The sequence below is a fragment of the Microcoleus sp. Aus8_D2 genome (assembly GCF_036702665.1).
In the GTDB taxonomy this organism is placed as follows: domain Bacteria; phylum Cyanobacteriota; class Cyanobacteriia; order Cyanobacteriales; family Microcoleaceae; genus Microcoleus.
This window is the reverse complement of the sequence record NZ_JAUBUN010000001.1, coordinates 1-57,671: the sequence shown is the minus strand read 5'-3', so window position 1 is coordinate 57,671 and position 57,671 is coordinate 1. Positions and strand designations below refer to the sequence as shown.

Genomic DNA, 57,671 nt, shown 5'->3' with positions numbered 1-57,671 from the left:
TCAGATCGTAAACCAGCCAACCTGTATAACAGAGGAATCTGGTTACAATTAATACAATAATTGTTTGTAAAATAAAGTGGGCGATCGGTTGATGAAATAACTTAGTCAACCATTGCATCCGATGATGTTTTAAAAATAAAGAATTTGACCAGGCTGTTTTTTCGGTGTCAAGTCGCCAATTGTGTTTGAGAAATAAAGCGACTGCTATGATGATAATCAAATTCCACAATCCAAAGTTAATCATATTAAATTATTTCAAATAACAAATTACTGCTTGATGATATCACAACAATATTTGTTCAACTAAAGTCAGTATTTTAACCTAGAATATTGACTCCTATCCCCGGTTTATGCCTAACTCTTTTTTCTCTGCGTTCTCTGCGCCCTCTGCGGTTAATAAAAAAAATCTGATTCACCAACGCAATAGCATTACTATCAAAAAGCCCGATCGCACTTTCGCACTTTTTCCACCTACAACCCAGTTCACAGCCAAGCATTTGCGTTAACCTAGTTGACTAAAGCTCTCCCCAACATAATCCATGCTTGCCCGCATTCAAGAACTAGCAGCCACCCTCGCACCCCGTTTAACCGAAATTCGCCGCCACATCCACTCGCACCCCGAACTCAGCGGCCAAGAATATCAAACTGCCGCCTACGTAGCCGGAGTGCTCGCTTCTAGCGGAGTCCACGCGATCGAAGGAATCGGCAAAACCGGAGTCCTCGGCGAACTCAAAGGTAACAGCAGCGAGTCTCGCTGGCTGGCAATTCGTACTGATATGGACGCTTTGCCAATTCAAGAACGTACTAATTTAGAATTTTCCTCCCGCAACGAGGGAGTGATGCACGCCTGCGGCCACGATATCCACACTACGGTTGGTTTGGGCGCAGCGATGATATTGTCGGAGTTAAAAGAAAAATTGCCCGGTAACGTCCGCTTTTTGTTTCAGCCGGCGGAAGAGATTGCTCAAGGTGCTCGCTGGATGATTAAAGATGGGGCGATGCAAGATGTTGATGGCATCCTGGGAGTGCACGTTTTTCCGACGATTCCGGGCGGTTGTATCGGTATCCGCCACGGGGCCCTGACGGCGGCGGCGGATGACCTAGAATTGATTGTAATTGGCGAATCCGGCCACGGTGCGCGCCCTCACGAGGCGATCGATGCAATTTGGATTGCTTCTCAGATTATTACTACTTTGCAGCAGGCGATTAGTCGCACCCAAAATCCTTTGAGGCCTGTGGTTTTGACGATCGGGCAAATTAGCGGCGGGCGAGCTCCAAACGTAATTGCCGATCGCGTAAAATTATTGGGCACGGTGCGATCGCTACATCCAGAAACCCACGAAAAACTACCGGCTTGGATCGAACAAATTGTGTCCAGCGTCTGCGCGACTTACGGCGCTAAGTACGAACTTACCTACAAGCGCGGCGTGCCCGGAGTCCAAAACGATCCGAAACTGACGCAATTAGTCGAAGGTGCGGCTTTAGAAGCTTTAGGGCGATCGCGCGTTCAAATTTTACCAGAACCATCCCTCGGCGCGGAAGATTTTTCGATGTATTTAGAACACGCGCCGGGAACCATGTTTCGCTTGGGAGTGGGGCTGACTGACAAACCGAATTATCCCCTGCATCACCCGCAATTTGAGGTGGATGAAGCCTCCATTGTGACCGGCGCTGTCACCTTGGCCTATGCTGCTTGTCAATATTGGAAACAGCAAGCAAGCCAGTAAGTGATATCGTTTCCGTTCAATTACCCAAAATTAAGATAGGTTCGTAGTGAGGACTTCAGTCCTTTTCCAAATTAGAGGACTGAAGTCCTCACTACGAACCTGATTCATTCACCGGCAATCCTAATTTAGAAATTTTTATGAACCTAGATTTCGATAAATTATGCAATGCCTGCAACCCCAGTCACTCCCTCGTATTAGGCAATGCCGAAGACCAACAATATTATATTGATTTTGCCCAAGTGCGCGGCGGGAAAATTATTAACATACTCAAACGGACAATTAGCCGTTTATCACCAGACAAACCGACTTGCCAATTGTTTACCGGACACATTGGTTGCGGCAAATCTAGTGAATTGTCGCGACTGCAAAAAGAGTTGACAAAAGAGGGATTCCATGTGGTTTATTTTGAGTCAACACAAGACCTCGATGAAATGGATCTCGATTTGACAGATATCATGTTGGCGATCGCGCGTCGAGTCGCCCAAAGCTTGGAAGAGGACAAGATTGCCTTGCAGCCCCAGGGTTTTAGAGCTTTCTTAAAAGGTAGTTGGGAATTTTTGCAAACCCCGATCACGCTAGAAGCTGAAGGAGAACTTTTTGGCAGCAAAGTCAAGGGCAGTACAGACGGAGAGTTGGAAGTTTCCTTGCCTTTAGGCATCGCAAAAATTACTGCCCAAACTAAAAGTAATCCTGATTTGCGATCGAAACTGAGACAGTACATGGAACCGCAAGCTAATAAAATGTTAGAATTGATTAATCAAGAAATTATTGAAACAGCAATTAATCAACTCAAGCTGCGTGGCAAAAAAGGATTGGTGGTAATTGTTGACAACTTAGACCGAATAGTTTCTCGACCGAATGCAGCGGGGCGAATGTTGCCAGAATATATCTTTATTGACCGGGGAGATCAGTTGCGAAAACTGAATTGCCATTTAGTTTATACGCTGCCGCTGGGATTGACTTTTGGCAATGAAAGCGAAATCTTGAAAAATCGCTTGGGGGGCGGAGTTGACCCGAAAGTTTTGCCGATGGTGCCAGTAAAGAATAGAGACGGTAGCGAATGTGTTGAGGGGATGGATTTGCTGCGGCAGATGGTGATGTCGCGGGCTTTTCCAGATGTATTGCCAGAGGAACAAATCGCGTTAATTACCCAGGTTTTTGACAGTCCTGAAACTTTAGATAGATTGTGCCGAGTCAGCGGCGGTCATTTGCGAAACTTGATGGGGATGCTGTTTGGTTGCTTGCAGCAAGATGACCCTCCAATTTCCCAAGATGTGTTGCAATCGGTGATTCGCAGTTCTCGCGACAGTCTGAGTCGCGGTATTGATAACTATGAGTGGGAGTTACTGTTTAAGGTGATGCAGGAACAAAGCATTAACGGGGATAAAGAATACCAAGATTTGCTGCGGAATCTGTGGGTGTTTGAATATGTGGACACTCAAGGAAATTGGTTTGCGCTGAATCCGCTGTTGATGGAAACTGACAAATTTAAGCTGTGGCAGCAGCAAAATTGTTGAGATTATGGTAAACTCAAATCGAGCCGAAGATATTGCAGCAGAAAACGAGCGATCGATCGCTACTTTAGTACGGACGATCGCCCGCTTTCAAGGAAATTTTTCTTTAACTATAGTGCGCTGCAATTATGCTAGCGTGCGATCGACAATTCTTGGCAAATTGCGGGCGCGATCGACTGTTGAATATCAAGAATTAGTCCTCGAACCTGCAACTAAAACACTTTATCAAACCATTTTTAATGCCGTCCAAGAGCAACCGCCGAAAGCTTTGATAGTTGTCGGTATCGAGTCGGTGGTGGCGATTGATGACCTGCTAGCTGGGGCTAATAGAGCGCGAGACCAATTCAAGCAAGATTTTGCTTTTCCGCTGATATTATGGGTGACGGATGCTGTGCTGGCTAAATTTAGTCGATCGGCTAACGATCTGAAATCTTGGGCTCCTCCTCCAATTCAGTTTACCATGCCGCCGGATGATTTGATGAATTTGTTGCGGCAAAAAGCAGACGAAGCTTTTGCTAATGTTGATAATTTACAATTAGATGACTGTGAAATTGAGTCGCTGGAGAATTGCCTGCCAAGTTTGGGAGAGGCATTAGACCCGGAATTGCAAGCTCGTTGGGAATTTATTCAGGGTTTAGTTGAATTTCATATAAATCAAATAGATTTAGCGATCGAACATTATCAGCAAAGTTTAGCATTTTGGCAGCAAAATCAGCAGTGGGAAAGACAAGGAATTGTTTGCGAGAAAATTGCCGAAGCTTACAACCGCAAAGCTGAATTGCACCGGGCTGGAAGTCAGAATTATTGGCAACAAGCTAGAAAGTATTTGCAGCAATCTCTGGAGAGTTTTGAGCAAGCACAGCGGCATGATTTAGCTGCTAAATGTATTAGCAAACTCGGCGAAGTTCTGCGACTTTTACAAAAATGGGAAGAGTTGCAAAAATTAGCTGAAAAAGCCTTAGAAATGCACCAAAATTGTGGTACTCCGAGTCAAGTAGCTCAAGATTATGGATTTTTGGCTGAGGTGGCGCTGAAACGTTTTCAGTGGGAAAAAGTTTGCGAATTAGGTAAATTAGCACTATCGGTTTTAAAACAAGCAGGAGTATCCCAACAAGAGACTGGTTTATATCTGTTACTTTGGGCAAAAGCGCAGCGAAATTTCAGTCAACAGTCCGAGGCAGTTAACAACTTAGAAGCAGCCAAAGAAAATACGCGGCCTCAAGATGATGTGCAGCTTTATCTAAGGATTTTAGAAGAGTTGAGAACACTCTATTTTGAGCGAGGCGAATATTTAAAAGCATTTAACGTTAAACTCGAACAACAGGAAGTTAAAAGCAAATATGGATTGCAAGCTTTTATCGGTGCTGGTCGCTTGCAGCCACCACAGCAAATAATTGATATCGGTTTAGAATCTGGTAAGTCAAAATCTGAAATTGTGGAGCAAATTGTCACCAATTCCGGGCGAGCGCAGGATGTCAAACGGATAATTGAACGGATAGGTACATCTGCTTGCAAGCTGACAATCATTAACGGACAGTCTGGGGTAGGAAAAAGTTCGATTATTCAAGCAGGATTAGTTCCCGCACTGCAACTTACAACTTTTGAAGCGCGGGACGTATTGCCTGTTTTATTGAAGTCTTATCACGATTGGGCGAGGGATTGCGGTCAGTGTTTGAATTCAGGAATTGACAAAATAAAAGGTGTGAGTTTATCTACTTCTATTGACACGCCCGCAGCTATTTTAGAACAATTGCGACTTAATGAAAATCGCAATTTATTGACGGTACTAATCTTTGACCAATTTGAAGAATTTTTCTTGGCTTATCAAGACCAAAGTCGCAGGCGAGAGTTATATGATTTTTTGGCTGAATGTTTGCGGATTAGCTATCTCAAAATTATCCTGTCGCTGCGGGAAGATTATCTTTTCTACTTGTTGGAGTGGAATCGAACGACCAATTTATCAATTATTGATAATGATATTCTCAATAAACACATCTGCTATTACTTAGGTAATTTTTCGATTGCAGATGCTAAACTTGTTGTCCAAAGCTTAACAGAACGGTCTCAATTTTACTTAGATGATAATTTGGCAAACGCACTGATCGAAGATTTGGCAGGTAAACTCGGCGAAGTGCGGCCGATTGAGTTGCAAATTGTGGGGACGCAATTGGAAAAACGGCAGATTACTCGACTGAGTGAATATCAGGAACTTGGCGATCGAGCAAAGCTCAAACTGGTTGAGGAGTTTTTAGATGAAGTTATCGCAGATTGTGGTAAGGAGAATAAAGATATTGCCGAAGTTATCTTGTACTTGCTGACGGATGAAAACAACACTCGTCCTCAGAAAACTTTGGCTGAATTAGCAGCAGATTTACGAATAGAGTTAGTAGAATTAGAGTTGGTTTTAGAGATGGTCGTTAAATCAGGATTGGTATTAGAAATGCCGGCAACTCCGAAACGCTATCAACTTGTTCACGATTATTTAGTACCTTTTGTCCGCCAATTAAAAAATGCGAAATTATTAGAAATAAGGGAAAAACTTCAGGAAGTTAAAGCTATAACGCAGACAGCAGAAAAACTAACAGAGGAGTGCCAACAGTTGTTAGCACAAGCAGAATCAGATATAAAAGATCTATATGCCAAAGCAGAAGCAGATATAAAAGAGCGATATGGTGGGCCGATTATTATTTTAATAACTATGTTTAGCATTAGCTTAATTGGGAATTTCATTACAATGGGAGTAGTATGGCAACAACTAAACAAACCATAGGAATTGAAAAATTTAGAGTGATGGGTAAGTGATACTTTGAGACTTCTTGAGTTGGGGAATAATCAAATAGAGCGCTCTAAGAGGTAAACTAATACAAGAATGTGAACTACCCGCCACTAACCGCAAGCGGTTTGATGGGGGCTTCTGTACTCACAGGCGAATGCCTCAAAACAGACTTGCGCCCGCTATGAGGTCTTACTTCCCCTCCTACAGCAGAAACGGCTGTTCCATCCGTCTGTAGCATTCTGATTCCTTCTGTTCTAATATTTGCAGCAGCGTTGCCATCTCGATCGTGATGAGTACCACAATGGGGACAAATCCAGTCCCTTACATCGAGTGGCATTTCATCTATTTTATAGAAACAATTAGAACAGAGTTTGGAACTAGGGAACCATCTATTTATCTCTACTAACTTTCCACCCTTACGTTCTAATTTATAGGCTAGAAAATTAGTGAACATTCCCCATCCACAATCAGATATTGCTTTAGCTAAGTTATGATTTCGCACCATGCCTTTGACATTAAGATTCTCTACTACGACAACTTGGTTTTCGTTGACTAGCTTATGCGAAAGCTTGTGTAGAAAATCTTGACGTGCGTTTGATACTCGCTCGTATACCCTAGCCGCTATTTTTTTTGCTTTGAACCTTGAGTTACTACCATCTTCTTTTCTGGCTAATTTTTGCTGTTTCCTCTTGAGATTTTTTTCATGCACAGCTAAATGTTTGGGATTCCTATATTTAGATACTTTCTCTCCATCGTAAGTTACTGCAAAGTCCTTCACACCTAAGTCAATACCTATTACATTTCCTTCAATCGATCTCAGTGGCTTTTCGCCCTCTGTCTCAACCAAGATCGAGGCAAAATATTTTCCAGCAGGTGTTTTGCTCACTGTAACAGTTTTCACTTTTCCATCAATCGGTCGATGAATCTTAGCTCTCACTTCCCCAACTTCACCAGGAATTTTAATCGTGTTATTAGCTAATATTTTGACGTTTTGAGGATATTGAATTGATTGCTTACTTTTCTTTGACTTGAATTTAGGAAATCTGGAGCGACCCTCAAATAAATTTTTATAAGCTGTAACTAATTTGAGAGTAGTAGCCTGCAATACCTGACTGTGACAATCAGCTAGCCAAGATGTTTCTTCTTGCTTCTTTAGTTTCGGCAATAAGGCATTTAGCGCTGCTTGTCCTATCCATTTACCTGTTTGTTGGTAAGTCTCGATCGACTTATTCAGGGCAAAATTCCACCACCAACGCGAACAACCAAATGCTTGAGCCAATTTTTGTTCTTGGCTTTGCGTTGGATAGATTCTAACTTTGATGGCTTGGTATTGCACGAAATATTTTGACGGCTTATCTATGTTGAGTATAAAATTACTGTGTAGCTTTGTCAAGCACGAGGTGGTTGTTCGTTTTGTGCTCGCTCCCTACCATCGTAACTCTGGGGAGAGCAGGGAATTAATTCCCTGACAGTTGTCGGGTTAGGGGCATCTTTCTCGCAGGGTAGGCCGTTACAAAACTTTCATGCGTTTGATAGATTGATCGCCTTAAATAGTCTCTTTAAAGTAGTCGTAGGGTGCGTCGCCACAGAAAATCCCCAACTAAATATCGAATTTTCTAGTAGCGACGCACCTGTACTTAAATTTTCAGGGCTTCTCATGGGAGGCTAGAAACCGGGTTTCTACGAAATTTTGCGTTTAGTAGCGAGAAATCTACGAAGAAACCCGGTTTCTGAGATCACGATTATTTTGCAAGGTGCGTCGCTGCGAGATTGTCGCTCTTTTGTTGGGATTTATCGCAGCTATCTTCGGGAATTCCGCTCTCCGCAGCCGCCAAATGTGCTAACGTACAATGAAAAATCCCCAAATTTCAACTATCGGGAGACACACAACCGTGTTCGCTCAAGCACCTCCAACTCCCAGTTACAAATGGTTTAGCTGCATTTCTAGCACTGTTTTCGCCGCATTGTGCCTGATGCCCCTTTTCAGTGCTCCGGGATACGCCCAAACTCCCCAAAATCGACCCATCAAAATCGGCGTGGTGCAGCGGTTTGGCACTAAAGCAACAGATAAACTGACGCTGAAAGCATTACCGGGCGACAGCTTAACATTAAGTTACAAAACTCCCCAAGGCATAGAAACTAAAACTGCTGCTAGCATCCAGCTAGAAATCGCCAGTAAACCTCTGGAAGCGCCATTAGTAGAAGAACGAGTTGTTCTGAGCTCCCACCGCAGTTTTGAGAGTGCAGAAGATAGCGCGAATCAGTGGCGCGCTAAGGGAATTGATGTGGAAATTGCTCAACCTTTGCGCTGGCAAGTTTGGGCGAAAAGAGATACTTACAATTCTCCTTTGGTGCGGCGCTGGCTGTTGCAAAGTTTGCAAGCTCAAGGTAATAGAACAGCTTTTTTAGATACTAAAGTTTTTAAACAAATACCCCAGGCTTTTTGGCTTTTAAATGGCTTTCGTTTCAACCGCAATGAGTTGGATGTGACGGCGGGAAAAAATGTCATTGAGGTATTGGAACAAACTACCCAAGAGGCGACAGCTACTGATCCAGAAAAAGCTATTCAACAAACTAGCCGTTATGGAGGCAGTTTGCAATTACAAAAAAATTCTTACGGCACTTATACTTTAGTAAATAATGTGCCGACTGAAACTTATTTGCGGGGTGTGGTTCCTCACGAAATTGGAGCTTTTTCGCCCTACGCTTCAATTGTCGCTCAAACTATTTTGGCGAGAACTTACGCCCTGAGAAATTTGCGCCGCTTTGCTGTGGATAATTACGAGTTGTGCGCTGATGTTAACTGTCAAGTTTATAAAGGTTTGACGGAGGTTTTCCCGCAAAGCGACAAGGCGATCGCCCAAACGAGCGGTTTAGTGCTAACTTACGAAAATCAGCTAGTAGACGCGCTCTATTCCGCGTCTAGCGGCGGCGTGACGGCGACTTTTGGCGATGTGTGGCACGGCCCCGAACGTCCGTATTTGCGATCGATCGTCGATTCCCCCAAGAACGTCTGGGATTTGTCAAAGCAGAGCTTGTCTGACGAAAACAACTTCCGCCGCTTTATGACTCTGAAAGCAGGGTTTAATGAGGAAAAAGAAGACACCTTCCGCTGGCGCGAAGAAGCTTCATTGACATCGATTGGTGGGTTTCTCAAACAGTATCTTCAGAAGAAAAAGCACCCGCTGGCTAATTTTAAAACTCTCACAAAAGTTGAAGTGGTGGAAAGATCGGCCGCAGGTAGAGTTTTGCAAATGAAGGTACAAACTGACTTGGGCCCCATCGATATTGACAAAGACGAGATTCGCAATGCTTTTTTCCCGCCGATTAGCACGCTTTTTTACCTCGATCCAATTTACAATGGGGATCAAAGCCTTAACGGTTATGCTTTTGTCGGAGGCGGTTTCGGACACGGCGTGGGAATGAGTCAGACCGGTTCTTACAATTTAGCTAATTTGGGCTGGAATGGCGATCGAATTCTGAGTTTTTATTTTCCCGGCGCTCAAGTTGTACCGCTTAACGATTCCATTACATTTTGGCGGGAATAGTTGGGATTAAGACAATACGCTTGGGTGAAGACAGATCCCCCCTAGCCCCCCTTAAAAAGGGGAGTAGGGGGTGGGACAAGAAGTTACTCAAAGTCCCCCTTCTTAAGGGGGATGCGAGGGGGATCTCCGGGCGATAAACAGTGTTAACCCAAGCATTTTGGTTTATAAGACAATTCGCTTGGGACAAGAAGACGAGCCGTTTCAACCGCCCTCCTATCTCTGTCGCCGTCTTTCAACACAAAAACCCAGTTTCTTCACGTAATTGAGCTTAAATATCTCAATTACGCAAACAAGAAACCGGGTCAATTAGCGCATCGCGCCTGTGAATCCTTTCTTAGTAGAGGGATTCTTCTTGGTGAGTTTCGATCGTACAATCAGACTTAGGATAAGCGACGCAGGTCAGAACAAATCCGGCCTCGATTTGGTCGTCATCTAAGAAAGATTGGTCAGATTGGTCAATTTCGCCAGCAGTAATTTTGCCAGCGCAGGTGGAGCAAGCTCCAGCGCGGCAAGAATACGGGAGGTCGAGTCCTGCTTCTTCGGCAGCATCAAGAATGTAAGTATCATCATCAACGTCAATGGTCTGGTTGATTCCTTCGGCTTCGCTGATGAGGGTAACTTTGTAAGTTGCCATGCACTAATCCTCTCAAAAATTCAACAATATTGATAAGTTTTCCTAATGCAAACTTCAAGGCTCTATTAGCTTTGAGGTTAGCTCCTAGGTTCGTTCCCTTTATGATAGTAGGGGAAAGAAGTAAGCTTGCAACACTTATTTACAAAAAATTTGAATGGGATTCGTTATAACTTTTTCTAATTTCATCTTGATTGCTTATACCTATGTTGGGATCAGCCGTGTGATACTGTTGCCGCAAGACTTACGCAAAATAACCGGGTTTCTCTTAAAAATCCTGTTTTGTGGCGTACAGCGCAAAAACCGGGGTTTTGGTATGCGGTATGTCGATCGACTTTCAGCCAGACTTGCTGGAATTTGTCCCCGCAGCCGTGGACAGTTGACAGTTGACCTGTGGTAGGGGCGGTGGATGGTGCGTGCGGGCCCTCCTAGTTGACAGTGGATAGCTTGTCAGTCAGCGAAGTCGAAGGGTTGCACAGCGGACTGTTGCACAGTACGGGCATCAAACCATTTATGCTTAACGGGTATCGGCTTTGTTCATGATTTTATTTATGTCCGCGCCCGATGTGGCGGTTGCGACATACCGCACCAGACTTGGGTGCAAGTCTTTAACTATACTAAAATCTCAAATCTCAAATCTAAAACCTAAAATCCTATGACTCAAATTAATACTGGCATTGGTTTTGCAGTAAATTCTCCAATTCGCGTGGGGATTGTGGGTACTGGTTTTGCTGCTAAGTTGAGGGCCCAGACGCTGGTAGCTGACGCCCGATCGAACTTGGTAGCAGTGGCGGGCCACAACCCAGATAAAACCGCAGCATTTTGTCAAACATTCGGCGCCGAGGCTGCGGTTTCTTGGCGCAAGCTGGTAGAAAGAGACGATTTAGATTTGGTAATTGTATGTACGGTGAACCGGGATCACGGGGCGATCGTCCTGGCGGCGCTGGAAAATGACAAGCACGTTGTGGTCGAATATCCTCTATCTTTAGACGTATCTGAGGCTCAAAGGGCGATCGAGCTTGCCGCCCAAAAGCAAAAACTCCTCCACATCGAACATATCGAACTGTTAGGCGGTTTGCACTCCTCAATCAAAGAATCCTTACCATTAATCGGTAAAGTTTTTTATGCCCGCTACGTTACTATTACCCCTCAGCGTACCGTACCGCAGCGCTGGACTTTTCAGCATTCCCTATTTGGGTTTCCCTTAATCGGGGCAATTTCTCGACTGCACCGATTTACTGATTTGTTCGGGGAAGTGACAAGTGTTAACTGTCAAACTCAATTTTGGGACACTCAACCGGATTTCTACAAAGCTTGTTTGTGCAACGCACAGTTACGCTTTACCAATGGCGCTGTCGCTGAAGCTGTTTATGGAAAAGGAGAGACTTTTTGGCAGTCAGAAAACATTTTTACCATCTACGGAGAAGCCGGAACGCTAATTTTTACTCCCGAATCCGGTCAATTAATTCAGGGAGAAAATCGCCAGACTATCCCAGTAGGAACGAGGCGCGGTTTGTTTGCTAAGGATACGGATATGGTGTTAGACTGTTTGTTAAACGGTACGCCCTTGTACGTCAACAATACCAGTAGTTTGTACGCTTTGAAGGTAGCGGATGCTGCAAGGCGATCGAGCGAGACCAGGCAAAAAATAGCGATCGACAATTCATAAATAAAACTTACGCAACCAACCATTTTTTAGGCTGAGTACGTGCAAAGGTGCTTGTGGCGCACCTTACTCTTCAACCCGCAGAGGCGGGTTTTGTCTGTGTAGGATCGGTTTCAACCGCCGACTGCAATCTTAATCTGTAATGCCAATAGACCAATACGGTTCACGATCGATTCCTTATACCCGGAGATCCCCCTCGCATCCCCCTTAAGAAGGGGGACTTTAAGAGCTTCTTGTCCCACCCCCTACTCCCCTTATTAAGGGGGGTTAGGGGGGATCGGTCTTAAGTGAACCGTATTGGCCAATAGACAAGATTGCATAAGTCGAAGGATCGATCCTGCAACCGCAGATATCAAACAGATAAACACAGATAAACGCAGATAATTTCAGGGCGTTTTCCGATTTTTGCAATCTTGTCTAATATATCGAGGCTGATTCTTGATTCGCTCAATCTGCAATCTTAATCTGTAATGCCAATATATCGAGGCTGATTCTTGATTCGCTCAATCTGCAATCTTAATCTGTGATCCTAATATATCGAGGCTGATTCTTAACTCGATCGATCCAAGATTGAATGGCCCCAAACCCAGTCAAATCAAATCCGCCTTCCCCAGCAACGTGCGTGTAAGCAAATAAACCGATATCAGCAATAGAATAGCGATCGCCCGCAAAAAAGTCATTTTTTTCTAAATGCTGTTCCATCACCCCCAAAGCAGCATAACCCGGTGCTTGTTTCTGTTGCAGTGCTGCTTGATATTCCTCAGCTTTCCCTGTCAAATACCAAAAACGAGAAGTTGCAATAAAAGGTTCGTGGCTGTACTGCTCAAAAAACAACCACTGCATGACTCGAGCGCGTTCAAGTTTATCGCTGGGGAAAAACTCAGTTTCTTCGCTCAAGTAAAACATAATCGCATTCGATTCAAACACAAACTTACCCGGTGCAATCTCTAAAACCGGAATGCGCCCATTGGGATTTTTGACCAAAAATTCTGGTGTGCGGCTTTCTTTTTGGAGAATATTAATTTCTGTGCGATCGAACGGAATATTGAGCTGAGTTAAGAGCAATCGAACTTTATAGCAATTGCCCGAAGGGGAATATTCGTAGAGTTTGAACATAAGTATCCTTGTTTTGAACTAACCGCAGATTACACTGAGGAAGAGAAGCAGAAAAAAGAAAAAGAGAGAGAGAGAGATTAATATCATATCCGGACTTCCGTCCGCAATAAATAAGGTTCGTAGTGCGGACTTCAGTCCGCTCTCAGGCTGCGGACTCTTCGCCAATAAATAAGGTTCGTAGTGCGGACTTCAGTCCGCAATAAATAAGATTCGTAGTGCGGACTTCAGTCCGCAATAAATAAGGTTCGTAGTGCGGACTTCAGTCCGCATAGTTCATACAGCTTTCAGATTCGATATCAGATGTCGCTGGAGTAACTTACCAACAATAGCGATACCCCGTTCAATTTCTTCAGGCAACAAAGAGAAATTCAATCGCATTGCTGGATAGCCTTTTCTATCGGGGAAAAAGGCAGTACCGCAAGCAATCAAAATCCCCTGAGATAAAGCCTCTTGACAAATTGTTTGCACTGACAAGCAATTGGGTAAATGCACCCATAAAAACAATCCACCTTCAGGCACAGTCCAACTTGCTTCCTGTGGAAAGTAACGCTCCAAAGCTTGCAGCATGGCATTTCTGCTCTGCAAGTTTTGCATCCGAATCTGATTCAAATGTCGGCGGTAATGACCGGAAGCCAGATATTCACTAACTATTGCCTGAGAAATAGTTGATACATGAAAATCGTGCAATAATTTTTGTCTCATAATCGCCTGATAGTTGACATCTGGAACGATAATCCAACCAACTCGCAGACCTGGGATTATAGTTTTGGAGAAAGTACCGATATATGTTACCAGGTTTTGCTGGTCTAAGGCTTTAATAGGTGGAGGAACAGGCTGAAAATTTAGTCCTTCGTAAGCGTTATCTTCTAAAATGGCGCATTTATATTTACTGGCTAATGCTAATAACTGCTGGCGATGAGTTTGAGAAGTTGTCAAGCCTGTAGGATTGTGCAGCGTGCTGATCGTGTAAATTAATTTAGGGCGGTGAGTCTGGAGACAAGATTCTAGAATAGCTAAATTCATCCCTTCTCCAGTCATGGGAATGCCGACTATTATGGCTCCAATATCTTCTAAAATAGCAAGTGCTCCGTGATAAGTTGGTGCTTCTACAATTACCCGATCGCCCGCTTGGACATAATGACGCATCGCTAAAGACAATCCCTGTTGAGATCCATTAGTCAGAATCAATTGTTCAGGAGCAATATCGAGTCCTTGTTGCACCAACATTTGAGCAATTTGTTGCTGCAAAATCGGCTGTCCCCCAGGAAAACCGTATCTAAACAGCGTATCTCCGGCTTCGGTGACGGCTCGTCTGGCGATTTTTTGCAAGTCTTGCAATCCCCAAGGACGGGGAAAGCCTGAGCTAAAGTCAGTAATTCCTGTTTCCGATTGTACCTGAATTGAAGCCAAGAAGCGATCGCAAAAACCGCCTCCATCTTTGTCTGGGACGATCGCATCTTGAAGGGACGGAAAAGCTGTTCCCAGTCTAGAGGTGGGCACTGTTTGATGGCTGACAAAGTATCCAGAGCCTTGGCGAGCATAAATCAAGCTATCTGCTTCTAAAACCCCGTAAGCTTCAATGACCGTCAATCGAGCAACTTGCAAGGTTTTAGCTAGCGATCGAATTGAAGGTAGGCGTTGTCCAGGTGGTAATGTCCCAGACTGGATCAGTCGCTTGAGGCGATCGCGAATTTGCAAATAAATCGGTTTGGGAGATTGTCTGTCTAAGGGTATTTTCACAGCACATATTCGCTCGTGACAGTACAGGGCGATCGCAATTTTCAATTCGATGAAATACAAGACACCGCTCTGCCGTGTCCCCAACCGAAAACCGCTATAGCCACATTATAAGCGATTACTCTATCCAATTACCCGGTACAGTTTTCAGATCTTTTACCAAAACAGTTGGTGGATTGAGAAACTGTACTTGTCAAAATCTCCCAAACCGTATCTTCACAGATGGCAATTTTTTCCATAAAGTGAATTGGTAACACCAATTATCAAAAACATTGCTACTTATGAAATTATACTGGAAACATTACCAATTCGATCCAGAAACAATCGGGCTAATTTACGGTTTCCTAGGCGTAGTAGGATTCAGCTTAACACTGCCAGCAACCAGAGCAGCAGTACAGGACTTAGACCCTATTTTTGTAGGATTAGGACGCGGATTAGTAGCAGCTACACTAGCAGCAGTTACTTTGAAAATAACAGCTCAACCTATTCCCTCTAAACGGCAATTGTGGAGTTTATTAGTTGTCGGATTGGGAGTGGTTGTCGGATTTCCGCTATTATCAGCCTGGGCAATGCAGCGAGTACCTGCCGCCCACGGCGCTGTAGTATTAGGAATCTTGCCCTTGACAACAGCAATCGGGGGAGTTTTGCGATCGGGCGATCGGCCATCTTCTCGCTTTTGGATTGCTAGTATCGCCGGAAGTCTAACTGTTGTTTGTTTTGGAATTATTAGTGGTGCAGGGCAACTCCAAGCCGCAGATTTAGCTTTATTTGCATCAGTAATTGCTGCTGCTTTTGGTTACGCCGAAGGTGGGCGATTAGCTAAGACTTTAGGCGGGTGGCAAGTTATCTGTTGGGCATTGATAGTTATCGCTCCCTTCGAGGTTTTGCCGACAATATTTGTGGTTTTAAAACAAGGATTAATAGCTGCACCGAGTGCCTGGTTGGGTTTTGCCTATGTGAGTTTTGTCAGTCAATTTGTAGCATTTTTTGCCTGGTATGAGGGGATGGCCATTGGCGGAGTTGCCAGGGTAGGGCAAATTCAGCTATTGCAACCGTTTTTGACTATCCTGACATCGGCTATTTTGCTTGGTGAAACTGTGCAGCCGATCGCCCTAGGCAGCGCTTGTTTAGTGGTAGCCTGCGTCGCAGCGGGTAAAAAAGCATCAATTAAGCAAGCAGCAAATTTGTGATCCGAAGGAAATTTTTGTTGGGCGCGATTCCTTAAATGTTAACACAAATTAGGAAATTTAGGCAAGATTAGTTAACTTTTGCTAAGATGATTTTTGTTGGTTTTGGCGATCGGCAAAACCAGCAACTTCAGCCAGCGTATAAAGCGGCCTGCCCTTCACTTCCTCGTAAATCCGCCCCACATACTGACCCAAAATCCCAATACTAACCAACTGCACCGCACCCAAAAAGAAAACCGCCATCATCACAATTGTCAAACCAGTTAATGGCGAACCTGGATAGAAAAGACGCCAATACAAAACCAAAAAAGCCATTAAAACAGATACAAATGCAGCAAATAATCCCAGATAAATCGAAAGTCGCAGAGGCACCTTTGAAAAAGACACTAAACCATTCATCGCCAAACTCAAAGATTTGCTAAAAGTATACTTAACATCGCCAGCAAAACGCGGATCTCGTTCAAACTTAACCGCAGTTTGTTTAAAACCAATCCAAGCCCGCAGTCCCCGAATGTAGCGATTGCGTTCTGGCATTGCGTTTAGTACCTCCACAACACACCGATCCATCAAACAAAAATCCCCTGTATCTATGGGAATATCAACATCAGCAAGATGGCGCAAAATCCTATAATACATATAAGCTGGCAAGCGCTTAAACCAACCTTCTTGACGGCGTTGAGTGCGTTGAGCGTAAACAACTTGATACCCGATCTGCCACTGTTCTACCATATCTAGAATTAGCTCTGGCGGATCTTGCAAATCGCCATCCATGATGACTACAACTTGACCGCTAGAAAAGTTTAACCCAGCAGTTACAGCTATTTGGTGACCGAAATTGCGCGCCAAACTGAGGTAACAAATTCGCGAGTCTTTTTCGTGCAAATCTCGCAGGATTTCCAGAGAGCGATCGCGACTGCCATCATTGATTAAAATTAATTCTACTGGGCCGTCCATTCGATCCATCACGGCACTAATTCGCCGGTATAATTCAGCGAGATTTTCTTCTTCGTTATAGATGGGAATTATCAAGGAATACTTAGGTAGATCGTTCATCTCAGTTGGTGTTGGAAAATCTGGTGTCAGCGGTTAAATCAAATAAATCAAAAGTTTATTTTTTCACAAACACGCTCAGCGGCTCCATCGACCATTTTTGTACGTAAGTCTGATTTTTGACTACCATCTCTTTTCCTTGTCTGCCGTCATTTTTTGTAGACTGGTAAATTATCGCACAAGGGATAAAACTTTTGTAAGGTTCCGAGTTAAGTTTTTGCTTGACAACAGGATCGATAGTAGAAATATGTTCAATCCGAGGTGCAGGTTTTCCAGGTTCTGGTAAAAATACCCACAAAGGATATTCCCAGGTACTTTTAGCCCAAAATGACAGTCCGATATTCGTGCAGTTTTGAGCTTTAACAAAATCTACTGCTGTATTGTAAGCATTCTCGATTTGAGGCCGACTTCTAAAGTAAAGATCGTGTCTGCTGCTATTAAAAATACTACTCTCTCCCAGGAGAGGTCTAAATTGGTTGTGAAACAGCCACGGTAGCGACATGACAATTAGAACCGCAGCTAGATAATTTGCAATTTTATGATTTGATGATTGCGATAGTGCCAATCCAAATAGTGGCGAAAATAATACAAATATTGATAGGTGGTGGCGGCTGTGCCAAGGTTGCAATTTGAGGAGAAGACACAGCAGTAAAAATGTCATTATTACAGCAATAAAATAAATTACTACTATTTTTGTTTTTTGCCACAGAGGATTTTTAAATATAAGTGTAATGGTGGCAAATATCAGTCCAAAGTGAATGGGATTGGTAGCTGTATTTTCATTAAATGAGGGTGTGGCGATCGCAAATACTTGTCCGGGAGGCCAAGTGATGCGCGCGTCGTTTGTCGCTACGCCCAGTATTCGGTGCAGCACGTTAATCACTCCCACAATCGCACCGTTAATTTTAGAAATCCTCGTACCCGCTTGCATACCTAAATTTCTAATGATATTTGACAGGAAAGTTGGGAGCGTAATTGCTTCTATTTTATATTCTTTTGTGAAACTTTCTGGCGCTCCGATCGCATAACCGAACAAATCATAATTTCGCCAAAAGTGACCGACATTCAAAACAAAAGTTACAGCAGCTATTATTAAAATTGGTTGCAGCATCTTTCGCCGAAAGCTTTTAATGCCTCCTACAATAAACCAAATAATAAAAGGCAAACAAAATATATATGCTGTCGTTTTTGTCAAGAGAGCTAGACCCAAACTCGCACCAATCTTGAAAGTATTAAATCCGGTGATTCCGGCGGAGAGTCCAGCTAAACCGCAGCTAACAAAACAAACCATCCAGAAACATACAGCATAATCGTTTTGAGTGCTAGAACCCTGGAGGATACCCATCGGTAAAGTCGCAGCAAAAACCGCAGCAAAAACTTGACCCCGCAGATTAGCGCCCAGTTGCTTCGCAATTAAAGAAACTGCGATCGCGCTACCCACCATACTCAACCACTGTACTAAATTAGCAAAGCGATCGCCCCCGCTTAAAATCTGAAAGTGCATAATCGCAAACTCAGCCCCAGGCGGGTGATACAACTGCGGCACGTAAGAAGTGGGATAATGCTCGACACTGCGGTTTTGCATCCAGTGAGCAACCCGACTCATGTGATAAGTCATAGAATCCCAATTGTTAGGCGGTGCAACTACAGCAATTAAACCAACCCCAGCAAAAATAAACAATACACCGCCTAGCAACCCGACTAATACACTAGAAAATTTCTCCTCTTGACTTTTCTCAAAAATTGGCTTGACAGGTTTAAATTTTAGATAAACCATCAAGCCGAGAATATTTGCTATCAACCACAGCCCGAACACCCACTCAAAAGTCAGCAACCGAAATAAACTGAAAATTTCAGTAGACAAAGCTACAATAACTCCCCAAACAATTGCTGCGGACAAAATAGCACTGCGCCAACACTTATCTATTTTCTGAAATATGAGAAACAAAATTCCCAGATCCACCACTGGAATCAAGCCGAATATATTTGTTATCATAGATTTAGATCGGGACTATAAGACGCTCAGGGCGGGAAGTTCAAAAACCAGGTATCCTCGTTAATTACTCGTCGTTTTTCCCCAATATTTCTAGTAGAAACCGGGTGGTTTTTGTAAGTCCTATAACCATTACCATCATAACCGAGAGATCAAAAAATCAATGACAAATTCTAACGCTCTTTGGCAAGCAAATCAAGACTTAAGCGCAGCTTGTCTGGAACATCCCTTTGTCAGAGGCATTGCTGACGGCAGCCTCCCCCAAAGTAGTTTTGCATATTACGTTGCACAAGACGCATTTTTTCTGGGAGCCTTCGCTCGCGCTTACAGTATCGCTGCCGCCAAAGCACCCGACTGGGAGGGATTTGAAATTCTTCACAATCTCGGCAGCGGTGTTTTAGAAGAATTGCATTTGCATCAAGGATATGCAGCCAAATGGGGTGTAAACTTGCAAGAAGCTACACCGGGAATTGCTACCCGCCGCTACACCGATTTTTTATTAGCAACAGCTTGGGGAAGCGATGTAGGTTTGACAGTAGCGGCGATGACTCCTTGCTTGCGGTTGTATGCTTTTTTGGGACAGCAGTTAGCTAAGCCTAATATACCAAAACACGCCTTGAGCGACTGGATTGTCACCTATAGCAGCCCTGAGTTTGAGATTTTAGCTTCACGGCTGGAAAGTTTGGTCGATCGCTATGCCGAATCTACACCGGAAGTAGAAGCAACCTATCGCTACGCTATGTTGTGCGAAAGAGACTTTTTTCAGGCAGCTTGGGAGGTAGAGTAAATTAAGTTTATTCAAGAGATGCTCTCCAACGATCACCCTAAGCTATCCACTCCCAATTAGCAAATCTCACGGAAACGTACAGCAGAAATATACCAAACAATCCCATCAACAACCAATAGGCGCGTTCAAAAATCAGCACACTTCTACTGATAGCATATATCGGCTGTCTAGGCTCGCATTACGATGGCGATCAGCACCCAAATTAGTAAGGAAAAAAGCAGAGAGAAGGCAACAGAAATTCATGAATAGTACAGAGGTACTGCTAATTTTAACGTCCGAGCTTATTGGGAATACCTTCGCAGCCGCCGGGAATAGTATCTCGCGACTTCGAGCCGCACCAAGCGCAGCAGTAGCGGCGCTGCTCGTCCGAAAGCCGCTTGACAGCGGTGAAATCAGCACGTTCAACCACAGCGCCGGTATATTCGCCCGTTTGATAGTTGGCAAATTCAGTGCGGCTGCGGGGAGATGCAATTTCTGCCGAGCCGTAAAATAATGTGGTGGCTCTCATGTCGGCGCGAGAGAGATTGGCGTCGTACAGGATAGCGCGCGAGAGGTTTGCTTTCACTAAATCGCACTTGCTGAGATTGGCCCGGACGAGGTTGGCTTCGCTCAACTCCGTCCACCGCAAATCGGTGCCAGCGAGGTCAGCACCCGCTAACATGACGTTTAAATCGATGACGCGGATGCCGTGATCTCTGTCTTCAGCGTAGCCGCCATCGCCGTCAAGGATGGGGCGGCCTAAAAGCCGATCGCGCTTCAGAGGAGTAACCAATCGAGACTGCGACAAAAACCGCAGAATTTTAGCCTTACCTTCAGCATCCACACTGCTCATAATTGCAGCCGTGCGGCCTTCGGCGATCGCCCTTTCCTGCGGCCAATCTTCCAAAAACCCTTGCTCGTCAAGGGCTAAATCGGAAACCCCTTGAAAATAAGCATCAATAGTTTGCTGTTGGGTAATGCGATTTTGCTGAATCGTCAAATCCTTCGAGATTACGTACTGGCGCCAAGCCACGTAAACGCCCAAAATTGCGATCAAAATTTGACCCAAAGCACCGATCAACTCGCCGAGAGCTCCGATCGCATCCCAGTTGATTTGGATGTTGCGGCTTCCCGGTTCAGTATTAGTACCGCTGAGCATCAGCAAACCAACAATCCCGGCTAACAGCCCGAAGCAAGAGACAATCAGGGTGCGCCAAGTCGGCGGAATTACCTGCACCCAGATTTTGCCCCAACTCGGCCACATCATCCGCAGCGATACCCCGATCGCACCGATGGCACCAATTAAGCCCAGCCAAATATTGTCATTAGCGAGTCCAAAAATCATCGCTGCGATCAACCCCAGCGTCAGCACCGAAGCCGATGTCTCAGCAGTCGTTTGTGCCGGCTGTTGTGGCAATAAAACCTTGCGGGTTGCAGGAGGTGGCGGCAGCGGTTTTTCCAGATCGGCGGTGGCGACGATTGCCGCTGGTTCTGGTGGCACAGTAGGGCTTACGCCGTTCAGACTTTCTACAGTCACGTTCGACTCAGGAGGATTGGGTTGAGAAGAGTTGGGTTCTGGTGTCATGCGTTGAGGCAAATTATAATTTTGGGCGATCGCTAAAACGATTTTAACTAACGAAGCACGATTCTAGATAGCATTACAATAGAAATATCGAGTAATTACACTCAAAGAGGTAACATAATATGACCCTGGTACTCCCCAATCTTCAAGAAAAACAAATGGGTCAAGTAATCACTACAATCACCGTCACGAATTTCATCGATCTAGTTATGGCCGAACGGGGATTCATTTCTACGGAGGAAGTTCGTTCTGCGGTGCTCGACAAAGTTCTTGTCGATACCGGAGCAACTCTACTTTCCTTGCCAGCTACCATTATTAGCCAACTAGGTTTAAGACAAGTAGGAGAAAGAGATGTAGAAACATCCGCTGGCATCAAAAAAGGTCGAATTTTTGCAGGCGCTCAAATTATTGTAGAAGGGAGAGAAGGTAGATTTGATTGTTTAGAATTGCCCGAAGGCGTTTCCACTGTTTTGCTGGGTGTGATTCCCATGGAAGAACTAGGACTAGAACCAGATTTGAAAAATCGACGGTTGCGAGTATTGCCGATGAACAATCAGCAAACATATCTAATGGCTTAGTTTAAAGGTTTGTAGTGAGGACTTTAGTCCTTTCTTGGATGCGGACTAAAGTCCTCACTACAAACCTTTTTATATGAAAGTTTTTAGCCTACACCTAGCGAGCCAAATAAGCCCTCACAAAATACACGCCAACCGTCGCAAATATCAAAAAAGTTATCCCGAAAACCAACTCTATACTAAACCTTTGAGCATTGCCCAAAGCCACAATAATTTGCTGCCGCACTATAAAAGCAAACAGCCAGCAAATCTCCGCTTTCAGCCAAACCAAAAGGCCTCGCCCCAAGAGATATTGCCGGCGCGCATTTTCCTGAGTAATCCGTACCGGATAGTTAAAAGTATGCGGATAGCGCGATACCGCAGTTAAAACCACAAAAATAATAGCAGCCAGTGCTGGCAGCATCCAGATTGTCACCTTGTCGCCCCAAGTATCAGGCTGCCCCCCCAAGCCGAAATGAATTGGAATGCGATCGGGCAAAACCCCCCAAAACTGTACGATCGGCAAAATCGACACTAAAATCGCGATCGCCCCCGCGAGCTCTACCGCCAGTAAAGCAGGCGAAAGCCCCAGAGAAATAACAGGTCGTTGGTTTGGTGCATTTCCAGTCATGGCTACTTAAAATTAGATTAATATTGAAAATAATAGTATTGGTTCCCATGTAATCCCCCAACAGCTTTCGTTGGGGGTTTCCAAACATCTCGCGAGGTTTTATGACGGTTCAGGTTTTGGTTGAAAAGAAAAAGCTAGAAAAACCGCCCCTAACAATACACACTTTAGGCGATCGCGTCCTGCGGCAGCCAGCAAAGCGCGTCAACAGCGTCGATGCAGAAATTCGGCAGCTAGCCCGAGAAATGCTGCAAACCATGTACAGTGCCGAAGGCATCGGTTTGGCAGCCCCCCAAGTCGGAGTACACAAACAAGTAATTGTCATCGACTGCGAACCGGACAATCCCGCCGCACCCCCATTGGTTTTGATCAACCCCACCATCAAAAGTAGCAGCGGCGATATCTGCCTCTTGCAAGAAGGGTGTTTAAGCATTCCGGGAGTCTATTTTGATGTCAAACGCCCAGAAGTCATTGAAGTGTCATTTCGCGACGAATTCGGCCGCCCGCAAACCCTGAAAGCGACTGAGTTACTGTCGAGAGTAATTCAGCACGAAATGGATCACCTCAACGGAGTGCTGTTTGTAGACAGAGTAGAAAACAAGCTGGCACTGAATGAAGAATTAGTCAAGAAGAAATTTTCGCCAAAGGCAGTAAAATCAGTATGATGGCAGGAACTCCCAAAAGTGGTTTATTGTTAGCTCTTTCGTGCATCACTGCGATCGCCGCAGTCGGCTCAATCTTTGAGCTGTCTTCGGGAGAAGCTCAACTCGGCAATTTAGTCACCGGCATCATCCTCGCCCTCAGCGTACCGCTCACAGGCATATTTTTCTATGCAGCGGTTCAGGATGCCAGAGCAAATTTATGATTAGTCATTAGTCCTGCCGTCATTAGTCATTAGTCAGTAGTTAGTTGTTCTTGGTTATTGGTTATTGGTGAGTTTGCCTGTATTACTTGTTGTTGATTTCTAGTTCTTGAGTGTTAGTGGTTAGTTGTTGATTGTTACGAATAACTAATAACTGCTCGCCGATCATCAATCACAAATAACTAATAATTAATAATTAATAACTAATAATTAATAACTAATAACTAATAACTAATAACTAATAACTAATGACTGATAACTAATGACTAATGACGGCAGGACTAATGAAATCGGATTTCTGCGACAAGTGCCCGCCCAAGGCGCTGCGTCCGGGCCAGCGTCCAAGTACCAACTTTCTGAATATGGGGAAGTGGCGATCGGGCGCGATCGCAATTGTCAAATAGCTTTAGAGTCGATCGCCCACGGCATGGTTTCCCGCCGCCACGCCGCAGTCCGTCCCTTAACTAAAAGCAGTTTTCCGCAATGGGAAATTTGCGACCTCAACAGCGCTAACGGAACTTATATCAACGGCCAAAAGCTCGAAGGCTGCCAAATTTTACTTTCAGGCGATCGCATCAGTCTCGGCGAAGACGGCCCAGAATTCATCTTTGAATCTCCCGCAACCCCTCACCCAACTAAACCCCGATACCCCGGACCAAAACCAGGCAATTTTGCTGTCAGTCAAAAAGACGCTCTCACTTTAACTCAATTATTCCCGATCGCCTCCACGGGCAAACAATTAAGCCAAAAAGCCTACTTATATCCAGGTATTGCCACAGTTATCTTTGTCGTGTCGCTGTTTGTCGCCGTCGGAAATTCCCCAGCATTCAACTTCCTGCTGTCAGCTTACATCGCCGGTGCCGCTTACTACTTCATATATCGACTGTGTGGCAAACACAAGCCTTGGTGGGTATTGCTTGGTACTGCTTTAGCTACAGTCCTGATTTTGCTCAGCCCCTTATTGATTGGATTTATATTAGTATTTAGAGAAATTTTGCCCGGTAGCTTGCCCGCAGAAGGCGAAGAAATCAGTTTTTTGCCTTTTTTAATCAGAATGTTCTTCGGGGCAGGCCTGATGGAAGAATTACTGAAAGCCCTGCCCATTTTGGGAGCGATGCTCCTGGGAAATTTGCTCAAAAATCCGTGGCGCGATCGCATCGGCGTTTGGGAACCTTTAGACGGAATTTTATTAGGAAGTGCTTCAGCAGTCAGCTTTACACTATTAGAAACCCTCGGACAGTACGTCCCCAATATCATCCAAAACGTCACCCTGCAAGCAGGGCCAGAAGTCGGACAATTAGTAGGATTGCAATTGCTCATTCCCCGGATCTTGGGTTCCGTCGCCGGGCACATGGCTTACAGCGGCTATTTCGGATATTTCATCGGTTTGAGCGCCCTCAAACCCAGGAAGCGCTGGCCAATTTTAGGCGTAGGTTATTTTAGCGCTTCCGCACTTCACGCTTTATGGAATGCGTCGGGAGCAGTCAGCGTACTTTTGCTGGCTTTGGTAGGAGTTTTGTCCTATGCGTTTTTGGTAGCCTCGATTTTAAAAGCTAGGGCTTTGTCTCCCAATCGATCGCAAAATTTTGCAACTCGAATATTTTCAGAAAAATGACTGCTGACTGCTGAGTTGCTGAGATAAATAGCGCCTCAAACCGCCATTTTTTTCTTGTGTTTTAACCAGCTTAAACCTGCCAATGCTAAAGCTGTACCTGTCGCAGTAATTGGTTCGGGAACAGGTTCAGCGGCGGTATCCACTAAGGTGTAAGAAACTTTGTCACCGTTGATAAATCTCCGAGCGTCTATGGCAAGAATACGCTCCCTGTTCCTAATTACTGTGCCAATAGACCCCTGGAAAGAAGAGGATGACCTTTTAATACCGTCGATAATAGCTCCGCCACTATATGTATACCAAGAGGCCCAGCTCTCATACTTGACATAAAAAGGCCCTCCTGGTACGTCTGGAAGGTCAACTTCTCCACTCGCTCCGTCGTTACCGCTTGCTAGAATTCCGATAAATTCCCCTTGGAGAAATACAACTGTAGACCCTACCAAATCGTAGTATTCTTTGCCTTGCTGTTGATAATTACTATTGGAAGGTGCTGTGAAACCATTTAATCTTCCTTCAGAAACTGCAAGTCTTTCATATTCTATTCCTGTCAGTAAGGAGTTACTAAACTTGAAAAAACCACGAACCCCTACAGTTTCCACTTCAAAATTGTAGGTAAGGACGGCAGCCTGTGCTTTTTCAACTCCTGCCAATGGCACCGCTGCACAACTTAAAATTGTGGTGGCGATCGCACTTCCCAATCTCTGTCTTTGTTGCAGATTCATAAAAAAACTCGGTAGATCATGAGAAAAGTGAGAAACTCAGAGTCTTTAGACCTGAGAGGAATCTGCTTCATCAGACTTCAATTAATTGAATTCGATTGCCGAAGGCGAGCGCACGTAACTATCCACATTCTTGACATAATGATCGACAGCAATTGCGCCTCAAGCTGCCATTTTTTTCTGGTGTTTTAACCAGCTTAAACCTGCCAATGCTAAAGCTGTCCCCGCAGCGGTGATTGGTTCGGGAACTGGTTGGGTATCTACTAGGGTGTAAGAAACCTCGGCACCGTTGATAATTCTACGTCCGTCTATGGCAAGAACACGCTCCCTGTTGCTAACTATTGTCTCACGATACCCCGAGAAATAAGATCTCCACATATCAGGACTGCTCACCCCGCTGGTACCCAGAGACCAAAATGCCCTGCTGTCATATTTGACGTAAAAAGGCCCTCCTGGTACATCGGGAAGGTCAATTTCTCTAATCTCTCCGTCGCTTCCGCCTGTTTGCAGTCCGCGAAAATCCCCTTGAAAAAATGAAGCTATAGCCCCTGCTAAATCGTAGTAGTTTTTTGAGGCAGAGGCCGTGGCAAAAGTGTCAAATCTTCCCTCGGAAACTGCAATTTGTTCAGATCCTATTCCTGTCAGTGAGGAATTACTCAACTTAAAAAAACCCCTACCTCCACCCTGTTGCACTTCAAAATTGTAGGTGAGGACGGCAGCTTGTACTTGGTCAACTCCTGCCACTGACACCGCTGCCAAACTTAAAATTGTGCTGGCGATCGCTCGAACGAATCTCTGCCTTTGTTTTTGATTCATGGTCGGCCTCATTAGATTTGACCTAAATGTAGTTTATTCTAGAGAGCGATCGCCAGTAAGTAGGCGCATTCTTAACATAAATTCTTTTTAATTCAAACATTGCCAAATGTCAACACCCGAACTCCTACGGATGCGCGACCTGTAAATTTTGTATTATTTATTACTTTTCAACTATTACTTTTTGGGCAAAACAAGAGAAATGTTTGATCGTCCCGGAAAAATATGCCGACGGGTTTGTGTTGTCGCGATGTTGCGGGCGATTCACGCTCGGGATAGCTACGCTTCACGCGTTTTAGGATCATATTTGATTGATTTTGTCAATACGCAATTCCCAGAAATTTGAGCGGGTTTTTTCTGCTGCCTGCCGAATGCTGTCGGCCGAATGCTATCTGCCGTCTGCCTTCTGCTTTCTTCAGTCTGCCTGATTCCTTCTTGCTTCTCTTAGAAATTCTTCACAAATAGTTTGACTGTGGTACTATCTGGATGGCTGTGAGTAGCTTAGGGAAGCCAACGGGCTTGATTCCTGTGGTGGAGGAGAATCCAGGAGTGCTAGATAGGATGTCATTGGGATACGCAAACGTTTTCGCCCACCGAGGTCAACCCGAACCCCTCCGCATTGGGGTCATTGGAGTTGGCAATATGGGCCAGCACCACACGCGAGTTCTGAGCTTGCTGAAAGATATCGAACTCGTGGGTGTTGCAGACATAAATGTAGAGCGGGGAATTGATGTAGCAAGCAAATACCGGGTTCGCTTCTTTGAAGACTACCGGGATTTGCTGGCCCACGTAGATGCAGTTTGCGTCGCCGTTCCAACTCGCCTGCACCACCCTGTGGGGATGTCTTGTCTCCAAGCAGGGGTTCACGTTTTAATTGAAAAGCCGATCGCGGCTAGCATTGCTGAAGCCGAATCTTTGGTCAATGCGGCTGCTGACGCCCACCGGATTTTACAAGTGGGTCACATCGAGCGCTTCAATCCAGCTTTTCAGGAACTCGGCAAAGTGCTGAAAACTGAAGAGCTACTGGCATTGGAAGCTCACCGGATGAGTCCCTATTCCGATCGGGCTAACGACGTATCGGTAGTTTTGGATTTAATGATCCACGACATCGACTTGCTCCTGGAATTGGCAGATTCCTCAGTGGTGAAGCTGACAGCCAGCGGCAGCAGGGCCTCAGATTCAGGTTATTTAGACTACGTGACAGCGACGCTGAACTTTGCTAACGGCATTGTCGCCACTCTGACAGCCAGCAAGGTGACGCACCGCAAACTTCGTTCAATCGCCGCTCACTGCAAGAATTCTTTGACAGAGGCAGATTTTCTCAACAACGAAATCTTGATTCACCGACAAACAACCGCCAATTATGTGACGGATTACGGTCAGGTGCTTTACCGTCAAGATGGGTTGATCGAGAAAGTTTACACCAGCAATATTGAACCGCTCCACGCAGAATTGGAGCATTTTATTAATTGCGTGCGGGGTGGAAATCAGCCTTCTGTGGGAGGAGAACAAGCTCTCAAAGCTCTGCGGCTTGCGAGTTCGATCGAGCAAATGGCTCTCGACGGTCAAGCTTGGTATCCGAAAGAGCTAGAGCCTACTTTGCAAGTTAGCTAAATCTAGACAAATCGTGTCGTTTCCGGGTGCTTCTACAGTTTGGGTTTGTTGTTGGCTGTTCTAGGGTAACTGTTCGGGCGCAACCGGATTCGATGTCAGTTGATTTGAGATTTGAGATGACTCCACATTTGATCTTGGGGGATTAAACTGTCGATTAGAGATTTGAGACTGCGGCGCGAGACTGCGGTGCTCACGCTCACGCCCTGACGATTTGAGGTTTGAGATTGACTCCACATTTGAGCTTGGGGGATTAAACTGTCGATTAGAGATTTGAGATTGACTCCACAGATGAATCTAGGGGCTTGAACTAAGGTTTAAACTTTTTTACTCTCCCCAACCTAAGTCGGGAACAAGTATCTATCTTTGGGTGAAGTCACGATTTAGGCAAAAAAAGAGCGACTATTTGACGGCTGATGGTTTTGCTAACTAGCTGATTTCCTTGAGGACTGAGGTGAATGCTGTCTCTATACAAAGTTGAAATTTGAGCCTCATAATTGAAAATGGGAAGAAAATCTATGTAAGTAATTTTCTCACGTTCGACGAGTTCGGCGAGACGCTCTCTAGCCTTGACTTCCCAGTCGCGAGGGCCCTCGCCTAATTCATGGCGCTTGGGCGTCACGGCTAGCAAAAACTCGACGTTGGCGGATACAGCTATTTTCTGGATTTGGCTAATAGCTTCTAAGTTGCAGCCGACTACATCGCTTTCGGCTGCTGGTGCGGCTAATTGGGGAGCCGGCACAGTTGGTAGCAGGTAGCGGCTCAATAACTCTAGTGTCGCCGATCGAGGTTGGCGATCGGGATAAGATCGATCGCGCCCCACAACTTGTGAACAAGGAGCCGATGCAAACAAATCGTCCGTATTCAGCAGCAACACCAAAACCTTTGCCCCAAAAACACCAAACCGCTTGGCATAAGCAAGTTGATTCCTCGGCCCCCAAGAATTGGCTGAGGCGTTGAGAACTTCAAAATCCGAATAATTGACTTTGGCACCTGATTGTGCATCGCTCGCCAGATGCTGTACTTGCAGCCTCAACTGCCGAACCATAATTTCCGAGATCGTATCTGTCTGATCTGTCCACCAACCGCCATTGGCGACAGAATCTCCCAACAGCAAGACGCGCAGAGTTTCGGGTTTGGGACTAGGGGCGATCGCTTTACTACGCATCGAATACTGATTAATCTCGATCCGGTTGGCCAAGCGGCGCACCCTCTGGTTGGGTGCCAACAAATAGCCGCACTCGGCATCGGCAATATAAATCAAGGGATTGCCAAAACCCAGCAGCACCCGCAGCAGCACTTCGATTGCTGCCCACAATCCGGAGGTGAGGGCCAAAACGATCAGAACAACTTTCAACTATTAACCTCGATCGAAAACGGATACTTGCTTGAAGACAGGAGTCGGGGAGATGCCAAAATTTTAGACCAAAGTTAAAGCTCCCAGATTCATGTGTGGCGTAAATCCAAAGTTCGATCCGCCAACAGAGTTAATCTCATATAGAGAATGGAAAATCCACACTTCAAGCTCCCAGACTCCAATGCTGCAAGTAAATCTCAAATCTCAAATCGAAAAATGGAAAATCTCAAATCGACTGTAGAGAATGGAAAATCCACACTTCAAGCTCCCAGACTCCAATGCTGCAAGTAAATCTCAAATCTCAAATTTAAAATCTCAAATCGACTAACTGCTGCTAAATTCCGTCTTTTACCGACAGTCCCTGCACAATTGAGTCATCCGAATAGCCCGTGTGGATATAGAATTCTAGAATATACCGTCAAAATCCGCCGTCAGCCGTCAGTGAACTTGGTGGTTTCAGGAAAATCCGTGGACTTAAAACAAATATTCAAAACGCCGAATCCCATAATCGGTGTCGTACATTTACAGCCTTTGCCAACTTCTCCCCGCTGGGGCGGGAACCTCAAAGCTATTATCGGAAGAGCCGAGCAAGAGGCTACAGCGCTGGCTTCTGGCGGCGCAAACGGTATCATAGTCGAGAACTTTTTCGACGCTCCCTTTGCCAAAGACAGCGTAGATCCGGCTGTGGTAAGTGCCATGACTCTGGTAGTCGAGAGGCTAACAAATCTGGTGACGCTGCCGATCGGCATTAACGTGCTGCGAAACGACGCCCACAGCGCGATCGCCATCGCCTCCTGCACGGGTGCTCAATTCATCCGCGTCAACGTCCTCAACGGCATCATGGCTACAGACCAAGGCTTAATTGAAGGCCAAGCACACCAGCTACTTCGCTACCGCCGGGAATTGGGCAGCGATGTCAAAATATTAGCAGATGTGCTAGTCAAGCACGGGCGACCCCTGGGCAGCCCCAACTTAACCACAGCCGTCCAAGAGACGATCGGGCGCGCCTTAGCCGACGCCGTAATCCTTTCTGGCTGGACAACCGGCAGCCCTCCCAATCTCGAAGACTTAGAACTCGCGAGTGCAGCAGCGGGGGAAATTCCAGTTTTGATCGGCAGCGGCGCCTCCTGGGAGAACATTTCCACCCTCATGCAAGCGGCCGATGGTGTAATTGTTTCGAGCTCCCTGAAGCGAAATGGCCGCATCGAGCAGCCGATCGATCCGATCCGCGTCAGTCAGTTTGTCGAAGCCGCCCGCCGCAGCTTCTCCCAGAAAGAGCTTGAACAGCAAAACACAGACACGAATGGCTCAAGAGGGCCAACACCGGAACCAGGCAAAGTCGGAAGTAAAACGTAAAATGGGTAATTGGTAATTTGGAAAAAGGTAATGAACATTAATGTCAACTTAAGGCTGGAACCATTGAAAAACGTCGCTTTTGTCCGATGCCAGAGCCCCCTCGCATCAAGAAAGGTTGTAGGGGGACGAAAGACAAGATTCTTGTCCCCCCCTTTGTTAGGGGAGTAGGGGTCGAGTAGGGGGTTCTTCCTTCGGGGGGATCTGGCCTTAGTCGCCAAACAGCAGTCTCTGACTACGTTTGAGCTGGTTGTTGACAGTAATGGTAATTGGTGATTGGTCATTGGTAATAGCTGACAACTAAAAGCTAACAGTGAAAAAAAGCACCAATTACCAATTAGCAATTACCACTTAGCAATTACCAATTCCTAATTCCCAATTACCAATTCCCAATTACCAATTCCCAATTACCAATTCCCAATTCCCAATTCCCAATTCCCAACTACCAACTACTAAATCAAAAAATGATTCGCCGACGTTCAACCCCTTGGATTCATCGCTGGTCTAGGACTGCGATCGCAGCCATCGCAGCCATCGGCGTCGTAGAAACGGCCTATCTGACGATCGCTAAATTCACGACAGGCTCAGTCATTTGTCCCACCAGCGGCTGCGACAAAGTTCTCAACAGTCCCTACGCTACAGTTTTTGACACAGTGCCTTTAAGTTTATTAGGTTGTGTGGCTTACCTGAGCATCGCAATTTTGGCATTAGCTCCCAAATCCGTCAATCCAGACACCAATAAAGGTCTGCACTCTCAACTAGAAAATCAAACTTGGCAAGCGCTATTTATCATCACCGCTGCGATGGTAATTTTCAGCAGCTATTTGATGTATTTGATGGCTTTTGAAATTAAGGAACTGTGCATTTACTGCATCAGTTCCGCCGTATTTGCGCTGTCGCTGTTTGTGCTGGTGCTAGTCGGCCGCGAGTGGGAAGATATCGGACAGTTGGTGTTTACAGGTATTTTGGTAATGATGGTAAGTTCGATCGGCGCCTTGGGACTGTATAACAGCGTCAGCTCACCTGCTCCTTTTGTTTCTTCTACCCCCGGAATTCTACCCCCAGCCGTCACTACAACCTCCGGGCCGGCACAACTTGCTTTAGCCCGCCACCTCCGACAAATCGGCGCTAAAGAATACGGTGCTTACTGGTGTCCCCACTGCTACGACCAAAAAATGCTGTTCGGCAAAGAAGCAGCCAAAATAATTGATTATTTTGAATGCGATCCCAGGGGTCAAAATTCCCGCGCTGAAATTTGCCAAGCTGCTGCTGCGAATGTTAAAGGTTTCCCGACTTGGGAGATTAAAGGTCAATTTTATTCGGGGACGCAAACTCTGGATAAACTCGCTGAGTTATCCGGTTACACTGGCCCGCGCAACTTTCAAAACTGACAGCAAAGTTTGAGATTTTAGATGGCAGATTTGAGATTTTGTTTTTCCCAGGAAACATCTTGGTTTTTAACGGGAGCATCTCTTTCCGAGAGCAAAAAGCGTTTGATAGGAGTGCGAGCATGAACTCGATCGCAGCACAGCTTATATACAACATATAGCGGTCCCGCTCGCACTCCTATAAAAGCCAAACTGAGATGCTCCATTTTTAACTTAGTCGATCGTTGTCTCGTGCTGCGAAATAAATCTAAAATCTGCCATAGACTTCTTGCAAAAATAACTAGGAACGGGCTATAAGAGCCCGTTCCACATTTTTTTTCTGTGGAACGGGCTATAAGAGCCAGTTTCAAAATTTGATTAAAAGGACTTTTGCAAGAGATCTAATCTAGAATCAATAAAAAATTAGTAAAAATTAGTTAGATCGTGTCCGGTCGATTACCATCACAAAAACGGTTTGTAGTGCCCTCTTGGGTACTCCGTCTGAGAGCGGACTTTCGGGCGCACTACGAACTTTACTTATTGCGGTCAATCCACCGGACATGATATTAGATCGAAAACGTTTAAAACAAGTTGTGGGTATTTAGTATTATCTATGCGAATAAATACTAAGAATTTTATACAAAAACTCAAGCAGCCCGGTTTCTACTGCCAAACTCATTGTTGAAATGACATATTGGGGTTGAGAAACCCGGTTTCTGTTGTTGCAGCCCGATCGCCCGCACCGAAAAACCAAAAAATTGGATAATCTCGAATCGAAAATCTCAAATCCACCGATCGCCCGCACCGCAAAACCCCAAAAATTGGATAATCTCAAATCTTCAATGCGAAAATCCACCCGATCGCCCGGAGATGTAAAAGCTATATGTAGTAGTAGCTTAGATGCTCTTCAGGCGAGGCCCAAATCCCCAAAATATGCTAAAAACTATCAAAAAATGGCTCGATCGAGAACGGCGAGTATTGATTACTGCGAGTGCCGTTGGCGTTACGGTGATTGTACTGCGCTGGTTCGGATTTTTGCAGGTGTGGGAATGGGCTGCTTTCGATCGCTTTGTACGCTGGCGGCCCGCCGAACCAATTGACTCGCGCATCGTTATTGTAGAAATTAAGGAAGCTGACTTGCAAAAATACGGCTACCCAATTTCGGATGCTGTATTGGCCCAATTGCTGCAAAAATTGCACGCTGCTTCGCCGCGGGCGATCGGCCTCGACGTTTACCGAGATTTGCCGACTCAACCGGGTAACGCCGAATTGCTCAAAACTTTTAAAACTATTCCCAACTTAATTGGCATTGAGTTGATGCCAGACGAAACCAGGATCGGAGTTCGCCCGCCTCCGGTACTCAAAAAGCTCGATCGAATCGGTTTCAACAACGTTGTCATCGACGCTGACGGTAAAGTGCGCCGAGCTTTGTTATACTCTTGGCCTGGAGACGGCAAAACCCATGAAAGTTTCGCGCTGAGAATGGCTTTGCTTTACCTGGAGCGCGAAGGGATTTCCCCTGAACCAGCCACAGTCAATCCTAAATACTTGCAGTTAGGCAAGGGGGTGTTTCGGCGTTTTAAGCCGAATGATGGTGCTTACGTGCGATCGGACAGCCGCGGCTATCAAATTCTCGCCAACCTGCGCGGCCCGCGAGGCAGTTTCCGCACTGCATCAATTAGCGACGTGCTTTCTGGCAAAGTACCGGCTGATTTTGTGCGATCGCGCGCTGTCTTGATCGGCTCAACTGCACCCAGCCTCAAAGACTTTCACCAAAACGCTTACAGCTCCGGTTTGTTTGCTCCTCCCCAACAAATACCCGGAGTCGAGCTTCAGGCTCATTTCTTGAGCCAAATTTTGAGTGCGGCCCTCGACGGGCGCGGTGGTATCAAAGTCTGGCCCGAGGCTGCGGAGTTGCTGTGGATTTTACTGTGGTCTTGGACGGGAGCCTGTGTGAGCTGGAACTTGCGATCGCTCGGGCGATCGGCTTGGTGTTTGTCAAGTATCTGCATCGGTCTGAGTGCCAGTTTATACATAGCCTGTTTGGCAGGTTGGTGGCTGCCGTTAATTCCTCCAATTCTCAGTCTTGTTGGTTCAGGCGCCGCAGTTGTGGCTTATCTGGCTCACTTACAAGAAGAATTAAAACGGTCTAAAGAATTTTTACAATGGCTAATTGATACAATTCCCGACCCGATTTTTGTCAAAGATAGAAATCATCGCTGGGTTGTTTTGAATCAGGCATATTGTCGGTTTATCGGCCATCCTTTAGAAAATTTAATCTGCCGCACAGATTACGATTTATTTCCCCAAGCCGAAGCCGATATATTTTGGCAAGAAGACGAATTAGTATTGCAAACTTACCAACAACGAGAAAATGAAGAATTTTTTACCGACTCTTATGGATTTACCCATCTAATTTCAACGAAAAGATCCCTACACAAAGATGCTGCTGGCAACCTATTTTTAGTCGGAGCGATCAGAGATATGACGGAGCGCAAACGCCTGGAAGAAGCCCTCAAGCAAAAAAATGCTGAACTCAGCCACCAAGCCTATCACGATGCTCTCACCGGTTTGCCCAACCGCAAAATGTTTCACGAATCCTTGCATCTGTCCCTAGAAAGAGCTTCCAGCAATCAGGAATTGGTAGCTTTACTGTTTTTAGATTTAGATGGATTTAAGTCAATCAATGATACTCTCGGACACCATGCGGGCGATTTGCTCTTAAAAACAGTTGCCAGTCGGCTCAAAAAATGCTTGCGCGGCAGCGATACTATCTCGCGGTTGGGTGGCGACGAGTTCACAGTCATTCTGCCCGCAATTCCCGGTCCCGAGGAAGCTGCAAAAGTAGCTGAAAAAATTTGCGACGCCATCATGCAGCCTTTTATTTTAGAAGAACATACAGTTTCTGTAACTACAAGTATTGGCATTAGTTTGTATCCAATTGACGGTCAAGAGTCCGATATTTTAGTCAAGAATGCCGATGCTGCGATGTATCGTGCTAAGGAAGGCGGAAAAAATCAATATAAATTTTCTTAACAAAGAAGGAAGAAGGAAAAAGTAAGAAGGAAGAAGGAAGAAAATCAAGGGTTTCAGCAATTAATACCATTTTTCCAAAATTCTGCAAAGCCGTAGCGTCCGGGTGCGTCGCACGAGAACAATTCGGGTGCATTTCACGCCAGATCTCGCTCTTCGTCGCACCTTACACATTGGGCGGACGAAACAAACTCAACAATTCTAGTGTAGCAAGCTTTTTTCTGGCATGGTATAACAACGTCCTAATCCAATACGGTTCATTTAAGAGATTCCAACAGAAAAAACCCATGAAAAATAGATACGGAGATTGCTTCGTTCCTCTCGAAGGACAATCTGCGAGTGAACCGTATTGCGTCCTAATCGTCTTGGCTTTTGCCATACCAGTTTAAAAAAAATAATGCAACTGCTTTGCCCGTGCTGCCAACTTTTATGGAATAGTCCTGGACGCAGAAGAGATCCCCCAATCCCCTTCTTAAGGGGGCTTTTCAGATTCCCCCCTTTTTAAGGGGGGCTAGGGGGGATCGGGGTTTCAAGCTTCAAGTGCGTCCAGGACTATGGAAGAAGTCATTCCTCATTCTTCCATCTCAATTTACGATTCAAAAATCGTTTAATCTGTCATCTGTCATTAGATAGAATTACCAAAAATATGAAACTGAGGACAGCAAATTGCCCTCTCATCTAAATGTTAAAAAATATTAAAAAAATGAGATTAGTTTCAAAAAAGAATGCAACGGCAGGCCCGCGCTCCAAATCCTTATGCCGTAAGTCATTACCCTCGAAAATCGCCCATCAAAAATCGAAAATTGTAGATACAGGAGACCAAATTAAAATCGCCAAAAAGCCTTGATTTAAAAAGGTTTACGTAAACTTACAAAAATTAATTAAAGGAAATGTAAAGAGACCCGTGGAAATACGCAAATTGATAGATATAATAGGTGATACGGACGTGCATACACTGCGGTGATTTGAATAAGGCTGTGAATACTATGCGTACTTTGATTCAGCTCACAACAACGGCAACCCTGACTCTCTGCCTGCAAGTGAATACGATCGGCATTGCAAATGCTGCTAGACTTGCCAGCAACTCAACCAGCAACTCAGCAAAAGACCGTAGCTTGCGGGGCGGGACGCCATCGACCTCCACCGTTTTGAAAGTGGCGCCAACCTCTCAGATTCCAAATAACCCAAAAAAATACGAACCAGAGTCCAACGGGAATCCCAAAAGTGACGGTACAGGAACGCGCTGAACCCAATTTTTCAATATTCTATGGGCCCAGATTTGTACCAATTCGATTGGTGAATTAAAGTGTGACTGCACCAATCCCGATCGGTGAGTGGATAATCCAGCCGGTAGTGACCGCCGCGACTTTCCGTGCGAAACGCAGCACTTTTGAGAATTAAGTAGCCAATATCCAATAAATTGCCAACTTCCCCCCAATTTCGCAAAACCGAGCTATTCTCCGCATCAGCAGGCGAAAAATCGATCGTTTGTCCGGGCTGCAAATTGAGCAAAGCTTGACTCAAAGCCAAAGAGGCAAATTCTTGCCGCCACATCTCAACTTGGACGATCGCACTTTCGAGATCCCGTTGTCCCCGGCAAATTCCCGCACTCTGCCACACCAAACTCGGCAACTCTACCCGCAACTTGTCGATCGCCTCAATATCCTGTTGTGAAATCGATTTTTCCAAGATTTCCCCTGCATCTTTCTCCTCTGGTAATGCTTCGGACTTTTCACCTTCTACCTGCAAAAGTCCCATCTGCGCGCCAAACACCAGACATTCCAGCAGCGAATTGCTCGCCAACCTGTTAGCGCCGTGCACCCCCGTGCTCGCAGTTTCTCCCACCGCGTACAAACCCGGAATCGAAGTTTGGTTGAACTTGTCAGCCACAATCCCTCCCATCCAGTAATGGGCGGCGGGCGTCACCGGCACCGGTTGGGAAAAAACATCAATTCCCCAATCAGCGCACACTTGAATAATATTCGGAAACCTGTAGCGCAGTCGATCGACTGCAATCGGGCGCAAATCCAGCCAAACATGAGGTTCCCCCGTCTTCTGCAAGTGGCGGAAAATAGCGCGGCTGACAACATCGCGAGGGGCGAGTTCCCCGCTGGGGTGAGAGTCAAAAGCAAAGCGATATCCCTTGCTGTCAACCAAATGAGCTCCTTCTCCCCGCACCGCTTCGCTAATCAGAAACCGCGGCGCGCCCGCTTTACTCAGCGCTGTCGGGTGAAATTGTACAAATTCTAAATCTCGCAGCAGCGCCCCGGCGCGCCACGCAATTGCCACCCCGTCTCCGGTACTTACCGACGGGTTGGTTGTTTGAGCAAAAACTTGTCCGCCGCCGCCTGTCGCCAGCACTACGGCCTCTGCCCGCAGCCATTTGACCCGGGAGTCGCAAATCGAGCTAATGCCCTGACAGCGCCCGGTTTCGTCCAACCACAGACTCAAAGCAAAGGCTGGGGATACGAGTTGAATGTTTTTGCGGCTCAATACTTTTGCTGTGAGGGTACTGACAACCGCTTTCCCTGTGGTGTCGGCGGAGTGGAGCACTCGGCGGCGGGAGTGGGCGGCTTCTAGGGTGAGGGCTAAATCTGGGCCGGTGCGATCGAATGCAACGCCCATTTTTACCAGGGAGTCTATGCAAGCAGCAGCTTCTTCGACTAAAAATTGCACTGCTTCCAAATCGCAAAGACCTGCTCCCGCAGCCAGTGTATCCTGAACGTGCAGCGCTGCGGAATCTTCTGGGGCGATCGCCGCAGCAATCCCTCCTTGAGCCCAATCGCTGGCAGAAACAGGCAAGATATTTTTATTGATCAAGCCTACGTGCAAATGTTCTGGGAGGCAAAGTGCAGTGTACAAACCGGCTGCGCCAGCACCTATCACCAATACGTCAAATTTGTCAGTCATAAGTCTGCCGATTTTAGATTTTAGATTTTAGATTTTAGATTTTAGAATTGACTCCACAGACCAATATTGAGGTTTGAACTGTCTATTTTTGATTTAATAATTTAATATTTTAATAACTAAATAATTTACTCCACACATTAATCTGGAACTTCAACTAATGTCTAAAATTTTTTGCTCTTCACAACATCGGAGCCTTGTATCCGTCTTTGGGTGCGATCCTTTTTCAAGGCATTCGGCATTCATCAGCCGGAGCCGAACCCAGAACCCAGAAGCCAGAAGGCATAATTCATGAATTAACAAAAAATTATTTCTGACTAATGACTAATGACTAATGACTAATGACTAATGCTATCCGTCTTTGGGTGCGATCCTTTTTCAAGGCATTCGGCCTTCATCAGCCGGAGCCATAAGCCATAAGCCATAAGCCATAAGCCATAAGCCATAAGCCATAAGCCATAAGCCATAAGCCATAAGCCATAATTCATGAATTAACAAAAAATTAGTTCTGACTAATGACTAATGACTAATGACTCATGACTCATGACTCATGACTAATGACTCATGACTAATGACTCATGACTAATGACTCATGACTAATGACTCATGACTTCAAAAGAGACCCGCTGCTCTCTAGTCGTAGAGACCGTTATTCAACCGGGTGTCTCCTTCAATAAAGACTGATTCGACATCAGTTACGGTAAATTTGTCCATGTTAGCTTGCAGCACCTTTTTCTGAGCTTCGGTCAAGCCTGAAATGTTGAGTACGTCCTCAACTTTTTCGTAAGGAGCATTCTTAATAATTTGTCCAGCTAAAGTGGGATACAGCCCTCGAAATTCCCGAAAGTCCCGGACGGCGCTGTTGTTCAAATCAAGTTTTTTGCCGTACTCTGTGGCAAGCTTGTCATCGGCGCGATTGGTTCTAGCCGGAGCTTCAACCGCTATGAGCGAGGATGATGGCAAGACGATACGGCTCAAGCTCGCCGCGATCGCGCTCATGTCTCCAGCCCATGCAAAGCAGCCCAGCACTAAGCCCAATACTGCCAATAGACGACCCAATCGTTTCATGAAGTTTTGTCTCCCAATTTCATACACAGCATTTATGTAGAGACTACCATTTTGCTTATGCAGTTTGTCAGATAAATCCGCAGCAGGCAAAGGACTGTTAACAAAATTTACATCTAAGCATTGACATTACGGGCAACATATGCTATTTGCAGAAGTAGGGGCGATCGGTTACTTTTTGCTCCGCACCCTATTTTCTACCTAAGCTGTTGCGCATTTAAATTGTGTGTCAAGAATCAATCACACCATGAGTGGGGTGGGCACGCGAGCCCGCGCCGAATATGCAATTTAAAAGCAGAACAGCTTATCGAGAACTCTTTCCTTTCGTTTTCAGAAAAGCGTTCAAGTCAGCATAAGTACCGCCGTAAGTCACGCTGGGAGTGTCGTAACCCTTCAAAGCAACGGTGTGCTGCTCAAAAGCGTCTTGGGCGCCCAATACCGTAAGGTATTTGTAGGTAGTTACTCCTACGGCGATATCCTTGCCGAGTTGCTTGGTGCAAGACTCTAGGCGAAATGCTGCGTTGACAGTATCTCCCAAGGCCGTGTAGTCCGATCGATCGCTGCTGCCGGAATTTCCCACCATTGCATAACCGGTATTGATTCCAGCCCCGACTCGCAAAGGAAAAGGCAGGGGATAGCGGCTGCTGAGTTCGTCTGTTGCCTTGTGCAGTTCGCTCAAAGCTTGGCAAATCTGCATCATTTCCTCAGTGCTAACGCCGTCGGGTTTGTGGAACCAGACAGCCATAATCGCATCGCCGATGTATTTGTCCACCCAACTGCCGTGTTCGCGAATGATGTGTCCTGCTTTGCGGAACCAATTCCCGATCACTTCCGAAAGCAGGGTTTCGTCTAGCTGTCTGGTCAACACTGTAAAGTCTCGGATGTCCATTACCATGACGCTGATCAGGCTGCGTACAGTCAAAGTCGCCGTAAAATCTTCCGAGTCTGTGTCGTGTATGCGATCGAGCCTGCGGCCTGCTGTTGGGTTATGGAAGTCCAACTCGGTTTGACCGAAAATAATCCGATCGCCATTTCTGAGCGTCACAGGAATACTCACCCGCCGCCCGTTGACAAAGGAACCATTGCGGCTTCCCAAGTCGATCAGGTAAAACTCTCCGGTCTCCATTTGCTGTAACATCGCGTGATTGCGGGAAATCCAGCGATCTGTCAATACAAAATTATTGTCATCATTCCGCCCTACTGTCCAGCAATTGCTGCCGGAGAGCGGCAAGTAGCGATTGCCGCTTTCTGTACGAAGTAACAAATGTGGATTGGCTTGCAAAGTCACCACAGCCCTAGAAACAACATCAAGTCAACCGATTTGAGGTTTTCAACTTTAAATTTTAACTGTACTGCGCGGCTTATAACTGAGATTGCTGTTGACATACTCCGGGCGCGCAAACGCGCGGGGATTCTGGATTCAAACAGAAACGGCAGACTTCGCCCGTCTTACGTTTCCTAGCCGAATAGACAATGCCCTGCCTCTCAAAAAAATTCTACCATAAAGCCGTCAAGCTGATGACTGGGCTTTCAACCCAGTTTTTCGGTAAAAAATCTCAAATTGGCTGCTCTAAAATCTCAAATTGTTTAGTCGATCCTCGATGCACCGAACCCCTATAGGATTGCCCAACCACAATTCGATCGCCAGCGCTGCGGTAGTTATGGTTCGATCTTAAGCGAAAGTGTCATATTTTTCACGCCACAGATGTATCTGGGGAATTAAATTTGCTGCTTTTTGCCCAAAATATAACTTAGTTTATGCTTCTGTGGCCCCGAAAAAACTGGAAAATGGCTCTCGTGCTCCGAGTGTTGTTAAACACTAAGGTATCTTTAAGATTTGTTGCTTAACTTCCGATTTTTGAAGAGATCGACAAAGCCTTTTCCTCGCTGCGGCGCTCAATCAATTAGAAACACAAGAATTTTATGTTATCGAAGAGAATTTTGCCTTGTCTGGATGTGAAAGCCGGCCGCGTAGTCAAGGGTGTCAATTTTGTCAACCTTAAGGATGCTGGCGATCCGGTAGAAATGGCTCAGGTATACAATGATGCGGGTGCTGATGAGTTGGTGTTTCTGGACATTACGGCGACGCACGAAGACCGGAACATTATGATTGATGTGGTGTACCGGACTGCCGATCGAGTATTTATCCCTTTGACTGTGGGCGGCGGTATTCAATCCTTGGACACCATTAAAAGTTTGTTGAGGGCGGGCGCTGATAAAGTCAGCATTAATTCGGCGGCGGTGCGCGATCCGAGTTTGATTGACAAAGCGAGCGATCGATTTGGCAATCAGTGCATTGTATTGGCTATAGATGCCCGCAAACGCCAAGATGCCGATAATCCCGGTTGGGATGTCTACGTGCGCGGAGGGCGAGAAAATACTGGAAAAGATGCGATCGTCTGGGCCAAGGAAGCCGAAAAGCGCGGCGCCGGCGAAATTCTAGTGACAAGCATGGACTCTGACGGCACTCAAGCCGGTTACGACTTATCATTAACCCGCAGCATCGCCGAAGTTGTAGAAATTCCCGTGATTGCTTCCGGTGGCGCCGGCAACTGTCACCACATCTACGAAGCCGTGACGGAAGGCAAAGCAGAAGCAGCCTTGCTGGCTTCCCTGCTGCATTACGGGCAACTTAGCGTCGGAGAAATTAAGACTTATCTAGCAAAATGTCAAGTTCCCGTGCGGCAGCAGTAATTCCGTTGTCAGTTGTCAACATCTGATATCTTCCAGCAACAGGCAGGATGCCTGTTCCACGATAATTACATTTTCTTGTGGGGTGGGCGAGAGAACCCACCCAAACCCGATCGTTATTACAAATAGTGCCTGATGCCAGGTGCATTAAACAGCAGAATTTTGTTGATTTTACCTTCAGATAACAGTTTAAGAAAAGCATACAACCAAAGACAAGCTGAAAACCCATACACAATCACTCATTCCCAATCTAAAATCTAAAATCTAAAATCTAAAATCCTATGAGTTCCCGTGATGTATTATACTCATCTATCGGAAGGCACAAAGCCAAAATATTCCCTGAGAAGGATTTCAGAACCCAGCTTTTTCAGCTAAATATTATATATTAGCTCAAATTAAAAGACAGCAACTGCTAATCAATGTTGCTTTTCTCAAACTTGAGTTAAAGATTGTGCAGAAATTGAGTGAAAGTCAGCCTGTTAACAATCTCAGCGATGAAAATTAGTAAAAACGGAGATTTTTTGTATGTCTTTTATCAGCTTTAACCTTCCTGTCAAGCGTTTAGTTAGCAGTTTAATAGCTGTTTGTTTTTGTGCTTTGATGTTTGTTTCTAGTGCTTTCCCAGCTTTTGCCATTACCAGCAGCCCCACCAAAGGTGAAGATAAACTTTTGGGGATTGAGAAAGAAGCTCAAGAAGTTGTCCTGAAAAACCCCATGTCTCTCGAAGAAACTCAAGAAAAAGCCAGCAAAGGGCCCAACGAAGTTCAGGGAGATGCTGACATTGATAAAATGAAAAATCCTTCCAATACAAAGGCTACATCCTTTGAGCAACAAGTCAAAAAGGCTGTCAGCAAAATCAAAGACTAATTGCGCAGCTATCAGCATAAAAAAGTAGGGACACGGCAGTGCCGTGTCCTTCTAGCTTTTGTGTTCGAGAGCAATTTAGCTCTAGTTTGAAGAATCGATATCATAAGGTTTGTAGTGAGGACTTTAGTCCGCAGAAATTATTGATGCGGACTAAAGTCCTCACTACAAACCAATTTTATTGTGGTTGTTCGAGCGGATATGATATCAGATAGAATAAAAAAGCGGAAACGATTTGGCATCTTTCGGCTTGACAAACACTCTTTGCTGCGGCTGTAACTGCAATTGGTCAAACTTTTCTCTGGTCAAATTAGCGTTGACTACTTGACCGTCATCTAAGGTTAATTCTACCTGGATTTCCCATCCCAAATGAATCAAGCGACTGATTCTGGCAGGCACTGTTGCACTATTTTCTGTAGTTTCAATTACTACGTCGTGAGGGCGCAAGAAAATCTCTGGGTTGGCTGAGTCAAATCCGTTGTCTTGAAACATTCTCGAACTGCTGGGCAATACATTGACTGGGCCGATAAAACTCATGACGAATGCACTCGCTGGATGGTCGTAAATGTCTGCGGGTGTGCCTACTTGTTCGATTTTACCTTTATTCATTACTGTAATTCGATCGGCAACTTCCATCGCTTCTTCTTGGTCGTGCGTCACAAACACTGTGGTAACGTGTACCTCGTCGTGGAGTCGGCGCAACCAAGCGCGCAAATCTTTGCGGACTTTGGCATCGAGAGCTCCAAAAGGTTCGTCTAGCAGCAACACTTTTGGTTCCACAGCCAGGGCTCTGGCGAGGGCTACCCGCTGTCGCTGGCCTCCTGAAAGTTGCGACGGGTATCTGTCGCCCAATCCTCCCAATTGGACTAAATTTAACAATTCTTCTACGCGGGATTTGACTTTTGCTGGTGCATTTTTCTGAATTTCCATGCCGAAAGCAATGTTTTTTCGCACTGTCATGTGCTTGAATAGCGCGTAGTGCTGGAACACAAACCCAATATTCCGGTCTTGGACGCTAGTATTGGTGGCATCTTGGCCTGTCAGCCAGATTTTGCCGGAGTCGGGCATTTCTAAACCTGCAATCAGTCGCAGCAGCGTAGATTTGCCGGAACCAGAGGGGCCCAGCAGTGCGACTAGGGAACCTGATTCAATTTTCAAGCTGACTCGATCGAGTGCTTGGAAACTGCCAAACTGTTTTGATACGTCTTCTACAACTATTCCCATAGGAAGTTCGGCAACGGATGAGTGTAATGGATTTAACGGATGGATGTTGAGCTTTGAGGTTCGAGGAAAGAGCGAAAAATGTTAATCCCCGGTTTCTGGATAGGTTTATGTAAGATTTTAGAGCACGATCGCACATCCGTTGCTTAATTTTAGGGTTTTGGCGATCGCACATCCGTTTTTAGATTGGAGATTTTAGATTTGAGATTGACTTGCAGCATTGAATCTGGAAGATTGAACAGGAGTCGGAAATTTTGGCATCTCCACCACAGCCCTGCGGGACTTTGTATTAGTTTTTGGGCGGAGTCAAACACCGGAAAATTCACAAAAATCCACCTCAATAACAAAACAACACAATTATTTGCCACCAAAGTTGGCGTTTGGTACTACAATGCAGCAAAAGTTCAAGCGTTTTTGACTTCAAAGGCTGAGGGGATAAAGGAAAATGGGAGATGTTAGACCTGTGCCTGTAGGCATAGTTGGCGCTTCAGGTTATGGCGGCGTACAACTGGTGCGGCTGCTGGCGGATCACCCAGCGGCAGAAGTAGTGTATGTAGGCGGGGATAGCAGTGCGGGAAAACCTTTTTCCAGCCTTTATCCGCATCTGACTAACTGCATTGACTTGACTATCGAGGCGATCGACCTAGATAAAATAGCGGCAAAATGTGAAGTTGTGTTTCTGTCGCTGCCGAACGGTTTAGCTTGCCAAATGGCACCGACACTGATTGAAAAAGGCTGCAAAGTCTTGGATTTGTCGGCTGACTACAGATTTGAAAATCTGGACACTTACAAAGCTTGGTACGGTGGCGAGCGATCGGACTCTGAAGTCGCTGCAACGGCTGTTTACGGTTTGCCAGAATTGTATCGCGATCGCATTAAAAACGCTCAATTAGTAGGCTGTGCGGGCTGCTACGTCACGGCTAGTTTATTAGCCCTGGCACCTTTACTCAAACAAGGTCTGATTGTGCCAGAAACAGCAATTATCGACGCCAAATCAGGATCTTCGGGAGGGGGCCGCAAAGCCGAAGTTAATCTGTTGTTGGCAGAAGCTGACAATTCCATAGGGGCTTACGGCGTTGCGCGCCACCGCCACACCCCAGAAATTGAGCAAGTTTGCAGCGATTTAGCCGGACAAGATATCAAAGTCCAATTTACTCCCCACCTGATGCCGATGGTGCGGGGAATTCTGGCAACTGTTTACGCAAATTTGCGCGATCCGGGATTAGTGCGGGAAGATTTAATCACGATTTTTAGCGCTTTTTACCGCAATTCTCCTTTGGTAAAAGTGTTGCCGGCTGGGGTTTATCCGCAATCTAAATGGGCTTGCGGCACAAATCTTTGTTATATCGGCGTGGAAGTCGATCCGCGTACTGATAGGGTAATTGTGATGTCGGCGATCGACAATTTAATTAAAGGTCAAGCCGGTCAAGGCATCCAGTGCATGAACTTGATGATGGGTTGGGAAGAAACTTTGGGTTTGCCGCAATTGGCTTTCTATCCTTAATTGGGCATAGGGCATGGGGCATGGGGCATGGGGCATAGGGCATGGGGCATAGGGCATGGGGCCTGGGGCATGGGGCCTGGGGCATGGGGCATGGGGCATAGGGCATGGGGCATGGGGCATGGGGCATGGGGCATGGGGCATTGGGCATCTTGCCCGCTCGCGAAGTCGAAGGGTGGGCATGGGGCATGGGGCATGGGGCATTGGGCATGGGGCATTGGGCATTGCTTGGATATTTAAATTAAGGGGTGAAATTCGGCTCTAAATCCTTGCATTACCAATTACCCATTCCCGATGCCCCATTCCCGATGCCCCATGCCCCATGCCCCATGCCCACCCTTCGACTTCGCGAGCGGGCAAGATGCCCAATTCCCAATGCCCCATTCCCAATTCCCGAAGTTTTATTTCGGCCCGTAACCGATCGCTCCAGCATAAATTGCCCGATCGCCCAATTCGTCCTCAATCCGCAATAAACGGTTATACTTAGCAACCCGTTCGCTGCGGCACAGAGAACCAGTCTTGATTTGACCGGCGCGAGTCGCTACCGCTAAATCAGCAATTGTAGTATCTTCAGTTTCACCGGAACGGTGGCTGATTACCGATCGATAGCTGTTGCGCTTCCCTAAGTCGATCGTATCCAAAGTCTCAGTCAAAGAACCAATTTGATTCAGCTTAATCAAAATCGAATTGCTAGCCTTCAAATCAATCCCTTTTTGCAAGCGCGTGCGATTGGTAACAAACAAATCGTCACCCACTAACTGAACCTTGCTACCCATTTTCTCAGTTAGCGCCACCCAACTATCCCAATCGTCTTCGTGCAAACCATCTTCAATGGAAACGATCGGATATTGTCCAACCAAACCATCCAAATAATCGATTAATTCTGCTGGAGAATGAGCCACACCATCATAAGTGTATTTCCCATCTTTGTAAAATTCGCTAGCAGCAACATCCAAAGCCAAAGCAACTTGCTCGCCCGGTTTGTAACCTGCTTTTTCAATTGCCATCATTAACAAATCCAAAGCTTCCTGATTGGAACCCAAATTAGGAGCAAAACCGCCTTCATCGCCAACACCAGTCAGCAAATTTTTGTCTTTTAAGACTTTAGCGAGACTAGCAAATACTTCTGCACCCCAGCGCAAAGCTTCCTTAAAAGAAGGGGCTCCCACAGGTACAATCATAAACTCTTGAATGTCTACGTTGTTGTCCGCGTGGGAACCACCGTTGATGACGTTCATCAAAGGCACGGGTAAAACGTTAGCTAAAGCGCCACCCAAGTAGCGATACAGGGGTATTTGTAAAGTATCGGCGGCAGCCTTTGCTGTGGCTAGGGAGACTCCGAGAATGGCGTTGGCGCCGAGGTGGGATTTGTTGGGGGAACCATCCAAGTCAATCATGGTTCGATCGATTAACGGTTGGTCGATCGCATCCAAACCAGCCAAAGCGGGAGCAATTTTGTGTTCGACGTTAGCAACGGCTTTCAAAACTCCCTTACCACCGTAGCGGCTTTTGTCATCGTCGCGGAGTTCGTGGGCTTCAAACGAGCCTGTAGAGGCGCCGCTGGGGACTTGGGCGAGTCCGACAACACCATTGGCTAGATAAACTTCAGCTTCGATGGTAGGGCGGCCGCGGGAGTCGAGGATTTCTCTGGCTTTGATAGATTCGATCGCAGTGTCTTGCATATTAACGATTCCTGACTTTGCTCGAGGTTTGATGACATTTGGCAGTCTGTCGGTTCTCCCACACTGACTGCTGACGGGTAATAGAGTACGCGATCCCGACAATTATTGACACAGAGTTCAAAATATTTGCGGATTTGGGCGACATCCAAGTGTCAATAAGCTGTGCTTGTTGAATATTTGTGGTAAATTTTGACAGTCATTTGATTTGTTTAACCGCAGATTCACGCACATTTGTTAATTGGAACATTTATTAAAATCAGACTGTCTAGAAAGTTTCATGTCAATCAGGGAAAACTTAGATGTTAGAAACAAATCTCGGAACAGTTAAAGCCTTAGCTAACAACTCCGATCGAATTATTCCCGATCCACCAAACATCAAATTGCTCACCGGGCCTTTGCCAAATCCCAGCGATCCCAACTTTTTCGACCTTACTCCCAATAACGATGTAGTTCAATTAGCCAACGGAATTCTCCGCAACACTCCCGGAGGTTTGCGGGCCTTAGCAGGCGACGATTTTGTCCGAGGTTCAGGTGCTGCAGAACTGATGAACGGGAATGGCGGCACAGATACTTTAATCGGAGGTTGCGGCAATGATACTATTCGTGGCGGTCAAGATTTTGACATACTGTACGGAGAATGTGGCAACGATATTCTCAGCGGCAATCAAGGTAATGATGTCGCCTATGGAGGCACGGGAAATGACTTTGTTAGAGGTGGTCAAGGCAATGATGCTTTAGTAGGAGACAGTGGCAACGATACTCTAATCGGTGACGCTGGAATTGACAGACTCTGGGGAGGAGAAGGCGCGGATTTATTTGTCCTCCGCAGAGAAGCGGGAGCAACTTCTGCGGAATTTGGTTCGGATCAACCGCGTCCTGCTGGAACTTTTCCTGCTAAGGTAGAGCAAGTGCCAGCCGATTTTATTCTCGACTACAATCCAGCACAAGGAGATACCATCGGATTGGCAGGAGGATTGACGCGAAATGATATTGTTTTGACCGAAAAGTTTTTAACAATTGGTGATGCCAGAGATTACGACAGTAGCGGGCCTATTCCTCCGGGATCGATAATAACTCTTGAGTTTAGATATCTGGATACTAAGGCGACGGTGATTCGGGAAGCTAGTACCGGCAATATTTTGGGTTTGGTGAAAGATGTGTCGCCTTCTCAACTTCAGTTTACATCTGTAGTGGATGGGGCGATCGCCCTCGGATAGGATTTGTGCAAAAAATCCGGTTTCTTTGGTTTTGATGCGTAGGCCAGAAACCGGGTTTTTGTCAGAATGTTCGCTACAGTCGTAGAAACCCGAAAAAACCCGGTTTCTTAGATTACGCACGGGTGGCCAGAAACCGGGTTTTTGCGAGAATACTTTCTTAGACGTTGGTGTTGGGGAAATTTGATATGATAGTTTGGGCGATCGCACTATTCTACATTCCGTAAATTATCAGCGATGAACATTCAGTTAGTTGACTCCTTAATTCAAGTCATTGAGAGGCTGAGTTACTTCACAATTATCCGGGTTTGTCGGGTTTCGATTTAGAGAATGCTTGGCCTTATTACGATCGCCACCGCGAAGAAATCGATCGCATTATTGTTGATCGTCAAACGGAATAGTAAAATAGTAGATAGCTAAAAAAGGGATTTTAGATATGGAACTGAATCAGTATTTTGATTTCTTAGCAGCGGATGATATTCGCATTAAAGGACATCGCATCGGGATTGAGACGGTGCTGTATGAGTATTTGTATCGGGAACGCACCGCCGAAGAAATCCAGCAACTCTATCCATCTCTAACTTTAGCAGAAGTTTACACAACTATTTTGTATTATTTGCTGAACAAAGACTCAGTAAGTCAATATATACAAGATTGGTTAGAGTGGTCGCATCAGCAGCGAAAAATGCAAGCAGCAAATCCCCATCCTGCTGCGGAAAGATTGCGAAAATTGAAGGCAGAACGAGCAAGGCAAACTGCGAACCAGGGTGCTTGAGAAATGGCGCTTAAATATTTGATGGATGAGAATATTACGCCAATTTATGCGACACAGCTTCGCCGGAAACGCCCGGATTTAGTAGTTTGGTCAGTGGGCGACATTGGTACACCTCCGAAAAGTACGGATCCGGATATTTTGATTTGGTGTGAGGATAATAGTTTTATTTTAGTGACGAACAACCGCAAGTCAATGCCTGTCCATCTGGCAGATAATATGGCTGAAGGCAGACATATTCCAGGGATTTTCGTTGTGAACTCAGATTTAAGTATTGGGCAAAATATTGAGGAATTAATTTTGATTGCTGATGGTTCATTCGATGATGAATACCAGGATCAGATCGTCCATCTCCCATTAACATAAACAGGACTAATGCACGGGTGGCAAGAAACCGGGTTTTTACGAAAATATTCGTCAAAGTCGTAGAAACCCGAAAAAACCCGGTTTCTTAGATAACGCGCGGGTGGCCAGAAACCGGGTTTTTGCGAGAATATTTGGTCACAGCCCTAGACATGGAAAAAAACCCGGTTTCTTTTGGTTCATTCGATGATGAATACCACGATCAGATCGTCCATCTCCCATTAACATAAGCAGGACTGACGCGCGGGTGCCCAGAAACCCATAAAACCTCGGTTTCTTAGATGACGCGCCGGAGGCGATAAACCGGGTTTTTGCGAGAATTATTGGTCACAGCCAAAGACATGGGAAAAAACGCGGTTTCTACGGGTTGTGATGCGATCGCCCTGTTGGACACGGCAACGATCCTTGGTGTCAACGATCGGGTACAACCAACAGTCCAGTAGTCCGGCAGGGGTTTCAACCCCTGCCGATGGAGCGAAAGTCGTCTTTAGACGACTGAACAACTCATGAGTCGTCTTCAGACGACTTTCGCTATGAGACAGGGAATAAATTCCCTGGCGGACTTTCGGGTAGGCGAGAAAACTCGGTGGATGACAGCTTAAGCAGTCCGGCAGGGGTTGAAACCCCCGCCGATGGAGCTAAAGTCGTCTAAAGACGACTGAACAACTCATGAGTCGTCTTCAGACGACTTTCGCTATTAGACAGGGAATTAATTCCCTGGCGGACTGTCGGGTAGGCAAGAAAACTCGGTGGATGAAAGCTTAAGTTGATACACCTTGGGCACTGTTGTATTCTGATTCCTAATCCCCGCCCACCCAGCAAAAAATCCTGTCACAATCAAATGAAGACTACCATCGACAAACGATATGACGCTCCAAGAGTTGTTGCAGTTAATCGACAAAGCCGCAGAAGAGGGATCCACAGAATTGGATTTGGCGGGGTTGGAGTTGGAGGAATTGCCGCCGGAGATTGGCAAGTGCACGCAGCTTGAGACTTTGGTGTTGGGGAAGTTCGATGAGAAGAAAGGAAAATCGATTGGGAATAAGTTAACTGAGTTTCCTGATGTTGTTCTTCAATTAACTAACTTAAAAAGACTTTTGATTGCTGACAATCAGATTACCGTCATCCCAGATGCGATCGGGCAATTGTCGAATCTTAGAGAACTTAACCTAAGTGACAATCACATTAGTGTCATCCCAGATGCGATCGGGCAATTGTCGAATCTGACACGGCTTGACCTCAATAGCAATCAGATTACCGTCATCCCAGAAGATCTCGGGCAACTGTCGAATCTGTCAGAGCTTTCCCTCAGTAGCAATCAGATTACCTGCATCCCAGAGGATCTCGCCCAACTGTCGAATCTGACATGGCTTGACCTCAGTAGCAATCAGATTACCTGCATCCCAGAGGATCTCGCCCAACTGTCGAATCTGACACTGCTTCACCTCGGTGGTAATCAGATTACGGTAATCCCAGAGGTGATCGCCCAACTGTCGAATCTGTTACTGCTTCACCTCGGTGGTAATCAGATTACGGTAATTCCAGAGGTGATCGCCCAACTGTCGAATCTCACATCGCTTCTCCTCCGTGACAATCAGATTACGGTAATCCCAGAGGATCTCGCCCAACTGTCCAATCTGACACAGCTTTTCCTTGATAGCAATCAGATTACGGTAATCCCAGAGGATCTCGGGCAACTGTCGAATCTGACAGAGCTTTCCCTCGGTGACAATCAGATTACCGTCATCCCAGAGGATCTCGCCCAATTGTCCAATCTGACATGGCTTAACCTCGGTGACAATCAGATTACCTCCATCCCAGACGTGATCGGGCAAATCTCAAATCTGACAGTGATTTTACTCCATAACAATCAGATTACCTCCATCCCAGAGGCGATTCGTGGCATGGAAGAGCTGGGACAACTTCACTTTCCGGGAAATCCACTCCCGATTCCTCCGTCCATCCTCCAAGGCAGACAATTCTACGAAGCAGGCGATTTGCGTACCATCCTCGACTTCTACTTCCAAACCCGCAACCCCGACGACACCGAAGAACTCTACGAAGCCAAACTGCTCATCGTCGGCGAAGGCGAAGCCGGAAAAACCACCCTCGCGAAAAAACTCCTCAACCCCGACTACGAACTCCGAAAACGAGAACCCTCCACCGAAGGCATCGACGTGCTGCGCTGGGAATTCCCACACAACGGCAAAAGCTTCCGCGTCCACATCTGGGACTTCGGCGGACAGGAAATCTACCACGCCACCCACCAATTCTTCCTTACCGAACGTTCCTTCTACATCCTCCTCGTCGATAACCGCCGCGAAAACCCCAACCTCTGCTACTGGCTGAACGTCATCGAACTTCTCAGCAACGCCAGTCCCGTCCTCCTCGTCCACAACGAAAAACACGACATTCGCTGCGAAATCAACGTCTCCCAACTGCGCGGCGACTTTGCCAACTTAAAAGAATCACTCAACACCAACCTCGCCGACAATCGCGGACTCGATGAACTGCAACGCTACCTGGTAAACAACATCACCCAACTCAAGCACGTCGGCATTGGCATCCCCAAGCGCTGGGCTAGTGTCCGCCATGTCCTGGAAAACTACGCCCACAAACGTACAAACTACATCGAAGTCTCTGAGTTCTACGACATCTGCGCCCAGCAAGGTTTCGACAAGTCCGACAAACCCGCCATGCTGAGTCTGAGCAAGTACCTGCACGACCTCGGCATTATCCTCCACTTCCAAAAGAATTCTGACAACAAAAAATCTATCCTCCTCAACTGGGTCATCCTGCGTCCCGAATGGGCAACTAACGCCGTCTACAAAGTCACCGACAACGAACAAGTCATCGCCAACTGCGGATACTTCACCGACGAAAACCTCAGCGAAATCTGGAGTGAGGAGGAATACGACAACCTCCACGACGAGCTACTCCAGCTAATGAAAAACTTCAAACTCTGCGCTACGAAATCCCGTCCGGGACACTACATCGCCCCACAACGCCTCCCCGTCGAAAAGCCAGACTACCCCTGGGACGACACCGATAACCTGATAGTGCGCTATGAGTATACGTTTATGCCCAAAGGCATCATCACCAGCCTGATTGTGCAGATGCACGACTTGATTGAGGATATTGTCTGGCGCGAGGGCGTTGTCCTCACTGACGGCTGCGCCAAAGCTGAAGTCATCGAGAACTACCACAAAAAGGAAATCTGCATCCGCGTATCTGGAACCTAGAAAAAACCCTATTAGATAAAATCCGCGACGAACTCTTGAGGAGGATTCATCGCAGTTACGATAACCGCCTAAAATACCAAGAATTCATCCCCTGCAATTGTTTAAAATGCACGGGAAGTCACCCCATGCCTATCCGTTCAATGTTCTTCAGCAGTTCTACCGCGATCGACAATATGATATCCAGTGCCAAAAAAGTTATAAAATGGTCAATGTGCGGGGATTAATTGAGGATTTCCCAGACTATTCCCAAGATAAATTTTCTGGAATCGATCGACCCGATCCTGTTGATTATGCTAGAGATCGTCCCAAATCTCAAAAAACTATTTACAACTTAAACTTAAACATGAACCCCCAAAATACTGAAGATTCTGCCGAAACCAACAACTTTCAAAATGCTTTTCAAGGTGCTAACTTCTCCGGCAATATCGGCGGTTCGTCGAACAGCGCTCAAGTTAGTGGCAATCAATCCGTGCAAAATAATAATGCCAATACGGCGGAACTTCTAAAATTAATCTCATCGATGCGTCAAACCGCCGCCCAATTTCCCGAATACGAACGCGAAGAAGTGTTGATGGAAATTAGCAACGTGGAAGCACAACTAAACAAACCCGCAGACCAGCGGAATCTGAAACTGATTGGTAAAAAATTGGGTGTTATTTTGGCGATCGCCGGGAGTATTGCTAGTCCGATCGCAAATATGACTGATTTTACCAATAATGTGACTGATTTAGCCGAAAAAGCCGGTGTTGAAAGCCTGATGCCATCGGGAAAGTAAATTATTTAAGATTTTAGCGCTCTTGTATTGTAGATGACACGCGGGTGGCCAGAAACCGGGTTTTTACGAGAATTGTTGGTGACAGCGCCGAAACTGAAAAAAACCCGGTTTCTTAGATGGTCGCGAGGGGCAGAAACCGGGTTTTTGCGAGAATTATTGGTGACAGCGCAGCAACTCAAAAAAACCTGGTTTCTTAGATTACGGGTGGTCAGAAACTGGGTTTTTATGGACTCGTATCGAGAGGCTTTTTAAGTTTCAGCTTAACATTGGTTCCTTTTTTAAGGACAACTTCACCACCAGGACTAGACAAGACATAAGCCGCTGCTGCTGCACCCCCAGCTAAAGTACCATGCTTGAATTTCGCTTTATTACCGAGGAAATGACCGCCCGCTGCTCCAGCTAAAATAATGCCAGCATTCTGAACAAACTTGCCTTTGGTTTTTGTTTCTACCTGAGTATTCACTAAAGTAACATCAATGGGATCGGCTGAGCCATCTGCGAATTGAATGTCATCAAAAACTAGATGCAAACTCGCTTTTTTGCCTTTAGCTGCTTTGACGACATCTTCCAGATGTCCCTGAATCACGGCATCTTTAAGAGTTTTATTGCCTCCTTTGACTCGCAGAGTAAAACGATCGTTGTTGCGGTTTTTACCCGTGGACAAATCTTGTTGGAGAATGGTATCAAAAGTGGTTCCAGCAGGGACGGCCTGCTGATTTGTCAGCTTACTGGACTTAGGGCTGCTTTGGTTAGCGGGAGCAGAAGTTTTGCCGATCGGCTCGCTTGACTTCTGACAAGCAACAGTGTTACTGAGTAATACAGCACTCAGTAGTAAGGGTATTAATTTTTTCATCGTTGGTGTCTTCGATTCAATAGGCTATCAGAATCAGATTAGGCTAAAATTAGCCGCTAACATAAAAGAAGAAATATTTTAATACATTTTTGGGCGATCGCCAACCATACATGACTACTTATTTTTGACTAATAAATGCTTCTATCGTATATATAGCCTTTCTCAGAAAGATGAGGTACTTGACGGGCATAGGCCAAACCGGGCATAGGCCAAACCGGGCATAGGGCATTGGCCAAACCGGGCATTGGGCATAGGACTATCCTCACTTTTGTAAGAACCCCTATAGAACCCATTTGGCATCTTTGAGTTTTTGGGTTGGATGACGAGAAATACCGAGATCGACCCGGTTTCTGAGATTTACGCAGAATAGATCTCAAATGGGTTCTATACAGCAGAGGATTTATACTGCGTAACTACCCCGGCAGGGGGTAAGTTCCGTTTAATATTGCCAGAAATCCGCCACATCATATCCCATTTCACCGAGCATTTGCCGCAGCAAAGGCAAACTCAAACCAATCACATTGGTATGACAGCCTTCGATTTTTTCCACAAAAAAGCCGCCTTTACCTTCGAGCGCAAAACAGCCAGCACAGGCGAGAGGTTCTCCCGTAGCGACATAAGCAGCTATTTGACGCGAGGTAACTTCCGCAAAATAAACTTTTGTAACTTGACAGCGAATGAGCGATCGCTCCATTGCCTCATCAAAGTTATCGAATCTAGTATCAATTAAAGCATGACCCGTATAAAGTTCGCCAACTTTACCGCGCATTTTCTGCCAGCGCGAGATTGCTTCTTGGGCATCCTTGGGTTTGCCGTGAATTTCACCATCAATGACCAAAATTGAATCGCATCCCAACACCAAACACGATTTAGGATTGGGGATTTGCGGGTGAGAATTAGCCCGCAAAGAACTAGCTACAGCGTCAGCTTTTCCCTCTGCTAAAACCTGCACTAATTTAGTAGCATCCCTCATTTTTATTTGCCCTTCATCAAAGTCGCTGGGGCAAATTACGGCTTGAATGCCAGCACTTTTTAGCAGGCTGCTGCGCGCTGGGGAAGCTGATGCCAATACAAAAGTTGGTGTTTTCATAGCATTTTTTATTAATTGGGAATGGGGCATTGGGCATGGGGCATGGGGCATTGGGCATTGGGAATGAGGAATTGGTAATTGGTGATTGGTAATATCAAATCTGTTTCTTTCTCATATCTTATATTCCACATCGGCGGGTGAGAGTTTTTGCAAGCTGAAAATTTAATTCAGCGGGGTTAATCTTGTGAATTTTCTATTACCGATGCCCGATGCCCGATGCCCGATGCCCAATTCCCGATGCCCAATTCCCGATGCCCGATTCCCGATTCCCAATTCCCCAATTAGTCCTTAATAAACAGAGAAAGATTTGACGACTTTCTCAAAAGCTTCTTTGACTTTCGGCCAACGTTCTTCGGTAGTGGAAACGTTCAGGGTAAATAGTTTGCCGCGGCTGACAGCTACGCTGGCTAAGTTGTGCCGTTGTTGGTTTGGGAGTTTGACGGCGTATTCTAAAATGTAATAGTTTTTCGATCGCGATTCGCGAGATCCTGCATTGACTAATTCAGCTTCGCGGCCCGAATCAGCCGGAGCGATTGCACTTTTGCTAAGCTTGTATCCCACATCCGTCGGCGTGCCCAAATCTGCGAGAGTTTTGTTCCCCACAACTGGACTGATGACCACGCTGACATTCTCGGTTTGCTGAATTAAATCGCGGAACACCACATCGGGCCCGTCAGAAACTGCGATCGGCAGCCAGCCGTTAGGATAAAGAAATTGATAGCCGTCGCCAGTATCAACGTAGCTTTTGAGTCCGGTAGCTGTAGAGACACAACCGGTCAAGCTGAGAGAGAAAACCACCAGAAGTATTGCTGCAATTCGTTTGAGCATTATTTTACAAGTACGGTAACACTAAAATATTTAATTTAAATTGTCTCATCAAACCTTGCAAAAATAGTTAAGCTATGGATCGCCAATTGTGTATTGCTGGCAAGCCATAGCCGTACAGTTTAATTTTCAACAAAGTTATTACAGGTGAGTTAGCCAGCTAATCAGTCCGTGCTTGGTAGAAACTTCTAAAGCCAAGAGAGAAACAAAACCAATCATGGCAAGGCGGCCGTTCAAGCGTTCTGCGTAGGGTGTAAAGCCTGTGCGGGCTTCATCGTCAATGTATACTTTGGGCTCGATCGCAAAATTGTTCATTTTACCGTCGTTGTCGAGTAGTAAGCCTCTGTCAGCCATGTCAGTGTCCTAAGTTGTTTTTGGTGTAATGTAAACTAATGTAACAGACTTATGAAGAGATGTAAAGGATTATGAGTTTTTTTTTTCAAAGCCGCGACTCAGATACCAGTTTTCCCCACAAATCCAACGGGCTGACAAGCTCGAAACCCTTATAGAATAAGTAATTCCCAACCTAAAATCTCAAATTTCAAATTTCAAATGGTATGACTGTAGGCAGTAGACTCACGCTCCCGGAGGGGGGAGGATATAGTTGACAGGTGCAAAAATCGATGGTGTGGCAAATCCCAGTCTGGGTTTGACGAAAATAGTGGAAGAATGGAGGAAAAATTTATGCGGGCCAGTCTGGAAATGCGGTGGTTTTATAGCGGTACGCTGCCAAAGCCGATCGGGCAATGGTTTGGAAGCGAGAGTCTGGGCGGGTATCTGTCGCCGCCGGAAGAACGAGAAGATTTATATTTGCTGATACCTAGTTGCGACTACTTGGGAGTAAAACTGCGCGGGAAAAATTTACAGGTAAAGTGGCGGCAGGCAGAATTGGGGGTCATGCAGTTCGGCAACCGCTGGGAAGGTAAAGCCGAGAAATGGCTGAAGTGGATATGTGCCGACACGATGGCGCCGCTACCGGCGGATATGATGGCTACTGGAAAGTGGGTGAAGGTGAAAAAAAAGCGCGCCCAGCGTCTTTACCAAGTTTCTGCCCCGGGCGTGCTCATGTCTGTACCTGTCGAAGCACCGATTCCCCAAGGCTGCATTGTAGAAATTACTCAGTTAAATGTTAACGGTAATGCGTCGTGGACTTTAGGATTTGAAGCGTTTGGGAGCGAAAGTTTTTTGGCCGAAAGTCTGCAAACAGTAGCTAATTGGACTAGCAAGAGTTATCAGGCGCAAAAGTTGAAAGCGGATGATTCTTCTGGTTATCCGATTTGGCTGGCTGGTAAGTAAGTCCTGCCGTCATTGGTCATTGGTCATTGGTCATAGGGCATAGGGCATAGGGCATAGGGCATAGGGCATAGGGCATAGGGCATAGGGCATAGGGCATAGGGCATAGGG

Annotated in this window: 51 protein-coding genes (1 of these 51 running past the window's edge); 28 read left to right on the top strand and 23 right to left on the bottom strand. The window is 45.9% G+C overall.

The genetic code is table 11. The features are described 5' to 3' along the window. Positions 1–244: the 5' portion of a glycosyltransferase family 87 protein gene (locus QUB64_RS00255; protein ID WP_333270738.1), read on the bottom strand. 1,211 nt of this gene lie to the left of the window's left edge; the window shows 244 of its 1,455 coding nt (coding positions 1–244); it begins with the start codon at positions 242–244; its stop codon lies off the left edge, out of view. Between the two features lie 295 nt (positions 245–539). Between QUB64_RS00255 and QUB64_RS00250 the strand changes: the two genes are divergently transcribed. The 3 genes from QUB64_RS00250 (at position 540) to QUB64_RS00240 (ending at position 6,011) form a co-directional block, all read left to right on the top strand. Next, the gene (locus QUB64_RS00250) at positions 540–1,727 is read left to right on the top strand and encodes a M20 family metallopeptidase (RefSeq protein WP_333270736.1); all 1,188 of its coding nucleotides are present in this window, start codon (positions 540–542) and stop codon (positions 1,725–1,727) included. Between the two features lie 137 nt (positions 1,728–1,864). Further along, positions 1,865–3,244, top strand: coding sequence for an ATP-binding protein (locus QUB64_RS00245; RefSeq protein ID WP_333270733.1), 1,380 nt, complete (start codon positions 1,865–1,867; stop codon positions 3,242–3,244). 4 nt (positions 3,245–3,248) lie between these two features. Continuing rightward, positions 3,249–6,011 carry a tetratricopeptide repeat protein gene (locus QUB64_RS00240; protein WP_333270730.1) on the top strand — a complete coding sequence of 921 codons (2,763 nt, stop codon included), beginning with the start codon at positions 3,249–3,251 and terminating at the stop codon, positions 6,009–6,011. 106 nt (positions 6,012–6,117) lie between these two features. Here the strand turns inward: QUB64_RS00240 and QUB64_RS00235 are convergent, their stop codons facing one another. Further along, on the bottom strand, positions 6,118–7,353 hold the full coding sequence (locus tag QUB64_RS00235; RefSeq protein WP_333270727.1) for an RNA-guided endonuclease InsQ/TnpB family protein: 1,236 nt from the start codon (positions 7,351–7,353) through the stop codon (positions 6,118–6,120). A 514-nt stretch (positions 7,354–7,867) separates the two neighbouring features. On the opposite strand from QUB64_RS00235, the gene QUB64_RS00230 reads away from it, so the two are divergent. Continuing rightward, complete coding sequence (locus QUB64_RS00230) at positions 7,868–9,565, top strand: SpoIID/LytB domain-containing protein (protein WP_333270724.1); 1,698 nt, start codon at positions 7,868–7,870, stop codon at positions 9,563–9,565. Positions 9,566–9,899: 334 nt separating this feature from the next. On the opposite strand, the gene QUB64_RS00225 is transcribed toward QUB64_RS00230, so the two are convergent. Further along, positions 9,900–10,199, bottom strand: coding sequence for a ferredoxin (locus QUB64_RS00225; protein WP_293129326.1), 300 nt, complete (start codon positions 10,197–10,199; stop codon positions 9,900–9,902). A 652-nt stretch (positions 10,200–10,851) separates the two neighbouring features. Here QUB64_RS00225 and QUB64_RS00220 point away from each other — a divergent pair. Next, positions 10,852–11,865: a Gfo/Idh/MocA family protein gene (locus tag QUB64_RS00220; RefSeq protein ID WP_333270721.1), complete on the top strand. Its 1,014-nt coding sequence runs from the start codon at positions 10,852–10,854 to the stop codon at positions 11,863–11,865. A 513-nt stretch (positions 11,866–12,378) separates the two neighbouring features. On the opposite strand, the gene QUB64_RS00215 is transcribed toward QUB64_RS00220, so the two are convergent. Then, on the bottom strand, positions 12,379–12,978 hold the full coding sequence (locus tag QUB64_RS00215) for a glutathione S-transferase family protein (RefSeq protein WP_333270719.1): 600 nt from the start codon (positions 12,976–12,978) through the stop codon (positions 12,379–12,381). A gap of 273 nt (positions 12,979–13,251) precedes the next feature. Then, positions 13,252–14,778, bottom strand: a complete 1,527-nt coding sequence (locus QUB64_RS00210; RefSeq protein ID WP_333270716.1) for an aminotransferase-like domain-containing protein — start codon at positions 14,776–14,778, stop codon at positions 13,252–13,254. A 218-nt stretch (positions 14,779–14,996) separates the two neighbouring features. On the opposite strand from QUB64_RS00210, the gene QUB64_RS00205 reads away from it, so the two are divergent. After that, positions 14,997–15,905, top strand: a complete 909-nt coding sequence (locus QUB64_RS00205; protein ID WP_333270714.1) for a DMT family transporter — start codon at positions 14,997–14,999, stop codon at positions 15,903–15,905. An 81-nt stretch (positions 15,906–15,986) separates the two neighbouring features. On the opposite strand, the gene QUB64_RS00200 is transcribed toward QUB64_RS00205, so the two are convergent. Together QUB64_RS00200 and QUB64_RS00195 are read right to left on the bottom strand one after the other, a co-directional pair. Next, positions 15,987–16,955, bottom strand: a complete 969-nt coding sequence (locus tag QUB64_RS00200) for a glycosyltransferase family 2 protein (protein WP_333270711.1) — start codon at positions 16,953–16,955, stop codon at positions 15,987–15,989. Positions 16,956–17,010: 55 nt separating this feature from the next. Continuing rightward, the gene (locus QUB64_RS00195; protein WP_333270708.1) at positions 17,011–18,948 is read right to left on the bottom strand and encodes an ArnT family glycosyltransferase; all 1,938 of its coding nucleotides are present in this window, start codon (positions 18,946–18,948) and stop codon (positions 17,011–17,013) included. Positions 18,949–19,108: 160 nt separating this feature from the next. On the opposite strand from QUB64_RS00195, the gene QUB64_RS00190 reads away from it, so the two are divergent. Next, the gene (locus QUB64_RS00190; RefSeq protein WP_333270706.1) at positions 19,109–19,732 is read left to right on the top strand and encodes a TenA family protein; all 624 of its coding nucleotides are present in this window, start codon (positions 19,109–19,111) and stop codon (positions 19,730–19,732) included. A gap of 268 nt (positions 19,733–20,000) precedes the next feature. Here QUB64_RS00190 and QUB64_RS00185 read toward each other — a convergent pair whose 3' ends face one another. Beyond that, complete coding sequence (locus QUB64_RS00185; RefSeq protein ID WP_333270937.1) at positions 20,001–21,296, bottom strand: pentapeptide repeat-containing protein; 1,296 nt, start codon at positions 21,294–21,296, stop codon at positions 20,001–20,003. A gap of 119 nt (positions 21,297–21,415) precedes the next feature. Here QUB64_RS00185 and QUB64_RS00180 point away from each other — a divergent pair, with 119 nt between their 5' ends. Then, entirely contained in the window at positions 21,416–21,871 is a 456-nt protein-coding gene (locus QUB64_RS00180; protein ID WP_333270703.1) for an aspartyl protease family protein, read from the top strand. Positions 21,872–21,965: 94 nt separating this feature from the next. Here QUB64_RS00180 and QUB64_RS00175 read toward each other — a convergent pair whose 3' ends face one another. After that, entirely contained in the window at positions 21,966–22,478 is a 513-nt protein-coding gene (locus QUB64_RS00175; RefSeq protein ID WP_333270700.1) for a DUF1648 domain-containing protein, read from the bottom strand. Between the two features lie 101 nt (positions 22,479–22,579). On the opposite strand from QUB64_RS00175, the gene def reads away from it, so the two are divergent. From def to QUB64_RS00160, 3 genes are all read left to right on the top strand, one after another. Beyond that, positions 22,580–23,140 carry a peptide deformylase gene (gene def / locus QUB64_RS00170; protein ID WP_333270698.1) on the top strand — a complete coding sequence of 187 codons (561 nt, stop codon included), beginning with the start codon at positions 22,580–22,582 and terminating at the stop codon, positions 23,138–23,140. Further along, complete coding sequence (locus QUB64_RS00165; RefSeq protein ID WP_199292547.1) at positions 23,140–23,340, top strand: hypothetical protein; 201 nt, start codon at positions 23,140–23,142, stop codon at positions 23,338–23,340. Before def ends, QUB64_RS00165 begins: the two co-directional genes overlap by 1 nt. Positions 23,341–23,599: 259 nt before the next feature. Then, positions 23,600–24,952 carry a PrsW family glutamic-type intramembrane protease gene (locus tag QUB64_RS00160; protein ID WP_333270696.1) on the top strand — a complete coding sequence of 451 codons (1,353 nt, stop codon included), beginning with the start codon at positions 23,600–23,602 and terminating at the stop codon, positions 24,950–24,952. 35 nt (positions 24,953–24,987) lie between these two features. Here the strand turns inward: QUB64_RS00160 and QUB64_RS00155 are convergent, their stop codons facing one another. Together QUB64_RS00155 and QUB64_RS00150 are read right to left on the bottom strand one after the other, a co-directional pair. Next, the gene (locus QUB64_RS00155; RefSeq protein WP_333270694.1) at positions 24,988–25,671 is read right to left on the bottom strand and encodes a hypothetical protein; all 684 of its coding nucleotides are present in this window, start codon (positions 25,669–25,671) and stop codon (positions 24,988–24,990) included. Between the two features lie 159 nt (positions 25,672–25,830). Then, positions 25,831–26,484 (bottom strand): PEP-CTERM sorting domain-containing protein, encoded by a 654-nt coding sequence (locus QUB64_RS00150; protein ID WP_333270691.1) that lies wholly within the window; start codon positions 26,482–26,484, stop codon positions 25,831–25,833. 558 nt (positions 26,485–27,042) lie between these two features. Here QUB64_RS00150 and QUB64_RS00145 point away from each other — a divergent pair. After that, entirely contained in the window at positions 27,043–28,095 is a 1,053-nt protein-coding gene (locus QUB64_RS00145; protein ID WP_333270934.1) for a Gfo/Idh/MocA family oxidoreductase, read from the top strand. 373 nt (positions 28,096–28,468) lie between these two features. On the opposite strand, the gene QUB64_RS00140 is transcribed toward QUB64_RS00145, so the two are convergent. Further along, a complete protein-coding gene (locus QUB64_RS00140) occupies positions 28,469–29,449 on the bottom strand; it encodes an SGNH/GDSL hydrolase family protein (RefSeq protein ID WP_333270689.1) in 981 nt (326 codons plus the stop codon). Between the two features lie 468 nt (positions 29,450–29,917). Here QUB64_RS00140 and btpA point away from each other — a divergent pair, with 468 nt between their 5' ends. Next, complete coding sequence (btpA, locus tag QUB64_RS00135; protein WP_333270686.1) at positions 29,918–30,805, top strand: photosystem I biogenesis protein BtpA; 888 nt, start codon at positions 29,918–29,920, stop codon at positions 30,803–30,805. Between the two features lie 461 nt (positions 30,806–31,266). Next, positions 31,267–32,193, top strand: coding sequence for a vitamin K epoxide reductase family protein (locus QUB64_RS00130; protein WP_333270683.1), 927 nt, complete (start codon positions 31,267–31,269; stop codon positions 32,191–32,193). Positions 32,194–32,210: 17 nt separating this feature from the next. On the opposite strand, the gene QUB64_RS00125 is transcribed toward QUB64_RS00130, so the two are convergent. Next, complete coding sequence (locus tag QUB64_RS00125; RefSeq protein WP_333270680.1) at positions 32,211–32,396, bottom strand: hypothetical protein; 186 nt, start codon at positions 32,394–32,396, stop codon at positions 32,211–32,213. A 673-nt stretch (positions 32,397–33,069) separates the two neighbouring features. Here QUB64_RS00125 and QUB64_RS00120 point away from each other — a divergent pair. Next, positions 33,070–35,205, top strand: a complete 2,136-nt coding sequence (locus tag QUB64_RS00120; RefSeq protein WP_442921615.1) for a CHASE2 domain-containing protein — start codon at positions 33,070–33,072, stop codon at positions 35,203–35,205. Positions 35,206–36,179: 974 nt separating this feature from the next. Beyond that, the gene (locus QUB64_RS00115; protein WP_333270675.1) at positions 36,180–36,449 is read left to right on the top strand and encodes a hypothetical protein; all 270 of its coding nucleotides are present in this window, start codon (positions 36,180–36,182) and stop codon (positions 36,447–36,449) included. Between the two features lie 10 nt (positions 36,450–36,459). On the opposite strand, the gene nadB is transcribed toward QUB64_RS00115, so the two are convergent. The 3 genes from nadB to QUB64_RS00100 all read right to left on the bottom strand — a co-directional run bounded on the left by nadB (position 36,460) and on the right by QUB64_RS00100 (position 40,465). Continuing rightward, positions 36,460–38,112 (bottom strand): L-aspartate oxidase, encoded by a 1,653-nt coding sequence (nadB, locus tag QUB64_RS00110; protein ID WP_333270673.1) that lies wholly within the window; start codon positions 38,110–38,112, stop codon positions 36,460–36,462. Between the two features lie 630 nt (positions 38,113–38,742). Next, a complete protein-coding gene (gene psbU / locus QUB64_RS00105; protein ID WP_333270669.1) occupies positions 38,743–39,177 on the bottom strand; it encodes a photosystem II complex extrinsic protein PsbU in 435 nt (144 codons plus the stop codon). A 301-nt stretch (positions 39,178–39,478) separates the two neighbouring features. After that, positions 39,479–40,465 (bottom strand): adenylate/guanylate cyclase domain-containing protein, encoded by a 987-nt coding sequence (locus tag QUB64_RS00100; RefSeq protein ID WP_333270667.1) that lies wholly within the window; start codon positions 40,463–40,465, stop codon positions 39,479–39,481. Between the two features lie 632 nt (positions 40,466–41,097). On the opposite strand from QUB64_RS00100, the gene hisF reads away from it, so the two are divergent. Continuing rightward, positions 41,098–41,868, top strand: a complete 771-nt coding sequence (gene hisF, locus QUB64_RS00095; RefSeq protein WP_333270664.1) for an imidazole glycerol phosphate synthase subunit HisF — start codon at positions 41,098–41,100, stop codon at positions 41,866–41,868. A gap of 522 nt (positions 41,869–42,390) precedes the next feature. Continuing rightward, positions 42,391–42,732: a low temperature-induced protein gene (locus tag QUB64_RS00090; protein ID WP_333270661.1), complete on the top strand. Its 342-nt coding sequence runs from the start codon at positions 42,391–42,393 to the stop codon at positions 42,730–42,732. A gap of 204 nt (positions 42,733–42,936) precedes the next feature. Here QUB64_RS00090 and QUB64_RS00085 read toward each other — a convergent pair whose 3' ends face one another. Then, a complete protein-coding gene (locus tag QUB64_RS00085; RefSeq protein WP_333270658.1) occupies positions 42,937–43,953 on the bottom strand; it encodes a sulfate/molybdate ABC transporter ATP-binding protein in 1,017 nt (338 codons plus the stop codon). A gap of 442 nt (positions 43,954–44,395) precedes the next feature. On the opposite strand from QUB64_RS00085, the gene argC reads away from it, so the two are divergent. Then, positions 44,396–45,454, top strand: coding sequence for an N-acetyl-gamma-glutamyl-phosphate reductase (argC, locus tag QUB64_RS00080; protein ID WP_333270656.1), 1,059 nt, complete (start codon positions 44,396–44,398; stop codon positions 45,452–45,454). Continuing rightward, positions 45,455–45,691 (top strand): hypothetical protein, encoded by a 237-nt coding sequence (locus tag QUB64_RS00075; RefSeq protein WP_333343226.1) that lies wholly within the window; start codon positions 45,455–45,457, stop codon positions 45,689–45,691. It abuts the gene before it with no gap. 21 nt (positions 45,692–45,712) lie between these two features. Here QUB64_RS00075 and QUB64_RS00070 read toward each other — a convergent pair whose 3' ends face one another. Both QUB64_RS00070 and eno read right to left on the bottom strand, forming a co-directional pair. Continuing rightward, a complete protein-coding gene (locus tag QUB64_RS00070) occupies positions 45,713–45,835 on the bottom strand; it encodes a hypothetical protein (RefSeq protein WP_333270650.1) in 123 nt (40 codons plus the stop codon). Between the two features lie 17 nt (positions 45,836–45,852). Further along, entirely contained in the window at positions 45,853–47,133 is a 1,281-nt protein-coding gene (eno, locus tag QUB64_RS00065; protein ID WP_442921614.1) for a phosphopyruvate hydratase, read from the bottom strand. Positions 47,134–47,432: 299 nt separating this feature from the next. Here eno and QUB64_RS00060 point away from each other — a divergent pair, with 299 nt between their 5' ends. The 6 genes from QUB64_RS00060 (at position 47,433) to QUB64_RS00035 (ending at position 53,499) form a co-directional block, all read left to right on the top strand. Further along, positions 47,433–48,350, top strand: coding sequence for a calcium-binding protein (locus QUB64_RS00060; protein WP_333270647.1), 918 nt, complete (start codon positions 47,433–47,435; stop codon positions 48,348–48,350). 433 nt (positions 48,351–48,783) lie between these two features. Further along, positions 48,784–49,122 (top strand): DUF433 domain-containing protein, encoded by a 339-nt coding sequence (locus QUB64_RS00055; protein WP_333270644.1) that lies wholly within the window; start codon positions 48,784–48,786, stop codon positions 49,120–49,122. A gap of 3 nt (positions 49,123–49,125) precedes the next feature. Continuing rightward, positions 49,126–49,485, top strand: coding sequence for a DUF5615 family PIN-like protein (locus QUB64_RS00050; RefSeq protein WP_333270642.1), 360 nt, complete (start codon positions 49,126–49,128; stop codon positions 49,483–49,485). A gap of 308 nt (positions 49,486–49,793) precedes the next feature. Beyond that, positions 49,794–49,925 (top strand): hypothetical protein, encoded by a 132-nt coding sequence (locus QUB64_RS00045; RefSeq protein WP_333270640.1) that lies wholly within the window; start codon positions 49,794–49,796, stop codon positions 49,923–49,925. Between the two features lie 423 nt (positions 49,926–50,348). Beyond that, the gene (locus tag QUB64_RS00040) at positions 50,349–52,724 is read left to right on the top strand and encodes a leucine-rich repeat domain-containing protein (protein ID WP_333270638.1); all 2,376 of its coding nucleotides are present in this window, start codon (positions 50,349–50,351) and stop codon (positions 52,722–52,724) included. A gap of 106 nt (positions 52,725–52,830) precedes the next feature. Next, complete coding sequence (locus QUB64_RS00035; RefSeq protein ID WP_333270635.1) at positions 52,831–53,499, top strand: hypothetical protein; 669 nt, start codon at positions 52,831–52,833, stop codon at positions 53,497–53,499. Positions 53,500–53,722: 223 nt separating this feature from the next. Here the strand turns inward: QUB64_RS00035 and QUB64_RS00030 are convergent, their stop codons facing one another. Then, a complete protein-coding gene (locus tag QUB64_RS00030; protein ID WP_333270632.1) occupies positions 53,723–54,352 on the bottom strand; it encodes a hypothetical protein in 630 nt (209 codons plus the stop codon). A 439-nt stretch (positions 54,353–54,791) separates the two neighbouring features. After that, positions 54,792–55,421 (bottom strand): nucleoside triphosphate pyrophosphatase, encoded by a 630-nt coding sequence (locus QUB64_RS00025; protein ID WP_333270928.1) that lies wholly within the window; start codon positions 55,419–55,421, stop codon positions 54,792–54,794. Here QUB64_RS00025 and QUB64_RS00020 point away from each other — a divergent pair. Next, complete coding sequence (locus QUB64_RS00020) at positions 55,372–55,509, top strand: hypothetical protein (protein ID WP_333270949.1); 138 nt, start codon at positions 55,372–55,374, stop codon at positions 55,507–55,509. The two genes, QUB64_RS00025 and QUB64_RS00020, sit on opposite strands and share 50 nt — an antisense overlap. A 221-nt stretch (positions 55,510–55,730) precedes the next feature. Here the strand turns inward: QUB64_RS00020 and psbP are convergent, their stop codons facing one another. Both psbP and QUB64_RS00010 read right to left on the bottom strand, forming a co-directional pair. Next, a complete protein-coding gene (gene psbP, locus QUB64_RS00015; protein WP_333270629.1) occupies positions 55,731–56,270 on the bottom strand; it encodes a photosystem II reaction center PsbP in 540 nt (179 codons plus the stop codon). 138 nt (positions 56,271–56,408) lie between these two features. Beyond that, complete coding sequence (locus QUB64_RS00010) at positions 56,409–56,621, bottom strand: chlorophyll a/b-binding protein (RefSeq protein ID WP_293247335.1); 213 nt, start codon at positions 56,619–56,621, stop codon at positions 56,409–56,411. A 315-nt stretch (positions 56,622–56,936) separates the two neighbouring features. Here QUB64_RS00010 and QUB64_RS00005 point away from each other — a divergent pair, with 315 nt between their 5' ends. Continuing rightward, positions 56,937–57,563, top strand: coding sequence for a hypothetical protein (locus QUB64_RS00005; protein ID WP_333270624.1), 627 nt, complete (start codon positions 56,937–56,939; stop codon positions 57,561–57,563). The last annotated feature ends 108 nt before the right edge of the window (positions 57,564–57,671 follow it).

Bases quoted from the DNA above. Each gene is read 5' to 3' on its own strand.
- QUB64_RS00250 (WP_333270736.1), top strand. From the start codon at position 540: ATGCTTGCCCGCATTCAAGAACTAGCAGCCACCCTCGCACCCCGTTTA.
- QUB64_RS00245 (WP_333270733.1), top strand. From the start codon at position 1,865: ATGAACCTAGATTTCGATAAATTATGCAATGCCTGCAACCCCAGTCAC.
- QUB64_RS00240 (WP_333270730.1), top strand. From the start codon at position 3,249: ATGGTAAACTCAAATCGAGCCGAAGATATTGCAGCAGAAAACGAGCGA.
- QUB64_RS00230 (WP_333270724.1), top strand. From the start codon at position 7,868: ATGAAAAATCCCCAAATTTCAACTATCGGGAGACACACAACCGTGTTC.
- QUB64_RS00225 (WP_293129326.1), bottom strand. From the start codon at position 10,199: ATGGCAACTTACAAAGTTACCCTCATCAGCGAAGCCGAAGGAATCAAC.
- QUB64_RS00220 (WP_333270721.1), top strand. From the start codon at position 10,852: ATGACTCAAATTAATACTGGCATTGGTTTTGCAGTAAATTCTCCAATT.
- QUB64_RS00215 (WP_333270719.1), bottom strand. From the start codon at position 12,978: ATGTTCAAACTCTACGAATATTCCCCTTCGGGCAATTGCTATAAAGTT.
- QUB64_RS00205 (WP_333270714.1), top strand. From the start codon at position 14,997: ATGAAATTATACTGGAAACATTACCAATTCGATCCAGAAACAATCGGG.
- QUB64_RS00200 (WP_333270711.1), bottom strand. From the start codon at position 16,955: ATGAACGATCTACCTAAGTATTCCTTGATAATTCCCATCTATAACGAA.
- QUB64_RS00195 (WP_333270708.1), bottom strand. From the start codon at position 18,948: ATGATAACAAATATATTCGGCTTGATTCCAGTGGTGGATCTGGGAATT.
- QUB64_RS00190 (WP_333270706.1), top strand. From the start codon at position 19,109: ATGACAAATTCTAACGCTCTTTGGCAAGCAAATCAAGACTTAAGCGCA.
- QUB64_RS00185 (WP_333270937.1), bottom strand. From the start codon at position 21,296: ATGACACCAGAACCCAACTCTTCTCAACCCAATCCTCCTGAGTCGAAC.
- QUB64_RS00180 (WP_333270703.1), top strand. From the start codon at position 21,416: ATGACCCTGGTACTCCCCAATCTTCAAGAAAAACAAATGGGTCAAGTA.
- QUB64_RS00175 (WP_333270700.1), bottom strand. From the start codon at position 22,478: ATGACTGGAAATGCACCAAACCAACGACCTGTTATTTCTCTGGGGCTT.
- def (WP_333270698.1), top strand. From the start codon at position 22,580: ATGACGGTTCAGGTTTTGGTTGAAAAGAAAAAGCTAGAAAAACCGCCC.
- QUB64_RS00165 (WP_199292547.1), top strand. From the start codon at position 23,140: ATGGCAGGAACTCCCAAAAGTGGTTTATTGTTAGCTCTTTCGTGCATC.
- QUB64_RS00160 (WP_333270696.1), top strand. From the start codon at position 23,600: ATGACTAATGACGGCAGGACTAATGAAATCGGATTTCTGCGACAAGTG.
- QUB64_RS00155 (WP_333270694.1), bottom strand. From the start codon at position 25,671: ATGAATCTGCAACAAAGACAGAGATTGGGAAGTGCGATCGCCACCACA.
- QUB64_RS00150 (WP_333270691.1), bottom strand. From the start codon at position 26,484: ATGAATCAAAAACAAAGGCAGAGATTCGTTCGAGCGATCGCCAGCACA.
- QUB64_RS00145 (WP_333270934.1), top strand. From the start codon at position 27,043: ATGTCATTGGGATACGCAAACGTTTTCGCCCACCGAGGTCAACCCGAA.
- QUB64_RS00130 (WP_333270683.1), top strand. From the start codon at position 31,267: ATGATTCGCCGACGTTCAACCCCTTGGATTCATCGCTGGTCTAGGACT.
- QUB64_RS00125 (WP_333270680.1), bottom strand. From the start codon at position 32,396: ATGGAGCATCTCAGTTTGGCTTTTATAGGAGTGCGAGCGGGACCGCTA.
- QUB64_RS00120 (WP_442921615.1), top strand. From the start codon at position 33,070: ATGCTCTTCAGGCGAGGCCCAAATCCCCAAAATATGCTAAAAACTATC.
- nadB (WP_333270673.1), bottom strand. From the start codon at position 38,112: ATGACTGACAAATTTGACGTATTGGTGATAGGTGCTGGCGCAGCCGGT.
- psbU (WP_333270669.1), bottom strand. From the start codon at position 39,177: ATGAAACGATTGGGTCGTCTATTGGCAGTATTGGGCTTAGTGCTGGGC.
- hisF (WP_333270664.1), top strand. From the start codon at position 41,098: ATGTTATCGAAGAGAATTTTGCCTTGTCTGGATGTGAAAGCCGGCCGC.
- QUB64_RS00090 (WP_333270661.1), top strand. From the start codon at position 42,391: ATGTCTTTTATCAGCTTTAACCTTCCTGTCAAGCGTTTAGTTAGCAGT.
- QUB64_RS00085 (WP_333270658.1), bottom strand. From the start codon at position 43,953: ATGGGAATAGTTGTAGAAGACGTATCAAAACAGTTTGGCAGTTTCCAA.
- argC (WP_333270656.1), top strand. From the start codon at position 44,396: ATGGGAGATGTTAGACCTGTGCCTGTAGGCATAGTTGGCGCTTCAGGT.
- QUB64_RS00070 (WP_333270650.1), bottom strand. From the start codon at position 45,835: ATGGGGCATTGGGAATTGGGCATCTTGCCCGCTCGCGAAGTCGAAGGG.
- eno (WP_442921614.1), bottom strand. From the start codon at position 47,133: ATGCAAGACACTGCGATCGAATCTATCAAAGCCAGAGAAATCCTCGAC.
- QUB64_RS00060 (WP_333270647.1), top strand. From the start codon at position 47,433: ATGTTAGAAACAAATCTCGGAACAGTTAAAGCCTTAGCTAACAACTCC.
- QUB64_RS00055 (WP_333270644.1), top strand. From the start codon at position 48,784: ATGGAACTGAATCAGTATTTTGATTTCTTAGCAGCGGATGATATTCGC.
- QUB64_RS00050 (WP_333270642.1), top strand. From the start codon at position 49,126: ATGGCGCTTAAATATTTGATGGATGAGAATATTACGCCAATTTATGCG.
- QUB64_RS00040 (WP_333270638.1), top strand. From the start codon at position 50,349: ATGACGCTCCAAGAGTTGTTGCAGTTAATCGACAAAGCCGCAGAAGAG.
- QUB64_RS00035 (WP_333270635.1), top strand. From the start codon at position 52,831: ATGCACGGGAAGTCACCCCATGCCTATCCGTTCAATGTTCTTCAGCAG.
- QUB64_RS00030 (WP_333270632.1), bottom strand. From the start codon at position 54,352: ATGAAAAAATTAATACCCTTACTACTGAGTGCTGTATTACTCAGTAAC.
- QUB64_RS00020 (WP_333270949.1), top strand. From the start codon at position 55,372: ATGCCAGCACTTTTTAGCAGGCTGCTGCGCGCTGGGGAAGCTGATGCC.
- psbP (WP_333270629.1), bottom strand. From the start codon at position 56,270: ATGCTCAAACGAATTGCAGCAATACTTCTGGTGGTTTTCTCTCTCAGC.
- QUB64_RS00010 (WP_293247335.1), bottom strand. From the start codon at position 56,621: ATGGCTGACAGAGGCTTACTACTCGACAACGACGGTAAAATGAACAAT.
- QUB64_RS00005 (WP_333270624.1), top strand. From the start codon at position 56,937: ATGGAGGAAAAATTTATGCGGGCCAGTCTGGAAATGCGGTGGTTTTAT.